The organism is Pseudomonas sp. UBA2684 (assembly GCA_002354655.1).
Lineage (GTDB): Bacteria > Pseudomonadota > Gammaproteobacteria > Pseudomonadales > Pseudomonadaceae > Aquipseudomonas.
In genome coordinates this window covers 22577-65407 of record DELY01000012.1, presented here as the reverse complement: position 1 = coordinate 65407, position 42831 = coordinate 22577, and the positions used below count along the sequence as shown (strand labels likewise).

Annotated in this window: 39 protein-coding genes and 1 pseudogene; 16 read left to right on the top strand and 24 right to left on the bottom strand. The window is 61.1% G+C overall.

Annotation, left to right across the window (positions count from 1 at the left end; translation table 11 throughout):
* Positions 1-177 precede the first annotated feature (177 nt).
* The 12 genes from B3M58_RS06285 to mtnA all read right to left on the bottom strand — a co-directional run bounded on the left by B3M58_RS06285 (position 178) and on the right by mtnA (position 17315).
* A complete protein-coding gene (locus tag B3M58_RS06285; protein ID WP_296217715.1) occupies positions 178-1467 on the bottom strand; it encodes a Wzz/FepE/Etk N-terminal domain-containing protein in 1290 nt (429 codons plus the stop codon).
* Between the two features lie 341 nt (positions 1468-1808).
* The gene (locus B3M58_RS06280; protein ID WP_296217714.1) at positions 1809-3080 is read right to left on the bottom strand and encodes a Wzz/FepE/Etk N-terminal domain-containing protein; all 1272 of its coding nucleotides are present in this window, start codon (positions 3078-3080) and stop codon (positions 1809-1811) included.
* Between the two features lie 216 nt (positions 3081-3296).
* Entirely contained in the window at positions 3297-3581 is a 285-nt protein-coding gene (gene ihfB / locus B3M58_RS06275) for an integration host factor subunit beta (RefSeq protein ID WP_131173513.1), read from the bottom strand.
* A gap of 325 nt (positions 3582-3906) precedes the next feature.
* Complete coding sequence (gene rpsA, locus B3M58_RS06270; RefSeq protein ID WP_296217740.1) at positions 3907-5586, bottom strand: 30S ribosomal protein S1; 1680 nt, start codon at positions 5584-5586, stop codon at positions 3907-3909.
* A 151-nt stretch (positions 5587-5737) separates the two neighbouring features.
* Positions 5738-6427 carry a (d)CMP kinase gene (gene cmk / locus B3M58_RS06265; RefSeq protein ID WP_296217713.1) on the bottom strand — a complete coding sequence of 230 codons (690 nt, stop codon included), beginning with the start codon at positions 6425-6427 and terminating at the stop codon, positions 5738-5740.
* Positions 6424-8634: a bifunctional prephenate dehydrogenase/3-phosphoshikimate 1-carboxyvinyltransferase gene (locus B3M58_RS06260; RefSeq protein WP_296217712.1), complete on the bottom strand. Its 2211-nt coding sequence runs from the start codon at positions 8632-8634 to the stop codon at positions 6424-6426. Before B3M58_RS06260 ends, cmk begins: the two co-directional genes overlap by 4 nt.
* Before the next feature lie 44 nt (positions 8635-8678).
* The gene (gene hisC / locus B3M58_RS06255; protein WP_296217711.1) at positions 8679-9788 is read right to left on the bottom strand and encodes a histidinol-phosphate transaminase; all 1110 of its coding nucleotides are present in this window, start codon (positions 9786-9788) and stop codon (positions 8679-8681) included.
* 456 nt (positions 9789-10244) lie between these two features.
* Positions 10245-10622, bottom strand: a complete 378-nt coding sequence (locus B3M58_RS06250) for an endonuclease domain-containing protein (RefSeq protein WP_296217710.1) — start codon at positions 10620-10622, stop codon at positions 10245-10247.
* Positions 10623-10716: 94 nt separating this feature from the next.
* Positions 10717-11823 (bottom strand): prephenate dehydratase, encoded by a 1107-nt coding sequence (pheA, locus tag B3M58_RS06245; RefSeq protein WP_296217709.1) that lies wholly within the window; start codon positions 11821-11823, stop codon positions 10717-10719.
* The gene (gene serC / locus B3M58_RS06240; RefSeq protein WP_296217708.1) at positions 11823-12908 is read right to left on the bottom strand and encodes a 3-phosphoserine/phosphohydroxythreonine transaminase; all 1086 of its coding nucleotides are present in this window, start codon (positions 12906-12908) and stop codon (positions 11823-11825) included. The genes pheA and serC overlap by 1 nt, the downstream gene beginning before the upstream one ends.
* A 169-nt stretch (positions 12909-13077) precedes the next feature.
* Positions 13078-15846: a DNA gyrase subunit A gene (gene gyrA, locus B3M58_RS06235; protein ID WP_296217707.1), complete on the bottom strand. Its 2769-nt coding sequence runs from the start codon at positions 15844-15846 to the stop codon at positions 13078-13080.
* Between the two features lie 392 nt (positions 15847-16238).
* Positions 16239-17315, bottom strand: a complete 1077-nt coding sequence (gene mtnA / locus B3M58_RS06230) for an S-methyl-5-thioribose-1-phosphate isomerase (protein ID WP_296217706.1) — start codon at positions 17313-17315, stop codon at positions 16239-16241.
* A 176-nt stretch (positions 17316-17491) separates the two neighbouring features.
* Here mtnA and B3M58_RS06225 point away from each other — a divergent pair, with 176 nt between their 5' ends.
* From B3M58_RS06225 to B3M58_RS06205, 5 genes are all read left to right on the top strand, one after another.
* Positions 17492-18811 carry a TRZ/ATZ family hydrolase gene (locus tag B3M58_RS06225; RefSeq protein ID WP_296217705.1) on the top strand — a complete coding sequence of 440 codons (1320 nt, stop codon included), beginning with the start codon at positions 17492-17494 and terminating at the stop codon, positions 18809-18811.
* 138 nt (positions 18812-18949) lie between these two features.
* Entirely contained in the window at positions 18950-19648 is a 699-nt protein-coding gene (ubiG, locus tag B3M58_RS06220; RefSeq protein WP_296217704.1) for a bifunctional 2-polyprenyl-6-hydroxyphenol methylase/3-demethylubiquinol 3-O-methyltransferase UbiG, read from the top strand.
* A 54-nt stretch (positions 19649-19702) separates the two neighbouring features.
* Complete coding sequence (gene mupP, locus B3M58_RS06215) at positions 19703-20374, top strand: N-acetylmuramic acid 6-phosphate phosphatase MupP (protein WP_296217739.1); 672 nt, start codon at positions 19703-19705, stop codon at positions 20372-20374.
* Positions 20375-20420: 46 nt separating this feature from the next.
* The gene (locus B3M58_RS06210; protein ID WP_296217703.1) at positions 20421-21161 is read left to right on the top strand and encodes a YciK family oxidoreductase; all 741 of its coding nucleotides are present in this window, start codon (positions 20421-20423) and stop codon (positions 21159-21161) included.
* Between the two features lie 224 nt (positions 21162-21385).
* Entirely contained in the window at positions 21386-22312 is a 927-nt protein-coding gene (locus B3M58_RS06205) for a GGDEF domain-containing protein (RefSeq protein ID WP_296217702.1), read from the top strand.
* A 217-nt stretch (positions 22313-22529) separates the two neighbouring features.
* Here B3M58_RS06205 and rluB read toward each other — a convergent pair whose 3' ends face one another.
* The 5 genes and pseudogenes from rluB to B3M58_RS06180 form a co-directional block, all read right to left on the bottom strand.
* Positions 22530-23747: a 23S rRNA pseudouridine(2605) synthase RluB gene (rluB, locus tag B3M58_RS06200; protein WP_296217701.1), complete on the bottom strand. Its 1218-nt coding sequence runs from the start codon at positions 23745-23747 to the stop codon at positions 22530-22532.
* A gap of 121 nt (positions 23748-23868) precedes the next feature.
* Entirely contained in the window at positions 23869-24057 is a 189-nt protein-coding gene (locus B3M58_RS06195) for a DUF1289 domain-containing protein (protein WP_296217700.1), read from the bottom strand.
* Between the two features lie 79 nt (positions 24058-24136).
* A pseudogene (gene scpB / locus B3M58_RS06190) lies at positions 24137-24913 on the bottom strand (SMC-Scp complex subunit ScpB); the annotation flags it as partial.
* Positions 24914-24915: 2 nt separating this feature from the next.
* Positions 24916-25614, bottom strand: a complete 699-nt coding sequence (locus B3M58_RS06185) for a segregation and condensation protein A (RefSeq protein WP_296217738.1) — start codon at positions 25612-25614, stop codon at positions 24916-24918.
* Between the two features lie 150 nt (positions 25615-25764).
* On the bottom strand, positions 25765-26979 hold the full coding sequence (locus B3M58_RS06180) for a tryptophan--tRNA ligase (RefSeq protein WP_296217698.1): 1215 nt from the start codon (positions 26977-26979) through the stop codon (positions 25765-25767).
* A 197-nt stretch (positions 26980-27176) separates the two neighbouring features.
* Between B3M58_RS06180 and B3M58_RS06175 the strand changes: the two genes are divergently transcribed.
* Positions 27177-27533 (top strand): PA2779 family protein, encoded by a 357-nt coding sequence (locus B3M58_RS06175; protein ID WP_296217697.1) that lies wholly within the window; start codon positions 27177-27179, stop codon positions 27531-27533.
* A gap of 32 nt (positions 27534-27565) precedes the next feature.
* On the opposite strand, the gene B3M58_RS06170 is transcribed toward B3M58_RS06175, so the two are convergent.
* Together B3M58_RS06170 and B3M58_RS06165 are read right to left on the bottom strand one after the other, a co-directional pair.
* Complete coding sequence (locus B3M58_RS06170; protein ID WP_296217696.1) at positions 27566-28192, bottom strand: L-threonylcarbamoyladenylate synthase; 627 nt, start codon at positions 28190-28192, stop codon at positions 27566-27568.
* A gap of 13 nt (positions 28193-28205) precedes the next feature.
* Positions 28206-29069 (bottom strand): PHP domain-containing protein, encoded by an 864-nt coding sequence (locus B3M58_RS06165; protein ID WP_296217695.1) that lies wholly within the window; start codon positions 29067-29069, stop codon positions 28206-28208.
* Positions 29070-29230: 161 nt separating this feature from the next.
* Between B3M58_RS06165 and B3M58_RS06160 the strand changes: the two genes are divergently transcribed.
* The 5 genes from B3M58_RS06160 to B3M58_RS06140 all read left to right on the top strand — a co-directional run bounded on the left by B3M58_RS06160 (position 29231) and on the right by B3M58_RS06140 (position 32608).
* Complete coding sequence (locus B3M58_RS06160) at positions 29231-29530, top strand: YciI family protein (protein ID WP_296217694.1); 300 nt, start codon at positions 29231-29233, stop codon at positions 29528-29530.
* 53 nt (positions 29531-29583) lie between these two features.
* Positions 29584-29985 (top strand): translation initiation factor 2, encoded by a 402-nt coding sequence (locus tag B3M58_RS06155; RefSeq protein WP_296217693.1) that lies wholly within the window; start codon positions 29584-29586, stop codon positions 29983-29985.
* Between the two features lie 7 nt (positions 29986-29992).
* Entirely contained in the window at positions 29993-30670 is a 678-nt protein-coding gene (locus tag B3M58_RS06150; RefSeq protein WP_296217692.1) for a response regulator transcription factor, read from the top strand.
* 120 nt (positions 30671-30790) lie between these two features.
* Complete coding sequence (locus B3M58_RS06145; protein ID WP_296217691.1) at positions 30791-31210, top strand: LTXXQ domain protein; 420 nt, start codon at positions 30791-30793, stop codon at positions 31208-31210.
* A 72-nt stretch (positions 31211-31282) separates the two neighbouring features.
* Positions 31283-32608 carry a sensor histidine kinase gene (locus B3M58_RS06140; RefSeq protein ID WP_296217690.1) on the top strand — a complete coding sequence of 442 codons (1326 nt, stop codon included), beginning with the start codon at positions 31283-31285 and terminating at the stop codon, positions 32606-32608.
* Between the two features lie 120 nt (positions 32609-32728).
* Here B3M58_RS06140 and B3M58_RS06135 read toward each other — a convergent pair whose 3' ends face one another.
* Positions 32729-33292, bottom strand: coding sequence for a nitroreductase family protein (locus B3M58_RS06135; RefSeq protein WP_296217689.1), 564 nt, complete (start codon positions 33290-33292; stop codon positions 32729-32731).
* A gap of 150 nt (positions 33293-33442) precedes the next feature.
* Positions 33443-33814 carry a YkgJ family cysteine cluster protein gene (locus B3M58_RS06130; RefSeq protein WP_296217688.1) on the bottom strand — a complete coding sequence of 124 codons (372 nt, stop codon included), beginning with the start codon at positions 33812-33814 and terminating at the stop codon, positions 33443-33445.
* A gap of 156 nt (positions 33815-33970) precedes the next feature.
* Here B3M58_RS06130 and B3M58_RS06125 point away from each other — a divergent pair, with 156 nt between their 5' ends.
* Positions 33971-35425 carry a TrkH family potassium uptake protein gene (locus B3M58_RS06125; RefSeq protein ID WP_296217687.1) on the top strand — a complete coding sequence of 485 codons (1455 nt, stop codon included), beginning with the start codon at positions 33971-33973 and terminating at the stop codon, positions 35423-35425.
* A gap of 111 nt (positions 35426-35536) precedes the next feature.
* Positions 35537-36991, top strand: a complete 1455-nt coding sequence (locus B3M58_RS06120) for a TrkH family potassium uptake protein (RefSeq protein WP_296217686.1) — start codon at positions 35537-35539, stop codon at positions 36989-36991.
* Positions 36992-37092: 101 nt separating this feature from the next.
* Here B3M58_RS06120 and B3M58_RS06115 read toward each other — a convergent pair whose 3' ends face one another.
* Positions 37093-38094 (bottom strand): AraC family transcriptional regulator, encoded by a 1002-nt coding sequence (locus tag B3M58_RS06115; protein WP_296217685.1) that lies wholly within the window; start codon positions 38092-38094, stop codon positions 37093-37095.
* A 167-nt stretch (positions 38095-38261) separates the two neighbouring features.
* Between B3M58_RS06115 and B3M58_RS06110 the strand changes: the two genes are divergently transcribed.
* From B3M58_RS06110 to B3M58_RS06100, 3 genes are all read left to right on the top strand, one after another.
* Positions 38262-38579, top strand: coding sequence for an Mpo1-like protein (locus B3M58_RS06110; protein WP_296217684.1), 318 nt, complete (start codon positions 38262-38264; stop codon positions 38577-38579).
* 16 nt (positions 38580-38595) lie between these two features.
* Positions 38596-39180, top strand: coding sequence for an HD domain-containing protein (locus tag B3M58_RS06105; RefSeq protein ID WP_296217683.1), 585 nt, complete (start codon positions 38596-38598; stop codon positions 39178-39180).
* 175 nt (positions 39181-39355) lie between these two features.
* Positions 39356-40729, top strand: coding sequence for an adenylate/guanylate cyclase domain-containing protein (locus B3M58_RS06100; protein ID WP_414704055.1), 1374 nt, complete (start codon positions 39356-39358; stop codon positions 40727-40729).
* Between the two features lie 78 nt (positions 40730-40807).
* Here B3M58_RS06100 and B3M58_RS06095 read toward each other — a convergent pair whose 3' ends face one another.
* The gene (locus tag B3M58_RS06095; protein WP_296217681.1) at positions 40808-41836 is read right to left on the bottom strand and encodes a glycosyltransferase family 4 protein; all 1029 of its coding nucleotides are present in this window, start codon (positions 41834-41836) and stop codon (positions 40808-40810) included.
* The gene (locus B3M58_RS06090) at positions 41833-42657 is read right to left on the bottom strand and encodes a UDP-2,3-diacylglucosamine diphosphatase (RefSeq protein ID WP_296217680.1); all 825 of its coding nucleotides are present in this window, start codon (positions 42655-42657) and stop codon (positions 41833-41835) included. Before B3M58_RS06090 ends, B3M58_RS06095 begins: the two co-directional genes overlap by 4 nt.
* Positions 42658-42831 lie beyond the last annotated feature (174 nt).

Below are 42831 nucleotides of genomic sequence, written 5' to 3'. Positions count from 1 at the left end.
GCTCATTTACACCACGTAAACTGCGCTTTTTCGGCCGTTTTTGCCTTGTCTCGGCTGCCTCGCCTACATTTTTCAATGGCCTGTTAACGATGGCCGACATATGCAGTGCTGCCAGGCGCAATCCATTGCGTGTAAACGCATGCCGCCCTTAATTACTCATGAACAGAAGTGCCAAGTTTAAACAGCCGAGTTGAGTGGGTGAGACTTGGGGCGTAGAAAACTGCGCAACATGGCAACAAATACACCCAACATCCCGCCGAGCATCAGGCCCAAAGCCAGAATCAGCACTTTCCGGGGTTTGACGGGACGCAAGGGCTCGATAGCAGCCTGATCGATAGACGCCAGTTTGAGATCGAGCACGTCGAGCTGGAGGTTGCGCAAGCGAGCCGCGTCCTCACGCCAGATGGCCAGGTCCTTGAGAAACAAGTCTTCATTTTCACGCTGGCTCAGCACTTCAACCTGCCGATTATTTTCGAGCAACAGCAGCTCTTTGGCGATCTGCGCGATACGTGGCTCGGTGAAATCATCGGAACGGCGTTGCAGCAGTGCATTACGCTCCGCCTCCAAAGCCTCACTGCCCATGAAATACAGCGGTATCTGCTGGTTGTTGACCTCAGTGCGAATAACGCTGCCTTGAGCGACGCGCTCCCCCTCACCCAATGCAGATGGTGTGGTGGGCTTGTCGATACCCAGGGATTTAGCAATGCGAATCGCTTCATCCAGCTGTGTAATGCGGTTATCGCGGCGCGTTTTTAGCTGCTGACGTAAAGCCTTCAACTCATCCTGCAACTGGGCACGCGTGAGGCTATCGGCTTCAAGCAATTTGGCGATTCTGGCCTCCTTGCTGACGTCATAGCTGGCCCGGGCCGCTGCAATTTTCGAATCCAGTTGATTCAAGCGATTCTGGATGATGGTCTGCAAATCGGCCGCAATGCGCTCGCGCTCGGACGCTAACGCAAATCCAACCAATCCGTTGACTAGAGCGACGCCATCGACGCCCTTCGGGTAGGTCAATTGAATGCCCACATAGTTACTCAGGCCCGCAGTTTTCTTCGGGTCGGGCTGGAGCATTTTGAATGCTTGCTGGTTAAAGCTTTCGAACGTTTGCTCAAGACTCCGGCCAGGCTCCCGCAAGGCTTCGAACAGCCCTTGGTTGGCCCGAAAGAACTCCAGGCGACGGTCATAAGACTCCAGCGCTGCCCCCACCCTGCGGATGGCTTCCTCAGGCGCCAGCTCGTACACCTCGGTGCGATTCAATGCATCGAGGTCCTTGACTGCCGCAGGGCGCAACATGCTTTGCACCTGATACTCGGGGGTCACCTGAAAAGCATAAGCAGCCGCCACCGCACCAACCAGTAGCGTTACAAGAGCAATGAGTATTTTTTGCGCCCAGAGCGCATGAACTAACGCCACCAAGTCGATTTCATCGCTAGGGGTTTGATGAGCAGCAGGAGAGATCGCATTCACGACTAAGGTCCGTCTTATAAAGGTGTGTCACTGGCACGTTACAGGGTAGAGCCGCGCTCAGGGCGGCGCCTACTTCTCAGCCCTATCAAAAGCTAAGAAGCAAAGGCCTCTTCGCAGAAGCCTGTAGGAGGTTTCGCAGCATTGTGCCAGCTGCGAGTGACATTACAAGTCTTGACAGCGACTTGTGGTCAGTTTGCTGGAAAAAGCGCCGTGACACACATCGCATCTGCGTCGTTTTCCAGACAATAAAATCGTGATCAACCTCTCAATTAAAAGGTAAGTGCCACTATTCGCCTCGTATCCCTACAAGCGCGGTGTTTGCGAACAGCCATACACACCGCTCAAGCAGACGCAACGTCTCTAGAGCGGAAAATATTGCGCAACAAGGCGGCAAACACACCAATCATCAAGCCTGCAACTACGCCCAAAACGATGATCAACACCTTCTTGGGTTTGACTGCCGAGCGCGGCTCAAGCGCCACTTGATCGATGCGAACCAGCTTTAAAGCAGAGGTATCGAATGCGATGCCTTTGAGCTGAGCCGCCTCCTGACGCCACTCCGCCAGGTTCTTGAGATACAAGTCCTCATTCTGACGCTGGCCAAGAATTTCAACTTGCCGATTGTGGCTCAGGAGCGTCAGCTCTTTTTCGATCTCGGCAATCCGCGGCTCACTGAAGTCGTCCGATAGGCGCTCGTTTAGCGCCTGCCTCTCTGCTCGCAAGGCCTCTGTGCCCATAAAGTAGAGCGGGATTTCTCGGCTATTGACTTCCGTACGCACCACCTGGCCGCTGCCCTGCACATCGCCCATCGCCGAAGGGGTGGTGGGCTTTTGGATGCCTAATGACTCGGCTATGCGGGCAGCCTCATCAAGCAGCTTGACTCGGCTCTCGCGGTGAGTTTTCAACTCAGCACGTAAGGCAAGCAGCTCGTCTTTCAACTGAGCTTTTTTCAAGGCATCTTGCTCAAGCAAGTTGGCTATTTCTGCCTGCTTGCTTGCATCGTAGCTAGCGCGCGCGGCCTCAATTTTCTTTTCCAGGCTAAATAGCCGATTAGATATCAGCACCTTTAAGTCCGAGGCAACTCGCTCACGCTCGACTTCAAGCACATTGGCTACTAGCCCATTGACGACCTCAACCCCATTCACCCCTTCAGGGTACGTCAACGATATACCGACAAACTCGCTCAGGTTATTAGGCTTTTTGGGGTCGGCCTGCAACATGGTAAATGCCGAGCCGTTGAACGCCTCAAACACTTGCTCTAATGGACGATCTGACTCAACCAGACTGGTAAAAAGTGCTTGGTTATCGCGAAAAAATGCCAGGCGGCGCTCATAGGATGAAAGGCTGGAAGCCACACGCAGCAGCGCCTCGCTCGGCGTCAGCTCGTAGACACCGGTACCATTCAACTCATCCAAACTACCCCGATCCACAGGCCTCAGCACACTCTGCACCTGGTAATACGGCGTCGCCAAAAAAGCATAAGCAGCCGCTGCCAATGTAATCAGGCAAGTAATAAATAAAATCAGGAATTTCTGTTTGAAAAGCGACCGAAGCAATTCGACGAGGTCGATTTCATCGGTACTGTAGGAGGTTTTGGGCGATTGTTCAGGCATGCGTCGGCAGAGATCCGTTTAGAAATGACTATCGCGTTGTGCGATTACTTTCCACGCTGCTCCTTGTGGGGGCTCACAACCTATGAGGGGCTGACAGCAGGCCGTATCCGAATGCCTAGGGAGAAAAAGACTGCAATCTTGATAATTTGTTCCCGGGCCCACTAGCCGTGCAGACATTTCCTGTGAGAAACAGGGTAAGAAACGTCTTATTCGGGATTACTCGTCTTCGTTCACTCGATCACGCAACTCTTTTCCCGGCTTGAAGTGCGGGACGAATTTGCCGTCCAGACGTACCGACTGGCCGGTTTTCGGGTTGCGTCCTACGCGCGGTGCGCGGTAGTGCAGGGAGAAGCTGCCGAAGCCGCGGATCTCGATGCGGTCGCCAGTGGCCAATGCCTGGGACATTTGTTCCAGCATGGTCTTGATTGCCAGCTCGACATCTTTGTTCGAGAGCTGCCCCTGATGGGTGACAATCCGCTCGATCAACTCCGACTTAGTCATGGTTTTCCCTTCTTTTTCAAGTGGCTAGATCACTCGATAGAACGGTTTTAGCATGCTGATCAGCTTTTGAACAGTCTAAAAAACAAGGCGTTAGGAAATTGTGCAGCAACCGGCGGATTACCTAGAAGGGATCGCCCTCGCATGCGTAAGCCGTTGTCTGGATTAGGGAATGTTTGAGCTCGCAGCTGAAGCCCCTCCTACAGGGAGGATTGCAGCCGGGCCACGCAGCGGCTCTACAGGCGGAGCCCCCACAACGTGGAACGGCAGCAAATTGCGGGCACAAAAAAGGGCGACCGAAGTCGCCCCTTTTCTGGATTACCCGAACTTAGTTCTGGTTTTCCATTTGCGCACGAATCAGATCACCAATGGTGGTCGGACCGGAAGTTTCAACTTCCTGCTTACGCATTTCTTTGATGGCTTCTTTCTCGTCTTCAACGTCTTTCGACTTGACCGACAAGCTGATTACGCGGCTCTTACGGTCAACGCTGATGATCTTGGCTTCTACTTCTTCGCCTTCTTTCAACACGTTGCGCGCGTCTTCAACGCGGTCACGGCTGATTTCGGAGGCTTTCAGGGTCGCTTCGATGCCATCGGCCAGGGTGATGATGGCGCCTTTGGCGTCAACTTCTTTAACGATACCGCGCACGATGGTGCCTTTATCGTTAACAGCAACGTAGTCGGAGAACGGGTCTTCTTCCAGTTGCTTGATACCCAGGGAAATGCGCTCACGCTCCGGATCAACGGAAAGGATCACAGTTTCCAGCTCGTCGCCCTTCTTGAAGCGGCGTACAGCTTCTTCGCCTACTTCGTTCCAGGAGATGTCGGACAGATGAACGAGGCCGTCGATGCCGCCATCCAGACCAATGAAGATACCGAAATCGGTGATCGACTTGATGGTGCCGGAGATCTTGTCGCCCTTGTTGAACTGACCCGAGAAATCTTCCCACGGGTTAGTTTTGCACTGCTTGATACCCAGGGAGATACGACGACGCTCTTCATCGATATCCAGAACCATGACTTCCACTTCGTCGCCAACCTGAACGACTTTCGACGGGTGGATGTTCTTGTTGGTCCAATCCATTTCGGATACGTGCACCAGGCCTTCCACGCCCTCTTCCAGCTCTGCGAAGCAGCCGTAGTCGGTCAGGTTGGTTACACGCGCGACAACGCGGGTGCTTTCCGGGTAACGCGCCTTGATAGCAACCCATGGGTCTTCGCCCAGTTGCTTCAGGCCCAGGGATACGCGGTTACGCTCGCGATCGTACTTCAGAACCTTGACATCGATCTCGTCGCCAACGTTGACGATCTCGGACGGGTGCTTGATACGCTTCCAGGCCATGTCGGTGATGTGCAGCAGGCCATCGACGCCGCCCAGATCCACGAATGCGCCGTAGTCGGTGAGGTTCTTGACGATACCTTTGACTTGTTGGCCTTCCTGCAAGGATTCCAGCAGAGCTTCGCGCTCAGCGCTGTTCTCGGCTTCCAGGACGCTACGACGGGAAACGACAACGTTGTTGCGCTTCTGGTCCAGCTTGATGACCTTGAACTCGAGCTCTTTGCCTTCCAGGTGGGTGGTATCACGCACCGGACGGACATCGACCAAGGAACCTGGCAGGAACGCACGGATGCCGTTAACGTCGACTGTGAAGCCGCCTTTAACCTTACCGTTGATAACGCCCTTGACCACTTCCTCAGCGGCGAAAGCTGCTTCCAGAACGATCCAGCACTCAGCGCGCTTGGCTTTTTCGCGGGACAGCTTGGTTTCACCAAAGCCATCTTCAACCGCGTCCAGCGCAACGTGGACTTCGTCACCGACCTTGATGGTCAGCTCGCCAGCATCGTTATAGAACTGCTCGAGCGGGATGACGCCCTCGGACTTCAGACCGGCATGAACGGTAACCCAGTCACCGTCGATGTCGACCACGATACCGGTGATGATGGCGCCCGGCTGCATGTCGAGGGTTTTTAGGCTTTCTTCAAAAAGTTCTGCAAAGCTTTCGCTCATGTTGATTCCTGTTGATTCAGGGCAGGGAATCTGCCCAAACCACATTCCAGACAATGTGGGTACGTTCATATAAAAAGAGGCCTCCGGGACTAGGACTGGTCTCCCGAATGCCTCCTTGCGAGCTGGTCAGCTTAAGCAGCTGTAGCTCTTGTCATCCGGCGAGATCGCGATTGGCGACCTCACTCAGAATTCGTTCCAGCACTTGATCGATCGAGAGCTCGGTGGAATCCAGCTGAATCGCATCGGCCGCCGGTTTGAGTGGGGCCACTGCACGCTGGGTATCGCGCTCATCGCGCTCGCGAATCTCGTCGAGAAGACTCGCGAGATTAACATCATCGCCCTTTGCCTTCAACTGCAAGTAACGCCGCCGGGCGCGCTCCTCGGCGCTGGCGGTCAGAAATACCTTCAGAGGCGCATCCGGGAAAACTACGGTGCCCATATCGCGGCCGTCGGCCACCAACCCGGGCATTTCCTGAAACGCCCGCTGACGCTGCAACAGCGCTTCGCGCACGGCGGGCAACGCCGCCACCAATGAAGCACCGGCGCCGACCCGCTCGTTGCGGATAGCATCGGTCACTTCCTCACCTTCCAGAATAATACGCTGCCCCTGGCCGTCAACGCCGACGACGAACTGCACATCTAAGTGCGCAGCGAGCACCTTCATGGCTTCTTCGTTGGTCAGGTCAACCCCATGGTTACGCGCCGCGAACGCCAGCAAGCGGTACAAGGCGCCCGAATCGAGCAGGCTCCAGCCGAGCTTCTTCGCCAGTAACCCGGCCACCGTGCCTTTGCCCGAACCGCTCGGCCCATCAATGGTGATCACCGGAGCAAGAGCGCTCATGACTTGCCCTCCTCGCTCACCCGGATACCAACCTGCGCGGCCAGGGCGAGGAAGTTCGGGAAGGAGGTCGCGACGTTGGCGCAGTCGTGAATACGAATCGGCGCGGTGGCGCGCAGCGAGGCCACACTGAAGGACATGGCGATACGGTGATCACCATGGCTGTGCACTTCGCCACCGCCGATGGCACCGCCGTCGATGATGATGCCATCCGGCGTCGGCTCAACCTTGACGCCCAACGCCAGCAGGCCGTCGGCCATCACCTGAATGCGGTCGGACTCTTTCACGCGTAGCTCTTCGGCGCCACGCAGCACGGTACGGCCTTGCGCGCAGGAGGCGGCGACGAACAGCACCGGAAACTCGTCGATAGCCAGCGGCACCAGGTCTTCCGGGATATCGATGCCTTTGAGCTGGGCCGAACGTACACGAATGTCCGCTACCGGCTCACCGCCCACGATGCGCTGGTTTTCCAGGGTGATATCGCCGCCCATCAGTTTGAGAATATCGATCACGCCGGTGCGGGTCGGGTTGATACCGACGTGCTCCAGCAGCAACTCGGAGTCTTCGGCAATGCTGCCGGCGACCAGGAAGAAGGCTGCCGAGGAGATATCCGCCGGAACTTCAATATGCGTTGCGCTCAGTTTGTGGCCCGACTCGACGCGCGCCGTGCTGCCATCGACCGCTACCGGGTAGCCGAAGCCACGCAACATGCGCTCAGTGTGGTCACGGGTTGGTGCCGGCTCGGTCACCGAGGTTTCACCGGAGGCGTACAGGCCAGCCAGCAGCAGGCAGGATTTAACCTGGGCACTGGCCATCGGCATGTCATAACGCATGCCGCTCAGGCGCTGCCCACCCCGAATGGTCAACGGCGGACGGCCTTCCGGGCCGGTCTCGATCACCGCACCCATTTCGCGCAAAGGCTTGGCCACTCGATTCATCGGCCGCTTCGACAGCGAAGCATCGCCGGTCAATGTGGCGTCGAACGGCTGCCCCGCCAACAACCCTGACAGCAAGCGCATCGAGGTGCCCGAGTTGCCCAAATAGATCGGTCCGGGTGGTGCTTGCAGGCCATGCAGGCCAACGCCGTGGATGGTCACGCGGCCGTGGTGCGGACCTTCGATGACCACGCCCATGTCGCGGAACGCCTGGAGCGTCGCCAGGGCATCTTCACCCTCGAGGAAGCCCTCGACCTCCGTAGTGCCTTCGGCCAGCGAGCCGAGCATGATCGAGCGGTGTGAGATGGATTTATCGCCAGGTACGCGAATTCGCCCGGAGAGTTTGCCACCAGGATTAGCCAGAAAAACCAGATCATCGTTCGAGTGCATAGCGTCCACATAGGCCCGTCGGGCCAGAATTTTGCTGAAATGCTCGCGGGCCACGCGGGCGCGGGTAAACACGCCCAGCAGTTGATGCCCATCCCCTGCGTCGACCGCGTCGCGCAAGGCGTCGAGGTCGTCGCGAAATACGTCCAGGGTGCGTAGCACGGCCTCGCGATTGGCGAGGAAGATATCGTGCCACATCACCGGATCGCTGCCGGCAATCCGCGTAAAATCGCGAAAACCGCCGGCGGCATAACGGAATATCTCCAGATTTTCGCTGCGTTTGGCCAGCGAATCGACCAGACCAAATGCCAATAGATGCGGCAAGTGGCTGGTCGCGGCGAGCACCTGATCATGGTGTTCGACCTGCATGTGCTCGACATCCGCACCCAGTTCGCACCACAAGCGGTCGACCAACGCCACGGCATGCGGGTCGGACTGCTCAAGCGGCGTCAGGATCACTTTATGCCGACGGAACAATTCGCCATTGGCCGCCTCGACACCACTCTGCTCGGAGCCGGCAATCGGGTGCCCAGGCACGAAGCGCGCCGGCATACCCCCGAAGGCCAGGCGCGCGGCGCGTACTACGTTGCCCTTGGCACTGCCGACATCAGTCAGCACGGCGTCACCCAGGTCCAGTTTGGCCAGCTCAACGAGCAGTTTCTCCATGGCCAGGATAGGCACCGCCAGCTGAATCACCTCGGCGCCCTGACAGGCGGCGGCCAACTGCTCTTCGCAGCGATCCACCACTCCCAGCTCGACCGCCATGCGCCGCGACTCGGGATCGAGATCGACCCCCACCACTTCGCGGCACAGACCGCGCTCGCGCAGACCCTTGGCAAAGGAGCCACCGATCAGGCCGAGACCGATCACCACAAGGCGGCCGATCATAGGCTGCCCGGGTTGCACCTTGGTGACAGCTTGCTTGCCTGCACTCACGCGCTCAGCACCTGGGCCAGTACCGCCAGGAACCGGGCATTTTCTTCTGGCAAGCCAATGGACACACGCAGGTAGTCGGGCATGCCATAGCCGGCCACCGGACGCACGATCACTCCGGCACGCAGCAAGGCCTGGTTGATCGCCGTGGTGTCACGGGCAAAATCGATGCAGAGGAAGTTGCCTTTGGAGGGAATCCAGCGCAAGCCCAGGGCACGGCAACCGGCTTCCAGCTGCGCCATGCCGGCATCATTGACCTGACGACTGCGCGCCAGGTAATCGATGTCCTCCAGCGCGGCACAGGCAGCGGCCAGGGCCAGGCTGTTGACGTTGAACGGCTGGCGCACGCGGTTGAGCACATCGGCGATCTGCGCCGAACTGATCGCATAACCAACGCGTAGCGCCGCCAGACCATAGGCCTTGGAGAACGTGCGCGACACCAGCAGGTTGGCATGTTGCGCCAGGTAATCGAGGCCGTCCGGCAACTCGCTGCCTTCGGCGTATTCGATGTACGCCTCATCCAGCACCACCAGTACATTCTGCGGCACGCGCGCGAGGAAATCGCTCAGCGCCTGCGGGCCGAACCAGGTGCCGGTCGGGTTATTCGGGTTGGCGATGAACACCACGCGGGTGTTGCCGTCGATGGCGGCCAGCATGGCTTCCAGGTCGTGGCCATAGTCTTGCGCCGGCACAACCTTGCCCTGGGCGCCCACCGCCTGGGTGGCAATCGGGTAGACGGCGAAGGCATGTGCACTGAACACCGCATTCAGGCCAGGCGCCAGGTAGGCACGGGCCACCAACTCGAGGATGTCGTTGGAACCATTGCCCAGGGTGACCTGATCGGCCTGCACGCTGTAGCGCTCAGCCAGACGGCTTTTCAGCTCGAAACCATTGCCGTCCGGGTAACGCGTGAGCTCCGCCAGCTCGGCGCGGATCGCTTCCAGCGCTTTCGGGCTCGGGCCCAGCGGGTTCTCGTTGCTGGCCAGTTTGACGATGGACGCCGGATCGAGGTCCAGCTCACGCGCCAGCTCATCCACGGGCTTACCCGGCACATAGGGCGATAATTTTTGCACGCCCGGCTGAGCCAGGCTCAGGAAATCGCAACTCATTGTTTACCTCTTCGATCCTGCCAATTCTTTTGCCCTGAGTCGCACGCCAGGAGCCACTCGATGCGAGTTCTGTGTCGCGCCCGGCCCTCACCCCCGGCCCCTCTCCCTAGGGAGAGGGGAGACAAGCGGGACGGCATAACCGCTGAAACCCACTTCAACCCCCGATACTCTCCAGAGAGAGGAAGCAAGTGAGCTGCATAACCATTGAAACCTACTTCAGCCACTGCAACCCCTGGCGCTCTTCAGAAAGAGGAGACAAACGAGCTGCATAGCCACTAAAACCTACTTTAGCCACTGCAATCCCTGGCACTCCCTAGAGGGGGAGCTGGATAGCGGTGTTTTCGGGTCGCGCTAAATCAGTTAAAAATTGGCTGACGAAATGCAAGTTGAGCATCGCAGTGCTTGCCTCCCCTCTCCCTCCGGGAGAGGGGCCGGGGGTGAGGGACGCGCAGGCCACTAATCACCCCGAAAAAGCGCCACACGCTCATGCGCCACCCGATAAATCTCCTCCAGCACAGGCACCGCTTGCCTGAGTACCTGATCATTCCAAAAGCGCAGCACCATAACCCCTTGCGCCTCAAGGCTCAATGTCCGCTGAGCGTCGGCTTCTTCACAATGCTGCGAGCCGTCCAGCTCAATCACCAACCTTGCCGCATCACTATAGAAATCAACAATATAAGGTGGCATAGGGTGCTGCCTGCGAAATTTTATGCCCGCCAATCGCCCTGCACGCAGGTAATACCAAAGGCACGCCTCGGCATCCGTTGCCTCGCCACGCAACTCACGGGCCCGCTGTTTGTGCCACGGCGGCAGTGGCGTATGTCGAGACGGCATCCTTGCCCTCCTTGATACAGGCTACTTACGCTGCCCTCACCCCCTAAGGGAAAGGCGCTAGAAGCGCTTGGCCAGGAGTTAGAGAAAACAGTTGTTAGAGAACCGCCTTCGGATAGGAACCTAGCACCTTGAGCGCCACAGCTTCCTGATTGATCTTCTCCAGCACATCCTTGATCAGCGGGTCGCGGTGGTGGCCAACGAAGTCGATAAAGAACACGTAGGTCCACTTGCCGCTGCGCGACGGGCGGGTTTCGATGCGGGTCAGGTCGATGCCGTTGTTGTGGAACGGCACCAGCAGCTCATGCAGCGCGCCCGGCTTGTTGCGCATGGAAACGATGACCGAGGTCTTGTCGTCGCCGGTTGGCGGCACTTCCTGGCTACCGATGATCAGGAAGCGCGTGGAATTGTCCGGGCGGTCTTCGATTTTTTCCGCCAGCTTGGTCAGGCCATACAGGCCAGCCGCCATGTCGCCGGCAATTGCCGCACTGTTCCACTCGCTTTTCACCCGCTTGGCCGCATCGGCGTTGCTCGACACCGCTACCCGCTCGACATTCGGGTAGTGGGCGTCCAGCCACTTGCGACACTGCGCCAGCGACTGGGCGTGGGAATAGATGCGGGTGATTTTGTCGGTCTTGGTGGTTTCACCGACCAGCAGGTGATGGTGGATGCGCAGCTCGACCTCGCCGCAGATCACCATGTCGTGTTCGAGGAAGCTATCCAGGGTGTGGTTGACAGCACCCTCGGTGGAGTTCTCCACCGGCACCACGCCGAAATTCACCGCGCCGGCGGCGACTTCACGGAATACTTCGTCGATCGCCGCCATCGGCTGGCTGATCACCGCGTGGCCGAAATGCTTCATCGCCGCGGCCTGGGTAAAGGTTCCCTCAGGGCCGAGATAGGCGACCTTGAGCGGATTTTCCAGGGCCAGGCAGGACGACATGATTTCACGGAACAGCCGCGCCATCTCCTCGTTACCCAGCGGCCCCTGGTTGCGCTCCATGACACGCTTGAGCACCTGAGCCTCACGCTCGGGGCGGTAGAACACCGGTTTCTCGCCTGCCGGCAAAGCCTTCATCTTGACCCTGGCGACTTCTTCGGCGCAGCGCGCGCGGTCGCTGATCAGCTCGAGGATTTTCTCGTCGAGGCTGTCGATACGCACACGCAGGGCTTGCAGTTCTTGCTCGGAGATTACATCCGCCATCAGCCGTGCTCCTTCTCGAACTCGGCCATATAGGCCACCAGCGCCTCAACGGCGTCCAGACCCACAGCGTTATAGATCGAGGCGCGCATGCCGCCGACCGAACGGTGGCCCTTGAGGTTGAGCAGGCCGCGGGCGTCGGCACCGGCAAGGAACGGCTTGTCCAGTTTCTCGTCGGCCAGACGGAACGGCACGTTCATCCAGGAGCGCGCATTAATCGCGATCGGGTTGCTGTACAGCTCGCTCTTGTCGATAGCCCCATACAGCAGCTCTTTCTTCGCGCGGTTGCGCTGCTCCATCGCCGCGATGCCGCCCTGCTCTTTCAGCCACTCGAACACCAGGCCCGAGAGGTACCATGAGAAAGTCGCTGGGGTGTTGTACATCGAACCGTTGTCGGCCGCGATCTTGTAGTTGAGCATGGTCGGGCAGACGCTGCGGGCGCGGCCGAGCAGGTCTTCACGGACGATGGTCACCACCAGGCCGCTGGGGCCGATGTTCTTCTGCGCACCGGCGTAGATCAGGCCGAACTTCGACACATCGATCGGGCGCGAAAGAATGTCGGAAGACATATCCACGACCAGCGGCACATCACCGACCTCGGGGGTCCAGTCGAATTGCAGGCCGCCGATAGTTTCGTTGCTAGCGTAGTGCAGGTAAGCGGCGTCTTTCGACAACTGCCACTCGTTCTGCCCCGGAATGGCGAAGTAGTCGTAGGGCTTGGCGCTGGCGGCGACGTTGATGTTGCCGTAGCGACGCGCCTCTTCAATGCTTTTCTTCGACCAGATACCGGTGTCGATGTAATCGGCCACGCCATCTTCGGGCAGCAGGTTCAGCGGGATCTCGGCAAACTGCTGGCTGGCGCCACCTTGCAGGAACAGCACCTTGTAGTCGGAAGGGATGCTGAGCAAATCACGCAGATCCTGCTCGGCCTTGGCGGCGATAGCCATGTACTCGTCGCTGCGGTGGCTCATCTCCATCACCGACAGGCCTTTACCCTGCCAATCGAGGAGCTCCGCCTGGGCGCGTTGCAGAACAGCTTCAGGAAGCGCGGCTGGGCCGGCGCAGAAGTTAAAGGCTCGCTTGCTCACGTCTGTCTCTCTCAAAATCAATGCCTACAGGCCCTGATAACCAAGCCCCATAATCCCTTCACTTGCGCCTTGGTGATCCACCGCTGGTGGACAAGCCTTCGGCATGTCCACCCTACGAACAGCCGCCAAATCCTACGCCGTCAGGAGCGAGCGCACTCGCCCCGACAGATCACTCTTCGCTGATCGGGCTACCGTCGACTGCGGCCTCGGGCGCATCGCCTGCATCCTCGACTGCGACCTCGACACCCTCTTCGCCTTCCAGCAACTCTTCGTCGTCTTCGGCAGACGGCTCCTGCACCCGCTCCAGGCCCACCAGGGTTTCATCCTTGGCCAGCTTGATCAGGGTCACGCCCTGGGTATTACGCCCCAGGCTGGAGACTTCGCCGACGCGGGTGCGAACCAAGGTGCCCTGGTCGGAAATCAACATGATCTCCTCACCTTCGAGCACCTGCACCGCGCCAACCAGCTTGCCGTTACGCTCATTGCTGACCATGGCAATCACGCCCTGACCACCACGGCCGCGACGCGGGAACTCGGCCATGGCGGTGCGTTTGCCATAACCGCGCTCGGAGGCGGTGAGAATCTGCGCATCGGACTCAGGAATCAGCATGGAAATGATCCGCTGACCTTCCAGCAGGCGCATGCCGCGCACGCCGCGGGCGGTACGGCCCATGGTGCGGACCTTGCTTTCCTTGAAGCGGATGACCTTGCCGCCATCGGAGAACATCATCACTTCGCGCGCACCGTCAGTCACGGCCGCAGCGATCAGGGTGTCGTCCTCGTCCAGCTTCAGGGCAATCAGACCGGAGCTGCGCGGCCGACTGAACTGCACCAACGGAGTTTTCTTCACCGTACCTTTGGCCGTGGTCATAAAGATGTAGGCACCGGTCGGCTCATCCGGGGTCTCGTCGTCGGCGCCATCGCCTTCGGCCAGGTCTTCGATTTCTTCAGACTCAACCACCACGCCTTCGATATCGTCCTGCTCGTCGCCTTCCGGCGCTTGCTGACGCAAGGCTTCCAGATCGATCTGCAGCATGGCGGTGATACGCTCGCCTTCATCCAGCGGCAGCAGGTTGACCAGCGGACGACCGCGGGCCGCGCGCGAGGCTTCCGGAATTTCGTAGGTCTTCAGCCAGTACACCTTGCCCTTGCTGGAGAACAGCAGCAGCGTGGCGTGGCTGTTGGCGACCAGCAGGTGCTCGATGTAGTCCTCATCCTTGACCCCGGTGGCCGATTTGCCCTTGCCGCCGCGACGCTGCGCCTGGTAGGCGTGCAACGGCTGCGATTTGGCATAACCACCGTGGGAGATGGTGACGACGCGCTCCTCCTCGGTAATCAGGTCGGCCAGGGTCAGGTCCAGGCGGGTATCGAGAATCTCGGTGCGGCGAGCATCGCCGAACTCGGCCTTGACGCCTTCCAGCTCTTCGCGGATGACCTCCATCAGACGCACGGCGCTGGTCAGAATATGGATCAGCTCGCCGATCTGGGTAAGGATTTCCTTGTACTCGGCCAGCAGCTTCTCGTGCTCCAGACCGGTCAACCGGTGCAGGCGCAGCTCGAGGATGGCTTGCGCCTGCTCCGGCGACAGGTAGTACTTGCCATCGCGCAGACCGTACTGCGGCGGCAAGTCTTCCGGGCGGCAGGCGTCGGCGCCGGCACGCTCGACCATCGCTTCCACGGCGCTCGATTCCCACGGCGTGGAGATCAGCGCTTCCTTGGCTTCGGCCGGCGTCGGCGAGGCCTTGATCAGGGCGATCACCGGATCGATGTTGGACAGCGCAACCGCCTGGCCTTCAAGGATATGACCACGCTCGCGGGCCTTGCGCAGTTCGAACACGGTGCGCCGGGTGACCACTTCGCGGCGGTGCAGGATAAAGGCTTCGAGCATGTCCTTGAGATTCAGGACTTTCGGCTGGCCGTCGATCAGCGCCACCACGTTGATGCCGAACACGCTCTGCATCTGGGTCTGCGCGTAGAGGTTATTGAGCACCACTTCCGGCACTTCACCACGCCGCAGCTCGATGACGATACGCATGCCATCCTTGTCGGACTCGTCGCGCAGCTCGGTGATGCCTTCGAGTTTCTTCTCTTTAACCAGCTCGGCGATCTTCTCGATCAGGCGCGCCTTGTTCAGCTGATACGGCAGCTCGCTGACGATGATCTGCTGACGACCGCCAACCTTGTCGATGTCTTCGATGATTGCCCGGGCACGCATGTGGATGCGCCCACGACCGGTGCGATACGCCTCGATGATGCCGGCGTGACCGTTGATGATCGCCGCTGTCGGGAAATCCGGGCCGGGGATGTACTGCATCAGCTCATCGACCGTCAGCTCGGCGTTGTCGATCAACGCCAGGCAGCCATTGATCACTTCGGTGAGGTTGTGCGGCGGAATGTTGGTGGCCATGCCCACGGCGATACCACTGGAACCGTTGACCAGCAGGTTGGGGATCTTGGTCGGCATGACCGCCGGGATCATCTCGGTGCCGTCGTAGTTCGGCACCCAGTCCACGGTTTCTTTGTGCAGGTCGGCCAGCAGCTCGTGGGCCAGCTTGGTCATGCGCACTTCGGTGTAACGCATGGCGGCCGCGTTATCGCCGTCCACCGAGCCGAAGTTGCCTTGACCGTCAACCAGCAGGTAACGCAGGGAGAATGGCTGGGCCATCCGCACGATGGTGTCGTACACCGCAGTATCACCGTGCGGGTGGTACTTACCGATCACGTCACCGACCACACGGGCGGACTTCTTGTATGCCTTGTTCCAGTCGTTACCCAACTCACTCATGGCAAAGAGCACACGACGGTGCACGGGCTTCAAGCCGTCACGTGCATCCGGCAGCGCTCGCCCGACGATCACGCTCATCGCGTAATCGAGGTAGGACTGCTTGAGTTCGTCTTCAATATTGACCGGGAGGATTTCTTTGGCCAGTTCGCCCATGAGTAGCCTGGTTCCTTTTTCTGGTGAAACTCCGCGCCATTCGTCCTGAATGAAGCGAAGCGTGCCGTTGCGGCCTGAGTGGCCTGTGTGGCTAGTTCAGTTAGTCAATTTCGGCCCCTGCGGCCCGATACTGCGTTGCCGCTTCTCGCCATAGCTTGCTATGACTCGTCGCTGCGCCTTGCCTCAGAACCTCAGTTATCCGAACTTGAGTTACGCAACCAGCCGTACAGGCCACAGGCCAGCAGCGACTCACTACAAATCAATGAGTTATGCCATGTATCTGCGCAGTTGGGGCGACCGCAACCGGTGCCCCTGAAAACTGCCGGAGCTTACCACAATCACTGCCCCGCACCTATCCCCGACCAGCAGCCGCTCGGCTGTAGGCAAGGGCGTCAATGCAAGCGCTTGCGGCACATCAATTGGGTCATTTTCGCCGTGTCCGGACGCTCGACCACGCCCTTTTCGGTGACGATAAAGTCGATCAAGTCCGCCGGCGTCACGTCGAACACCGGGTTGACCGCTTCCACGCCGGCCGCCACTCGCTGGCCATTGAGCTCCAGCAACTCACGACCATCGCGCTCTTCGATCGGGATGTCGTCGCCACTTTCCAGGGCCATGTCGATGGTCGAACTGGGCGCCACCACCATGAAACGCACGCCGTGGTGCATGGCATTCACCGCCAACTGGTAAGTGCCGATCTTGTTGGCCACATCGCCATTGGCGGTGATGCGGTCCGCGCCGACGATGACCCAGGTGATACCACGGGTTTTCATCAGGTGCGCCGCCGCCGAGTCGGCATTCAGGCTCACCGGAATACCTTCGTTGGCCAGCTCCCAGGCGGTCAGGCGCGAGCCCTGCAACCAAGGGCGGGTTTCATCGGCGTAAACACGCTCGACCAGACCGTCCAGATAAGCGGCGCGAATGACCCCCAACGCCGTACCGAAGCCGCCGGTGGCCAGGGCGCCGGTATTGCAATGGGTTAACAGGTTTTGCAGATTGCCCTGGTGCTTGCGAATCAGATCGACGCCCAGCTGCGCCATGGTCAGATTGGCCTCGCGATCACTCTGATGGATGCCAATGGCCTCCGCCTCCAACGCCATGATCGGATTTTCATCCACCTTGAGGCGCTGCAAACGCTCACGCATGCGGTTGAGCGCCCAGAACAGATTGACCGCAGTCGGTCGCGAGTCGGCGAGCACCTGAAAATCCGCCTCCAGCGCCGCGCGCCAATCGCCGCCTTCAGCCATGCGCACGCGCACGCCGAGCACCACGCCATAGGCCGCGCTGATACCGATAGCCGGCGCGCCGCGCACCACCATTGCGCGAATGGCCTCGGCTACAGCCGCCGCCGAATGGTAGGCATGCCAGGTTTCCTCGAACGGCAGCACACGCTGATCGAGCAGATGCAGAGCGCCATCTCGCCATTCAATGGCCTTTACCTTCTCTGCCGCTAGCAATTGCTCGCGCATGACACACCTCGCACCCAGAAACGAAAAGCCGCGGATTATACGCACATGCGGCAGGCATCAAGCCTGGCAAAGCTTAGCCCGAATGAAATGCCCGCCGCCCGCAATGGCGTTTTCGGCTTCAAGCGCGCCACGTTCCCCTATAAACTCGCGCCTTTAAGCCCGCCGGAAGCCCCGCCATGCCCGAAGCCCCACTCGACCTCCTGCTGCTGCCCACCTGGCTGGTGCCAGTCGAGCCTGCCGGAGTGGTGCTGCACGAGCACGGCCTGGGCATCCGCGACGGACGCATTGCCCTGATCGCGCCACGCGCCGAAGCGCTCAAGCATGCCGCCCTGGAGGTCCGCGAGCTGCCCGACCACCTACTCACGCCCGGCCTGATCAACGCCCACGGCCATGCGGCCATGACATTATTTCGCGGCCTGGCCGACGATTTGCCGCTGATGACCTGGCTGGAGCAGCACATCTGGCCGGCCGAGGCCAAATGGGTCAACGAGCAGTTCGTTCAGGACGGCACCGAGCTAGCCATCGCCGAGCAACTCAAAGGCGGCATCACCTGCTTCTCGGACATGTACTTCTTCCCGGAAATAGCCAGCGAACGGGTGCACAAGAGCGGTATTCGCGCACAGATCACCATCCCCGTGCTGGACTTCCCGATCCCCGGTGCCCGCGATGCCGACGAAGCCCTGCGCAAAGGCCTGGCGCTGTTCGACGACCTCAAGCATCACCCACGTCTAACCGTCGCCTTCGGCCCGCATGCGCCCTACACGGTGAGCGACGACAAGCTGGAAAACATCCGCATACTCGCCGAGGAGCTGGATGCCGGCATTCATATGCATGTGCAGGAAACCGCCTTCGAAGTGCAGCAGAGCCTGGAACAACGCGGCGAACGCCCACTGGCCCGCCTGGCGCGCCTCGGCCTGCTCGGCCCGCGCTTCCAGGCGGTGCACATGACTCAAATCGACGACGAGGACCTGGCGCTGTTGGTCGCCAGTAACACCAGCGTGATTCACTGCCCGGAATCCAACCTCAAGCTGGCCAGCGGCTTCTGCCCGGTGGAAAGGCTCTGGCAGGCCGGGGTCAACGTCGCCATCGGCACCGACGGCGCGGCGAGCAACAACGACCTGGATCTGCTCGGCGAAACCCGCACCGCCGCCCTACTGGCCAAGGCCGTAGCCGGCTCCGCCACCGCCCTGGACGCCCACCGCGCGCTGCGCATGGCAACCCTCAATGGCGCCCGCGCGCTCGGCCTGGACGTACAGGTCGGCTCGCTGGAGCTGGGCAAAGCCGCCGACATCGTCGCCTTCGATTTATCCGGCCTGGCGCAGCAACCGGTCTACGATCCGGTGTCGCAATTGATCTACGCCAGCAACCGCTCCTGCGTCGAGCATGTCTGGGTAGGCGGCAAACACCTGCTCGACGCCGGCACACTGACCCGCCTGGACGAGCAGCGGATCGTTGCCAACGCCCGCGCCTGGGGGGCGAAAATCGCCCAGCGCTAATATCTAAACAGCCGCAGGCACTGCGACAAACTGACATACATTGGCGCGCCGAGAGGCGCCCACTCAACACGGTGAAACTGGCAACATGAGTGCTTCGCGCCTCTGGCCTCCCGTTTGCTGTTTTATCCAGGGAAAAATATGAGCAACGTCGATCACGCCGAAATCGCCAAATTCGAAGCCCTCGCCCATCGCTGGTGGGACCGCGAAAGCGAGTTCAAACCGCTGCACGACATCAACCCGTTGCGGGTCAACTGGATCGACGAGCGCGTCGGCCTGGCCGGCAAGAAGGTGCTCGATATCGGCTGCGGCGGCGGCATTCTCAGTGAAGCCATGGCCCAGCGCGGCGCCACGGTGACCGGCATCGACATGGGCGAGGCGCCACTGGCCGTGGCCCAGCTGCACCAACTGGAGTCCGGCGTCTCGGTGGAATACCGGCAGATCACCGCCGAAGCCATCGCCGCCGAAATGCCCGAGCAGTTCGACGTGGTCACCTGCCTGGAAATGCTTGAGCACGTACCGGACCCGGCGTCGGTGATCCGCGCCTGCCACGCCCTGGTCAAGCCGGGCGGCCAAGTGTTCCTCTCGACCATCAACCGCAACCCCAAGGCCTATATGTTCGCGGTGATCGGCGCCGAATACCTGCTGCGCCTGCTGCCGCGCGGCACCCACGACTTCAAGAAATTCATTCGCCCCTCGGAACTGGGCGCCTGGAGCCGTGCCGCCGGCCTGCAGGTCAAAGACATCATCGGCCTGACCTACAACCCGCTGACCAAGCGCTACAAACTGGAAGCGGATGTCGACGTCAACTACATGGTCCAGACCCTCAAGGAGGGCTAGGGCGTGCCAAAACAGACTCCAGCGCAGCGAGGGAAATAACCAATGACACGCCCAATGCGCTTGCGCGCAGTGCTTTTCGACATGGACGGTACGCTGCTCGACAGCGCACCGGACTTTATCGCCATCTGCCAGGCGATGCGCGCCGAGCGCGGCCTGGCGCCAATCGATGCCAAGTTGATCCGCGACCAGGTGTCCGGCGGCGCACGCGCCATGGTCGCCAGCACGTTCGCCATGGACCCCGAGGCCGAAGCGTTCGAAGCGCTGCGCCTGGAGTTCCTCGAACGCTACCAGCACCACTGCGCCGTGCTGACCCACCCATTCGATGGCATCGAGGCCTTGCTGGCCGATATCGAACAGGCCAACCTGATCTGGGGTGTGGTCACCAACAAACCGCTGCGCTACGCCGAGCCGATCATGCAGCAGCTTGGTCTGGCCGAACGCTCGGCCATCCTGATCTGCCCGGACCACGTGACCCACAGCAAACCCGATCCGGAACCGATGATTCTCGCCTGCAAGCAACTGGGCCTCGACCCGGCCAGCGTGCTGTTCGTCGGCGACGACCTGCGCGATATCGAGTCCGGCCGCGCCGCCGGCACCCAGACCGCAGCCGTCACCTACGGCTATATCCACCCGGACGACAACCCCAGGCTCTGGGGCGCCGACGTGGTAGTCGACCACCCGCTCGAACTGCGTGCCGTGCTCGACCGCGCCTTGTGCAGCTCTTAGGCCACGACCAGAGCAGCCTTCACCCATCCTTCCAAGAGACCTGACAATGATCGACTATTCCGCCCGCCCCGACCTGCTCAAAGGCCGGGTGATTCTGGTTACCGGCGCCGGCCGCGGAATTGGTGCCGCTGCCGCGCAAACCTTTGCCGCCCATGGCGCGACCGTATTGCTACTGGGCAAAACCGAAGAGCACCTGAGCCGGGTCTACGACGCCATTGAAGCCGCTGGGCACCCGCAACCTGCGGTAATCCCCTTCAACCTGGAAACCGCCCTGCCGCACCAGTACGACGAACTGGCGGCAATGATTGAAAGCGAGTTCGGCAAACTCGACGGCCTGCTGCACAACGCCTCGATCATTGGCCCGCGCACGCCACTGGAGCAGCTCTCCGGCGACAATTTCATGCGCGTGATGCACATCAACGTCAACGCCATGTTCATGCTGACCAGCACCCTGCTGCCGCTGCTGAAACTCTCCAGCGATGCCTCGGTGGTCTTCACCTCCAGCAGTGTCGGCCGCAAAGCCCGCGCCTACTGGGGCGCGTACGCGGTATCGAAATTCGCCACCGAAGGCTTGATGCAGGTGCTGGCCGATGAAGTCGACGGCATCAGCAACGTGCGCGCCAACAGCGTCAACCCGGGCGCCACCCGCACCGATATGCGCGCCCAGGCTTACCCGGGGGAAAATCCGGCGAACAACCCGCTACCCGAGGCAATCATGCCGGTGTATTTGTACCTGATGGGCCCCGACAGCAGCGGCGTCAACGGACAGGCATTCGACGCACAGTAAGCAGCGGCAACGCGGCAACGCGGCAATAAATTGGCGGGAAACCCATGACCGGCAGCAAATTGCCGGTCATATTACCGGGGCAGCGGCAAATACTGGCCATTAGCCGCTCTCCATCATCGGTAAGTGACTGACTTCAAATAAATTTTCCGCGCAATGAACCCTCTGGCACGATATTCGCTCTAACCCGCCTGTTGCCGCATTAAAGCGCCAGAGGTTTAGTGTTCATGGTCCCCCCTAGCCAAACCAACACCATCGATTTCGATGCAGCCAAACTGCAGCGCCTGGGTTTTTCCAGCACGCGAGCGCAGTCTTTGCAGCCCGTCAGCCTGGCGCAACTGCGCCAGCAACTTGGCATGCAGCTGCAAACCAGCCTGGACGCCGAGCGCATCCTCAAGCTGTTTTTTGCACAGGTACAGCGCCTGGTGCCATTGGATGCCCTGGCCTATCAGTATCCGATCAGCGACCTGCGCCTGGACCTGGGCGCCCGCGCCAATCACTCAGCCGCCTATCGCCTGAGCCATGAGGGCGAATACCTCGGCGAGCTGATTTTTCGGCGTAAACACCGCTTCAATGACGAGGAACTCGGCCAGCTGGAGTCGCTGCTGGCCAGCCTGCTGTTCCCGTTGCGCAACGCCCTGCTCTACCGCGCCGCGATCCAAAGCGCACTGCGCGACCCATTGACCGACACCGGCAACCGCATCGCCATGGATCAGGTGCTGCAACGCGAAGTCGAACTGGCGCGCCGCAACCTGCAACCGCTGTCACTGCTGATGCTTGACCTCGATCACTTCAAGGCGATCAACGATCAACACGGCCATAGCGCCGGCGACGAAGTGCTGAAAGCCGTCGCCGACACCCTGAAAGTCCAGCTGCGCAATGTCGACATGGTGTTCCGCTACGGCGGCGAAGAATTTCTGGTACTGCTCTCGGGCACCTGCCGCGACGCCGCAAGCATGGTCGGCGAACGCCTGCGTCATGCCGTACTGGAACTGCAATGCCTGGCCCAAGGGCGGCCGATCGAACTGTCGATCAGCCTTGGTTGCGCCACGCTACTGCCTGGCGAATCGGCGGAAAGCTTGCTGCGCCGTGCCGACAACGCGCTGTATGTAGCCAAACGCGACGGGCGCAATCGCCTGACCATGGCCGGCTAAAACCACCAGACAGCAAAAAGGGGCTCAATCGAGCCCCTTTTCTTTGGCGCTGTACCCGTTAACTGTTGATGCAGACCGCCGTCACGTGGGAGCGGCTTTAGCCGCGAAATATCTTCAGTTTTCAAAGATTTTCGCGGATAAATCCGCTCCCACAAAAGCGCGGTTTCTCCTGCAACACGTAACTGGGACATAGCTTTTTCTTTGACCAACCTACTGCCTACTGCGGCTTACGCGGACCGCGACCGAAGCCTGGACGCTGGCCTTCGGCGGCCGGCTGGCTACGACGCTTGACCGGTGCACCGGCCGGCTTGCGCGAGGGCCGTTCGGTCAACTCGATACCCGGACGCTCCTGACGAGGCTTGCTCGGACGTTTTTTGTTCACATCCTGCGGCCGCTCGGCAACAGGCGTGCCTTTGCCCTGGCCACCACGACCCGACTCACCACGGCCTTGGTCCGCACGCGGAGCGCGTGGCGTGCGCTGCACACGCTCACCACCTTCGCCACGCGGAGCACGCTCCGAACGCACCTGTTCGCCGGTTACCGGGCCGCCATGACTCGGACGCAGAGTACGCTGCGGACGCTCACCACGACCGACCGGCTTGGCCGATTTGCGCTGCAAGCGGTCAAGCTTGTCGCGGGTCTTCTCTTTCATGTCCGGCAAGGCAATCGGCTTGAGACCAACCTCCTCACTGAGAATGTCGACCTCACGCTGGCCCATTTCGCGCCAACGGCCCATGGTCAGGTCAGAGGTCAAAAACACCGGACCGAAGCGCACGCGCTTCAAACGGCTGACCACCAACCCCTGGGATTCCCACAAGCGACGCACTTCACGGTTGCGGCCTTCCATCACCACGCAGTGATACCAGTGGTTGAAGCCTTCGCCACCCGGCGCTTCCTTGATATCGGTGAACTTCGCCGGGCCGTCTTCGAGCATCACGCCGGCTTTCAGCCGCTCGATCATCTCTTCGTCGACTTCGCCGCGCACGCGCACCGCGTATTCACGGTCCATCTGGTACGACGGGTGCATCAAGCGATTGGCCAGCTCACCGTCGGTGGTGAACATCAGCAAGCCAGTGGTGTTGATGTCGAGGCGACCGATATTGATCCAGCGCCCCTCTTTGGGCCGTGGCAGGCGGTCGAACACCGTCGGCCGACCTTCCGGGTCGTCGCGGGTGCAGATCTCGCCATCCGGCTTGTTATAGATGATCACGCGGCGCACGGACTCGGCAGCCTCTTCGCGCTTGATCAGACGGCCGTCGATGGCGATGGCGTCATGCAGATCGACGCGCTGACCCAAGCTGGCGACCGCGCCATTGACCTTGACACGGCCAGCACTGATCCAGGCTTCGATTTCACGGCGCGAGGCCAAGCCCATGCGCGCCATGACTTTCTGCAGTTTTTCGCCTGCTGGGCTGTATTCTTCGGATTCACTCATCTGGGCACCTCCCGGTGTTGTCTCTGGTGATTGACGACGGCACGTCGTCGAAGGGGCGGGCATCATACGCGTATCGCAAGCCGCACGCACGGCTTCAGCCTAGTCGGCTGACGGGCGCCCGTCAGCCTTTACGCCGACCGGTGGCAGCCAACCCCAGCAAACGCAGGTCCGCCTCAGCCAATACCGCGCGCCGTGCGGGCTTATCCAAAGCCTTCCACGCCTTGATCTCGGCCTTGCTGCGTCCGCAGCCGACACAGATCTCACGCTCGAACTTGCAGATGCTGATGCAGGGATCTTTTACCCCAGCCATACCGTCCCTCACTTTGCGCCTGTAACGAGAATACCGGGCTGCGTCGCGACAACCACCACAGTCAGTGCCGCGTCGCATCCTCTTCGTCGACTTCCGACAGCGCCTCACCGGCCTCGGCGTGGCCCTCATCTTCTTCCGGCAGGTCGTCGAAATCGGTTTTCAACCCCTGCTCCATCGAATCCAGCTCGGCCAGCAGGCTGCTGAAGCTGGTTTCCTCGCTCGCTTGCACCGCCGGCTCATCGGCCAAAGCCAGATCGGCGCGCGCCTGCAAGCTGGGCGGCGCCGCCAGCTCATCGTCAAACGCCAGCAGCGGTTCGGGCTCCAGCTCGCGCAAGGCGGCCAGTGGCGGTAACTCATCAAGGCTTTTCAGGTTGAAGTGGTCGAGAAAGGCCTTGGTGGTGGCGAACATCGCCGGCTTGCCCGGTACATCGCGGTAGCCCACTACGCGAATCCACTCGCGCTCCAGCAGGGTTTTGACGATATGGCTGTTGACCGCCACACCGCGCACATCCTCGATCTCGCCGCGGGTAATCGGCTGACGGTAGGCAATCAGCGCCAGGGTTTCCAGCATCGCGCGCGAATAGCGCTGCGGGCGCTCCTCCCACAACCGGCCGACCCAGGGGGCGAAGCGCTCACGCACTTGCAGACGGTAACCGGATGCCACTTCGATAAGCTCGAAGGCGCGCCCTTCACAGGACTTGCCCAGATGCGTCAGGGCCTTCTTGAAGACCGCTGGCTCCGGCCGTTCGGCCTCCTCGAAGAGTTCGTACAGACGCTCCAGTGATTGCGGCTTACCGGAAGCCAGCAGGAAGGCTTCAAGCAGACTGGCCAGCTCACGAGGTTCGTTAAGGTTCATGCTTATTCAGCCCGCGCACGCACATGGATTGGCCCGAAAGCCTCATTTTGCACCAGTTCGACCAGGGATTCCTTGATCAACTCGAGCACCGCCATAAAGGTCACCACCACCCCGAGCTTGCCCTCTTCAGCGCTGAACAGGCTGACAAACGGTACGAAAGCCCCGCCTTTGAGACGTTCCAGCACGTCGCTCATGCGCTCGCGGGTCGACAGCGCCTCGCGAGTCACCTGATGGCTTTCGAACATGTCGGCGCGGCGCAATACTTCGGCCATCGACAGCAGCACTTCTTCCAGGCTGACATCCGGCAGCAGCTTGCGCGCTCGCGCTTCGGGCGCATCCAGGCGCGGCACGGTGAGGTCACGGCCGACCCGGCTGAGGCCGTCGATGCCTTCCGCCGCCGCCTTGTAGCGCTCGTATTCCTGCAAGCGCCGAATCAGCTCGGCGCGCGGATCGTCTTCCTCGGCTTCGGCCTCACTGGACCGCGGCAACAGCATGCGCGACTTGATCTCGGCGAGCATGGCCGCCATCACCAGGTATTCGGCGGCCAGTTCCAGGCGCACCGACTGCATCAGCTCGACATAGCCCATGTACTGGCGGGTGATTTCCGCCACCGGGATATCCAGCACGTCGATGTTCTGTTTGCGAATCAGGTAGAGCAGCAGGTCGAGTGGCCCCTCGAATGCTTCGAGGAAGACTTCCAGTGCATCCGGCGGAATATACAAATCCAGCGGCAGCTCGGTTACCGCCTGGCCATACACCAAGGCAAACGGTAACTCTTGCTGGGCTCCAGCCTGGCTGTCGGCGGGCTCGTGGGGCGGTGAAGTGTGCATGCGTAGCCTCGTAAAGCCTGCTCAGCGGTAATTCAAACCCAAGGCCAGACGCACCTCGGCCAGTGTTTCGCGCGCCTCAACGCGCGCACGGTCGGCGCCCTCGGCGAGGATACGGCGCACCAGGTCGGGGTTGTCCTGATAGTCCGCAGCCCGTGCCTGCAAGGGTTTCAACTCCTGCTGCAACGCCTCGATCAACGGCCCCTTGCACTCCAGACAGCCAATCCCCGCACTTTTGCAGCCTTGCCGAGCCCACTCACGGGTGGCTTCGCTGGAGTACAACTCGTGCAATGGCCATACCGGACAAGCGCTGGGGTCACCGGGATCGTTGCGGTGCCCGCGCGCGGGGTCGGTCGGCATGCGCTTGACCTTGTCCTCGATGTCAGCGGCGCTGTCACGCAAAAAAATCGCATTGTTGTTGGACTTGGACATCTTGCCGCCATCCAGCCCCGGCAGCTTCGGCGCCTCGCTGAGCAGCGCCTGCGGCTCGGGCAGCAACACTTTACCGCCGCCGTCGAGGTAACCGAATAGCCGTTCCTTGTCGCCCAAGGTGATGGTCTGCTGATCTTTGAGCAGTGCGCGCGCGGTTTCCAGCGCCTCGCCATCACCCTGCTCTTGATAGGCCCTGCGCAAGCTGTTGTAGAGCGTGGCGGTTTTCTTGCCGAGCTTGACGATGGCCGCTTCGGCCTTGCCTTCAAAACCTGGCTCACGCCCGTACAGATGGTTGAATCTCCGCGCAACTTCGCGGGCGAATTCGATATGCGCCAGTTGATCGGCGCCAACCGGTACGACACCGGCGCGGTACAGCAGGATATCCGCCGCCTGCAACAAGGGGTAACCGAGAAAACCGTAGGTGGCGAGGTCCTTGCCGTGCTGCTGATCCTGCTGCTCTTTGTAAGACGGCACGCGCTCCAGCCAGCTGAGCGGACAGATCATCGACAGCAGCACATGCAACTCGGCGTGTTCCGGGACCTGCGACTGGATGAACAGCGTCGCCGAACTCGGACTGACGCCAGCAGCCAGCCAATCCACCGCCATGTCCATGACATGCTGAGACACTTGGCCGACTTCCGCGTAGTCGGTGGTCAACGCATGCCAGTCGACGATGCAGAAGAAGCATTCGTAGGTGTGTTGCAACTTGATCCAGCTCTTCAACACGCCGTGGTAATGGCCGAGGTGCAAACGGCCGCTGGGGCGCATGCCGGAAAGCACGCGGCGCTCAGAGTCAACAAGGCTCAAACCGGGTTACCTAAACAAGTCATTGGAGGGCGAGTATAGCGAGGCAGGCACCCATCGCGGGAAAAACGGCGACGGAACCGCGCCACCGGGCAGCCAGTCTAAATGCTTACGCCGGCAGACAGGGCGCACTGTGCACCGATCACCGACGGCAGCCCCGCGCGCAATGCACGGGATCAGAAGCCTTCTGGGAGCCTGCTATGAAAATCCCCGTGCTCACCCTCGCCCTCATCGTCCTGAGCGTATGCCTGATTCCCCTGCCAAACACCGCGGCGCAGGCCGGGATGATCAGCACCCAAGACGTGCTCAGCGAACAGAACACCCAGGCAAACCGCGATAAAGTCAGCGAGTTCCTCAACCGCGCCAGCGTGCAGGAAAAACTGCAGGTCATGGATGTTCCCGCGGCGCTGGCCAGCAGCCGGGTCGACGCGCTGACCCCGGCCGAAGTTGCCACCCTCGCCCAACGCATCGACGCGCTACCCGCAGCGGGCGCCTTGAGCGGCAACGATGTGATCATCATTCTGTTGGTGGCGCTGCTGGTGGTGTTGATTCTGTAGCAGAGCGCTAGCTAATACGCCCGGCGCAAACCTCAGGCATCGCTGAACGGCGAGGGATCGCCGCAGCCAACGCGGATCACTTCGGGCTCCTCTTCGGCCAGGCTGACCACGGTTGAAGCCTCCAAGCCACCGAAACCGCCATCAATGATCAGGTCGACCTGATGCTCGAGCATCTGGCGCATTTCATACGGATCACTCATCGGCAAAGCCTCACCCGGCATGATCAGGCTGACACTCATCAGCGGCTCGCCGAGCTCTTCCAGCAGCGCCTGGGCAATCGGGTGGCCCGGCACACGCAAGCCGATGGTACGGCGCTTAGGGTGCAAGACCATGCGCGGCACTTCGCGGGTGGCATTGAGGATGAACGTATACGGCCCTGGGGTGTGCGTCTTGAGCAGACGAAAAGCCCCGGTATCGACCTTGGCGAACAAGCTCAACTGCGACAGGTCGCGGCACACCAGGGTGAAATTATGTTTATCGTCCAACTGCCGTAGGCGGCGAATCCGCTCCAGTGCGTTCTTGTCGCCGATGCGGCAACCGAGGGCATAGGACGAATCGGTCGGGTAGATAACCACGCCACCGGCCTTGATGATCTCCACGGCCTGTTTGATCAGGCGCAGCTGTGGGTTTTCCGGATGAATCTGGAAAAATTGACTCACGCTAATTCCCTGTTCAGATCGCTGTAGGCTGCTGGACATGTTGAAAACGCGCCCAAAGAGGCGAGAGGTCTTCCGGTACCGGGCGGTACATGCCCAGCTCAGACCAGTCGCCTGGTGCATGGAAGTCACTGCCGGCGCTGGCCAGCAGACCGAATTCGCGCGCCAGAATCGCCAGACCACCAACCTGCTCGGCTGGTTGCATGCCGTTGACCACTTCCAAGGCATGCCCACCCGCCGCCGCAAAGTCGGCGATCAACTTGCGCCGCTTACTACGAGTAAAGTCGTACTGCCACGGGTGCGCCAGACTGATCCAGGCACCGGCTTGCTGCAAGGTAGCAACCGCCTGTGGCAACGTCGGCCAATGCTGTTTGACGTCGCCCAACTTGCCCGAGCCCAGCCACTTGCGAAACGCCTCGGCGCGGTCTTTGACATGCCCGGCGCGCACCATGAACTCGGCAAAATGCGGACGCGCCGGCGCATTGCCGCTGTCGCCCAACTCCTGCTGCACCGCTCGCGCGCCCTCCAGGGCGCCGGGCATGCCCTTGCCCTCCAGGCGCTTGCTGATTTCGGCAGCACGCAGCCAGCGACCTTCATGCAGTTCGGCAATCGACTGCAATAACGCGGGTGCCTCGCTGGCGAAGGCATAACCAAGTACGTGGATGGTCGCGCCCCCCCAGGTACACGACAGCTCGATGCCATTGACCAGTTGCATATCCAGCGCCTGCGCCGCTGCTCGCGCCTCATCAAGCCCTTCGAGGGTGTCGTGATCCGTCAGAGCGAGTAGCCTGACCCCGCGTTCGTGCGCCCGCGCCACCACCACAGCGGGCGCCAGCGCGCCGTCCGAAGCAGTGCTGTGACAGTGCAGATCAACATTCATAAGGCGCGCTTTCCCGGTCATTTATGTTTGTTATTATGCCGCCACATGCGGATTCTCGCTGCCGTCACACAACAATTCCTCGACTTTGCGAGTCTGTACTGCTTTTCTGCGTTGCAGTTTCATCCATACAGACTGTCGCACCGACCTTTATAAGGATAGAGATGCTCTACGCCATTATCGCCACCGATGTCGAAAACTCTCTGGAAAACCGCTTGGCCGCTCGCCCCGCTCACCTCGCGCGGCTGGAGCAACTGAAAAACGAAGGCCGCCTGATCCTGGCCGGCCCTCACCCCGCCGTCGACAGTAACGATCCAGGCCCAGCAGGCTTCTCCGGCAGCCTGATCGTGGCTGAATTCGAATCGCTGAATGCCGCGCAAAGCTGGGCCGACGCCGACCCTTATCGTGCCGCCGGCGTGTATGCCTCGGTGCTGGTAAAACCGTTCAAGCGGGTGCTGCCATAAGCCTGCACACACGTGCTGCGTACCCCACAAAAAAGTAGGAAATAGGAGTTCCGATGCGCCCAGGCCCGTTGTCTTTGCTGTTTGCTGCGTTGCTGCTACCCGCTTATCTGCATGCCGAAGAAAGCCTGCCACAAGCCGTGGCGACAACCTCGGAGCAAGCGCAAATCGATGACCTGGAACAACGCCTGGCAACCAGCGAGCAGCAGCGCGAAACACTCAACGCCGAGCTGCAAGCCGCTAATGGCGAGCGCGAAAGCGCGCAATTGTTGCGTCTGCGCCAAGACAACCAGCGCCTCAAACTGCAGCTGAAAAAAGCTCAGGCCGAAGCGCCAGAGCGCCTGTTCAGCGAGCAACAGATGTGGTTCGCCGTGGGTGCCGGCGCCGGGCTATTGGGCGTCATGGTTGGCGCAATGTTGCGCGGCAACCGTCGTTCGCGGCGTGAATGGATCAATTGAAACTGGCATGAGCGCCCTTCTATTAATCGACGACGATGTCGAATTGTGTGAGCTGCTGGCCAACTGGCTGACCCAGGAAGGTTTCCAGGTCAGCGCCTGCCACGACGGCCACAGTGCCCGCCGCGCGCTGGCAGGCCACACGCCCGATGCAGTGGTGCTCGACGTGATGCTGCCTGACGGCAGTGGCCTGGAACTGCTCAAACAGTTGCGCCACGACCATCCCGAGTTGCCGGTATTGATGTTGTCTGCCCGCGGCGAACCGTTGGACCGGATTCTCGGCCTGGAACTGGGTGCTGACGATTACCTGGCCAAGCCGTGTGATCCGCGCGAACTCACCGCCCGCCTGCGCGCGGTGTTGCGCCGCAGCCTGCCGCCGGCGACGTCCAGCCAACTGGAGCTCGGCGACCTGTGTTTCAGCCAAGCGCGCGGCGTGGTGGCTATCGGCGAGCATGAAATCATTCTCACCCTCTCCGAAAGCCGCATTCTGGAAACCCTGCTGCGCCAACCTGGCGAGCCGGTGGATAAACAAGAGCTGGCCCAGTTAGCCCTGGGCCGCAAGCTGACCCTCTATGACCGCAGCCTGGACATGCATGTCAGCAACCTGCGCAAAAAGCTCGGCCCGCACCCGGACGGCCGCCCGCGCATCCTCGCCCTGCGCAGCCGTGGCTACTACTACAGCGCCTGAGTAAAGCGGCTCACCCACGCCCTTTACCCAAGCTTTACCCTTGCCTGACTGCCCTTGACCTTGACCGCCCTAGACTGGGCACATCCGGCACAGGCCGGTTTCGAGACAAGGAGATACACCATGCGCAAGACTCTCACCGCTGCACTGCTCGCCCTGACCCTGCCAACCCTGGCCATGGCCATGCCCGAAGGCGGCCCACGCCACGGCGGCGGTCACGGCGAGCATGGTTCGCGAATGTTCAAGGAGCTCGACCTGAGCAAAGAGCAACACCGCGAAATCCGCACACTGATGGGCGAGCAGATGAAAAGCCGCCACGAGATCACTAAACGCTACCTCGACAAACTGCCGGCGGCCGAACAGAAAGCCATGCAGGACGAGCTGAAAGCCGCCAAGGACAAGCAGCAAAGCGCCATCCGCGCACTGCTCAAACCCGAACAGCAAACAGCCTTCGATGCGCAACTGAAGAAAATGCAGGAACGTCGCGCCGAACGCGAAGCCTTCAACGCCTGGAAAGCTCAGCAAGCGACCAAGGCCGAATAAGCCACTCACGCCGCAATCACCCACCCATCAAGCCACGCGCTTGGTGGGTGTTGCCGTTAACAAGGAGTCACTGTGCGTTCATTGTTCTGGCGCATCTTTGCCAGTTTCTGGCTGGCCATTGCCCTGGTTGCCGGGCTCTCCATGTTGCTTGGGCGGGCACTGAATCAGGATGCCTGGATTCTCAGCCAACACCCCGCCCTGGATGGCCTGGCCGAGACGTGGACCCAGCGCTACGAAGAACACGGCACACACGCAGCCCAAGCATTTCTGGAGCAGCGCAAGAAGGACTTTCGCATCCATGTACAGGTGATTGGCGACAACGGCCAAGCCTTGGTCAAAGGCACCTTTTCGCCGCGTGCGGCGGCCTTCGAAGCACGTCAAACAAATGACAAACGCCTGCCCTGGCGCCGCCTGAACGAGGACTACAGCAGCCCGCAGACGGGCGAGACCTACCTGTTCATCTACCGCATTCCCCACCCGGAACTGGCCGCCTGGCACCGTGGCAGCCTACTTTGGCCACTCAGCGCGCTGGCCATCGCCCTGGTGGTGCTGAGCCTGTTCAGCCTGCTGCTGACGCTGTCCATCACCCGCCCACTGAACCGCCTGCGCGGCGCCGTGCATGACCTCGGGCAAACCGCTTATCAGCAGCACAGCCTGGCGCGCCTGGCCAACCGACGTGACGAGTTTGGCGTGCTGGCCAACGACTTCAACCGCATGGGCGCACGCCTGCAAGGGTTGATCGGCAGCCAGCGCCAGTTACTGCGCGATGTTTCCCACGAACTGCGCTCGCCGCTGGCACGCTTGCGTATCGCCCTGGCCCTGGCCGAACGCGCCGAGTCCAGCGAGCAGGAGAAATTTTGGCCACGCCTGACCCTGGAATGCGACCGCCTGGAAGCCCTGATCAGCGAGATCCTCGCTCTCGCTCGTCTCGATGCCGACCCTGGTGCAGCACAGCCGATCGACTTGGCGGCGCTACTGCGCAAGCTGCAAGAAGACGCACAGCTCGGCGCGCCTGAACAAAAAGTCGTGATCAACCTGGAACCTGGATTGAGCCTGTACGGCTGGCCGGACATGCTGGAACGGGCGCTGGACAACCTGCTGCGCAACGCCCTGCGCTTCAACCCGGCCGGACAACCGATCGAACTCCGGGTCGAGCGCCAGGCTGACGAGGTACGCCTGAGCGTGCGCGACCACGGCAGCGGAGTCGCCGAAGAACACCTGGCGCGCCTGGGCGAGCCGTTTTTCCGGGCGCCGGGGCAAAACGCCGCCGGCCACGGTTTGGGGCTGGCGATCACCCGACGCGCCGCCGAACGCCATGGCGGGCGCCTGGAATTGCGTAATCAACCCGAAGGCGGCTTCAGTGCCAGCCTGCTGCTACCGCTGAAGGCCCACAGCTAGTGAGGTTCTTCTCGGCTTGGCGGTGACACAAGACAGTGCTTGGTACACCCTCGTAGGCTGCGTTACGCCGCGCCAGTTTCGGCTGCTGGCGCGGAGCACTGCACACGCGTCTAACCCAGCCTACGCAGCCGGCCAGGCACTGACGAAGTCGGCCAGGTCCACCTGCGCGGGAATGCGCAACTCGCGCTCTGCCGTACCGAGGTAGAGGAAGCCGATGATCTGCTCTTCAGCGGATAATCCCAGCCCCGCCGCGACCCTGGCGTTATAGGCCAGCTCGCCGGTGCGCCATACCGCGCCAAGCCCCTGGGCATGCGCCGCCAGCAGAATGGCGTGGGCCGCGCAGCCGGCTGCGATCACCTGCTCCTGCGCCGGCACCTTGAAATGCGCCTGCACATGCGCGATAGCCACCACCACCAACGGCGCACGCAAGGGCATGGCACGCGCCTTGGTCAGTGCCTCCTCGCTGACGCTGGCAGAATCCGCGAGCAGGGTCTCGGCAAACAGCTCACCCAAGCGCTCACGCGCCGCGCCCTCAACGGTCAGAAAACGCCACGGCCGCAATTGGGCATGATCCGGGGCGCGCAACGCGGCACGAAACAACAACTCGCGCTGGGCGATATCCGGTGCAGGCTCACGCAAACGTGGCGCGGAAACACGGTTGAGCAGAGCATCGAGAGCGTCCATCGGCCACCTCCTGAAAAGAAAGAAACGGGAATTCTAGAGCGTGACGCTCTTGGAAGGGGAAAAACTCTCCGCAGCGAGCGCCACATACTGCGGCGCCCCGAACGAGTGGGCGAGTTGGTTCAGCCTCGACCGCGACATTGACTAATTAAACTAGGCCACACGCTCCGGTGACACGCTCGGTTGTACCGGTGGCGTCAGGGGCGGCAAGCCATGAGCCAGACGCGCGCTGTCACAGTGCGGATTGTGCTCGCCATTGAACCAGGATGCCTCGAACTCGCGACAAGTACTGGAGCGTTGCTCGTACAAGGTGCAACGCACGCCTTGACCGACCTCGCCAAGCAACGCTACGCAACGCGTCGGCTTGCTTTCAGTGCCACGCATGGCGACCCGGTGCGGGGTGATCAGCACAACCTGCTCATCCGGCACACTGCCGCCAGCCGATTGGCACTCTCCCCAGAAGAAAGACACACGAAAATGCGCGCAGCAGGCGCCACACGACAGGCAAGGATTAGCATTCGACATGATTTAACAGGGCTCAGAAACCGGCAAGGGCCGGCACCTGACGGCCATTCTATGCAGCGCCAAGCGCTTGTAAAGAGCCGACCGATCACAGGTTTACAGGCCTTTTGGCGCGCGTAGAATGGCGCCCTTTATGGCCCTCAACCCGAGCCTGCCCTCATGGCCCTGCCGACGCTGCGCATTATCGGTTTCATCCTCGGCATTTTCCTGATTACCCTGGCCATCAGCATGATCATTCCCATGCTCACGCTGCTGGTCTTCGAACGCACCGATGACCTCGATGCCTTTCTCTGGTCGAGCCTGATCACCGTAATCGCCGGCCTCGCCCTGGTACTCCCGGGCCGCCCGGAAAACGCTCAGCTGCGCCCGCGCAACATGTATCTGCTGACCACTGCCAGCTGGCTGGTGGTGTGCATCTTCGCCGCGTTGCCGATGGTGTTGATCCAGCACATCAGCTACACCGATGCGTTTTTCGAGACCATGTCCGGTATCACCACCACCGGCTCGACCGTGCTGGTCGGTCTGGACCACGCCTCGCCGGGCCTGCTGATCTGGCGCTCGATGCTGCATTGGCTGGGCGGCATCGGTTTTATCGGCATGGCCGTGGCCATTCTGCCGCTGCTGCGAGTCGGCGGCATGCGCCTGTTCCAGACCGAGTCCTCGGACTGGGGCGAGAAAGTCATGCCGCGCTCGCACATGGCCGCCAAATACATCCTGCTGGTCTACCTGGGCTTTACCCTGCTCGGCGGCCTGGCTTTCTGGCTGGCCGGTATGACCCCGTTCGAGGCGCTCAACCACGCCATGGCATCGATTTCCACCGGCGGTTTCTCCACCTCGGATTCATCCCTGGCCAACTGGTCGCAACCTGCCGTGCACTGGGTCGCGGTGCTGTTCATGATCATCGGCAGCCTGCCCTTCACCTTGTATGTGGCGACCCTGCGCGGCCATCGCAAGGCGCTGATCAAAGACCATCAGGTACGCGGCTTCATCGGTTTTCTGCTGCTGACCTGGCTGGTGTTCGGCACCTGGTTGTGGCTCAACTCCGATTACCACTGGCTGGACGCCTTTCGCATCGTTGCCGTCAACGTCACCTCGGTGGTCACCACCACCGGCTTCGCCCTGGGCGATTACACCCAGTGGGGCAGCTTCGCGGTATTGCTGTTCTTCTACCTGACCTTTATCGGCGGTTGCTCCGGCTCCACCGCGGGCGGCCTGAAAATTTTCCGTTTCCAGGTCGCGTACGTGCTGCTCAAAGCCAACTTGCAGCAACTGGTGCACCCGCGTGCGGTGATCAAACAGCAGTACAACAACCACAACCTCGATGAAGATATCGTTCGCTCGCTGATCACCTTTTCCTTCTTCTTCACCATCACCATCGGCGTAATCGCCCTCGGTTTGGCGCTGATCGGTCTGGATTGGGTCACCGCACTGACGGCGGCAGCCACCGCCGTGTGCAACGTCGGCCCGGGCCTGGGACCGATCATTGGCCCGGCCGGTAATTTTTCCAGCCTGCCAGATTCTGCCAAATGGCTGCTGACCATCGGTATGCTGCTCGGCCGCCTGGAAATTCTCACCGTGCTGGTGCTGGTCACCCGAGCGTTCTGGAAACACTGAGGCAGCGCTGACAGGCCGTTGAAAAACCACCTGCTAAGCGGCAGCCACTGCGAGGCAGTTGCACAGATCCACCTAGAATCACTTCATCAATCGCCGTGGAAACCAACTTAGATGGCTGTGCCGACCTTACGAATCATCGCGTTCATCAACGGCATCTTCCTGATCACCCTGGCCATCAGCATGACCGTGCCGATGTTGACCTTGGTGCTGTTCGAGCGTGCGCATGAACTCAACGGTTTTCTCTGGTCGAGCCTGATCACGTTTATTGCCGGGCTGGCCATGGTCATTCAAGGCCGCCCGCAAGACGTGCAGCTGCGCCCGCGCGACATGTACATGCTGACGGTCTCGAGCTGGTTGCTGGTGTGCATCTTCGCCGCGCTGCCGTTCATGCTGGCCCAGCACATGGACTACACCGACGCCGTCTTCGAGAGCATGTCCGGCATCACCGCCACCGGCGCTACCGTGCTGACCGGCCTGGACGATATGTCGCCCGGCATCCTCATCTGGCGTTCGTTGTTGCACTGGCTCGGCGGGATCGGCTTTATCGCCATGGCCGTGGCGATCCTGCCCATGCTGCGCATCGGCGGTATGCGCCTGTTCCAGACCGAATCGTCGGATCGCTCGGACAAAGTCATGCCGCGCTCGCACATGGTCGCCAAATACATGGTGGCCGCCTACGTGGGCATCAGTTTGCTGGGGTGCCTGGCGTTCTGGGGCGCGGGCATGAACGTCTTCGATGCGATCAACCACACCATGTCGGCGATTGCCACCGGCGGCTTCTCCACCTCGGACCAGTCCTTGGGCAACTGGACGCAACCGGCCGTGCACTGGGTGGCCGTGGTGGTGATGATTCTCGGCAGCCTGCCGTTCGTGCTGTATGTCTCGACCCTGCGTGGCAACTACCGTGCGCTGTTCAAAGACCAGCAGGTACGCGGCTTTCTGACGATCTTGCTGAGCACCTGGCTGGCGCTCGGCACCTGGTATTGCCTGAGCACCGAGCTGCACTGGCTGGAAGCCGTGCGCCACGTCGCGGTAAATACCACCTCGATCATGACCACCACCGGCTTCGCCCTCGGCGACTACACCCTGTGGGGCGGCTTCGCCGGCATGCTGTTCTTCTATCTGGGGTTCATCGGCGGCTGCTCCGGCTCCACCGCTGGCGGCTTGAAGGTATTCCGCTTCCAGGTCGCCTACATCCTGCTGAAAGCCAACCTGCTGCAATTGGTGCACCCGCGCGCGGTGATCAAGCAGCAGTACAACAAGCACCGCCTGGACGAAGACATTGTCCGCTCGATCCTGACCTTCTCGTTTTTCTTCACCATCACCATCGCCGTGCTCGCGCTGGGCCTGACCCTCTGCGGCCTGGACTGGATCACCGCACTCAGCGGCGCCGCCAGTACGGTATCCGGCGTGGGCCCGGGCATGGGCCCGATCATCGGTCCAGCCGGCAACTTCTCCAGCCTGCCGGATATGGCCAAGTGGCTGCTGACCCTGGGCATGCTGCTCGGCCGCCTGGAAATCCTCACCGTGTTAGTGCTGCTGATGCCTGCCTTCTGGCGCCATTGAGGCGGCTATTGGCTACAGTTCCTGCGTAGCCGGGATGCAATCCGGGTTAGCACGGCAAGCATGTCGATGCCGGTTGGCGCCCCCTTCACGGTCTCGCGCCGTTACAAACGCGCGCGGTACTCGCCGGGGGTGCAGTCGAACCAGCGGCGGAACGCACGAAAGAAGTTGCTCGGATCGGCAAAACCCAACAGGTAGGCGACCTCCAGCAGCGTCAGGTTAGGCTGCGCGAGGTACTGCTCAGCCAATTCACGGCGCGTGTCGTCGAGCAGGTGTTGAAAGCTGGTGCCCTCCTCCTGCAAACGCCGCTGCAGGGTGCGCTGCGACAAATGCAACGCCTGCGCCACCGCCTCGCGCTTGGGTTCGCCCTGCGGCAACAGGCGACACAGCACTTGCCGGGCACGGTGGGTCACCCGGCTCTCGGAGAAACGCGCGAGGTACTCCCCGGCAAAGCGATCGTGCAACTGCGCCAACGACTCGTTGGCGGTCGGTAGCGGCATCTCCATGTCCGCGCGCTCGAACAACAACGCATAGTGTGCGGCGTTGAATTTCAGCGGTGCCTGGAACACCTGGTTGAACGGTTCCAGATCGGCGGGTGGGTCGCCTTGAAAAAGGATTTGCTGCGGGCGGATCGGCTTGCCGGTCATCCAGCGGCAGAAGGCCAGGGCATAGGCCAAAGAGGCTTCGATACTCTGCCGCGCCGGCGGCAAACGGTCGCCGTGAATCGCCAGAATCAGCTCATAGCCCTTGGGCGTGGCGCGAAAACTCAGGTCGGCGCCCTCGCCGATGATGCGCTGATAGCGCACCAGGCGGGCAAAACCCTCTTTCAGCGTACGGCTGGACATCAACGCATAACCGACCACGTGAAACGAGGCCGGACGCACGACCTTGGCCATGTTCAGGCCAATCGCCGGGTTACCCGACAATTCGACCGCGCGCCGCCACAGGCGGGTCATGCCGTCTTGCGGAAAGCGTGCATCGGGGTCTTCCAACGCCGCGTAATCCAAGCCCAGTTCGGGGAAGATCGCACGGCAGTCGACGCCGCCCATTTCCAGAGCCTGGACGATGCCCAAAGCCCAGTTCGACGAGGTAGTACGTTCGCTCATGGCATTGTTCTTATTCGAGTCATGAAAAGCTGCAGCCGTCAGCCTGGCAGCGAAGGATACTAAACTGGCACTTAATGTCACTGGCCCAGCAAGACACTCGACCTAGACTGGAAAAACACCGCAGCCCACTCAATCGCGGCGGCCAAAACAACAACAGGAGGTGTGCCATGGCCACTCAAACCACCGAGCGCTACACCAGCTTTGCCGAGTTCTACCCCTATTACCTGCAAGAGCACAGCAACGCCACCTGCCGCCGCCTACACTACGTCGGCAGCCTGCTGGTGCTGAGCATCCTCGCTTACGCCATCGTCAGCCAGCAGTGGCTGTGGCTGCTGGCGATGCCGCTGGCCGGTTACGGTTTTGCCTGGGTCGGCCACTTCATCTTCGAGAAGAACCGCCCGGCGACCTTCCAGTACCCGCTGTACTCGCTGATGGGCGACTGGGTGATGCTCAAGGACGCCTTTACCGGACGCATCAAGTTCTAGCCCACGGGAAAAAGCCATGAACGATCGAGCCCAATTCAGTCATATGCAGGACGGCAGTGCCGAGGACTGGGCAGTCATCGCCCAGGACTTCGCCGCCTATGCCGCGCAGTTGCCGGAGCGCATCCTCAGCCACCTGAAATTGCTCAATGGCGACTTCGGCGGTTTTCCGGTAGACCGCCTGACCCACTCGCGGCAAACCGCGACCCGCGCCTACCAAGATGGGCGCGACGAAGAATACGTGGTCTGCGCCCTGCTGCATGACATCGGCGACACCCTGGGCAGCTACAACCACCCGGATATCGCCGCCGCCATCCTCAAACCGTTCGTCAGCGCGGAGAACCTCTGGATCGTCGAGAAACACGGAATCTTCCAGGGCTATTACTTCTTCCACCACCTGGGCATGGATCGTTACCTGCGCGAGCAATTCAAGGACCATCCGCACTACCAGGCGACCATCGACTTCTGCGCCAAATACGACGCCGCGGCCTTCGATCCGACCTTCGACAGCCTGCCGTTGAGTTTCTTCGAGCCGATGCTACGGCGCGTATTCGCCCAGCCGAAGAACTCGATCTACCAGGCCGTTACGGAGCCGTCACGCTGACCACTGGCCAGCCTGGCATCGCCGTTCGGCAGTGCTGCTTGGCTGCTACTGCCACGCTTGGTTATGATCCCCGCTCAGTCGCACACCTGGTCTAAGGTTTGCAGACGCTCCAGACGTCCAGCAGAGACGTCAGAAAATCAGCAGGGATCGTTTCCATAGCATGAATGCAACCAGCATGAACCGGCTCCACGCATTGCCGGCCCCGCCGCTGCGCGAGTATTACTCCCGCGTACTGGCGTATATCGCCATCGCCGCGAGCATTGCGGCAGGCACCTACGCTCAGCATTTCGGCTACAACATCCTGTGGATGGTGCCCTATGCCCTGCTCTACCCACACCTCGCTCACCACCTGAGCCTGCGCCTCAAACGCGACCACCCGCAGAAAACCACCTTGACCCTGCTGTTTATCGATGCCCTGCACTGCGGCGCAGCGCTCTCCCTGCTCGGGTTCTCCGTGGTGCCCAGCCTGATGTGCTTGCTGACTCTGGCCTTCAGCTCGCTGGTGATCGGCGGCCTGCGCCATATGGGTCTGGCCATGCTGATCGCACTCAGCAGCACCTTGCTGACCGCTGTGCTGATCGAACTCAGGGTCAACCCCAATACGCCCGCCATGGTCGCGCTGGTCAGCATCGCCTTCACCACCCTATATATCTGCATCACCGCCTACTTCGTGCACCAGCAAGGCCTGCGCCTGGCGCAGGTGCGCAGCGAGATCAGGCGCGAACAGGAGAAAGCCGCCCGCCTGGCGCGCAACCTGGCCAAGTACCTGTCGCCGCAAGTCTGGGAGTCGATTTTCAGCGGCAAGAAGAGCGTGCGCCTGGAAACCCAGCGCAAGAAGCTCACGGTATTTTTCTCCGACATCAAAGGCTTTACCGAGCTCTCCGAAGAACTGGAAGCCGAAGCCCTGACCGATCTGCTCAACACCTACCTCAACGAAATGTCGAAGATCTGCCTGAAATACGGCGGCACCATCGACAAATTCATTGGCGACAGCGTGATGGTGTTCTTCGGCGACCCCGCCAGCCAAGGCGCGAAGAAAGACGCCGTGGCCGCAGTGTCCATGGCTATCGCCATGCGCAAGCACATGAAAGTGCTGCGCCAGCAATGGCGCGCCCAGGGCATCACCAAGCCCCTGGAGATCCGCATGGGCCTGAATACCGGTTACTGCACGGTCGGCAACTTCGGCGCCGACACGCGCATGGACTACACCATCATCGGCCGCGACGTGAACCTCGCCAGCCGTCTGGAAAGCGCGGCCGAAGCCGGCGAAATCCTGATCTCCCACGAGACCTACTCGCTGATCAAGGACGTGATCATGTGCCGCGACAAGGGCCAGATCAGCGTCAAGGGCTTCACCCGCCCGGTGCAGATCTACCAAGTGGTGGATTTCCGGCGCGACCTCGGCGCCACGTCCAGCTATGTCGAACATGAACTGCCCGGCTTTTCCATGTACCTGGACACCAACGGTATCCAGAACTTCGACAAGGAACGGGTGATTCTGGCGCTCAACCAAGCCGCCGAGAAGCTGCGCGACAAGGTCATTCTGTAGGTTGTACCCCGTAGGGTGGACATGCCGAAGGCTTGTCCACCACAGACGATTGGCGAACAAGGCTGCGCCATGTCCGCCCTACACTTCCAACGCCTCGCCCAGTGCCGGCTCGCCGTCGACCGAGGGCTGCAACGCCAGAAACTCCAGCGCCGAGGTGCGCCAGGACTGCGCCGCCGCCAGTTCGGCGCAGCGCGCTCGGTCCAGCTCCAGCGCCGCCAGACAGGCCGTACCCAAATCCTCGCCCATCGCCCCGCTGATGCCCTGCTGCAGCACGTCCAGCGGCCCGGCCACCGGGTAGGCGGCCACCGGCGTGCCGCAGGCAAGCGCCTCCAGCATCACCAAACCGAAGGTATCGGTGCGCGACGGAAACACCAGCACGCGGGCCTGCCGATAGGCCTCGGCCAGCGTCTCGCCGTGCCGATAGCCAAGAAACTTCACCTGCGGATAACGCACCTGCAAGGCCTCGCGCTGCGGGCCATCGCCAATCACCTGCTTTTCCCCCGGCAGATCGAGGTCGAGAAACGCCTCGAGGTTCTTCTCCGGAGCAATCCGTCCGACATACAGAAACACCGGCTGCACGGTATCCACCGGCTGCGGTCCTGGACGAAACAAGCGCGTATCGACGCCTTTGCGCCACAGCGCCAAGCGCTGCAGACCCCAGCCGGCGAACTCCTCACGCAGCCGCTCGGTACTGACCAGGACCGCCTGACTGGGGCGGTGGAAAGCACGCAAATAGGCATACCCCCAACGCAACGGCAGCCACGACCAGCGGGTATGGATGTACTCGGGAAAGCGCGTGTGAATGGCACTGGAAAACGCCAGCCCACGCTTGCTCAACCAGCGCCGGGCCGCCCAGCCAAGCGGCCCCTCGGTGGCCAGGTGGACACTGTCGGGCCGAAAGTCGCGAATCGCCGCACCGACTCGCCAAAGATTCCAGACCAGCGGAATCTCGGGGTATGTCGGGCAAGGCACCGCGCGAAAATCCGCGGGTGACAGCAGCTTGACCTGATGCCCCAGGCCGCGCAGCTCACTGACCAAGGCCTGTAGGCTGGTAACCACGCCATTGACCTGCGGTGACCAGGCGTCCGAAACGATCAAAATCCTCATGCTGCGGGCTCGGCAACCGTCAACGGTTCAGCGGGTTGCGGCGTCTGCCGGGCCTGGTCATCGGCCAGGCGATACAGCTCGATGCGCCCATCCAGGTGTTCGATCAACGCCGTGCACGACTCGACCCAGTCACCGCAATTCATATACTCGACCTCGCCCATCGGGCGGATCTCGGCGTGGTGGATATGCCCGCAGACCACGCCGTTGAACCCACGCTTGACGCACTCGTGGGCAATCGCCTGCTCGAAATCGCTGATGAAATTCACCGCGCTTTTGACCTTGTGCTTGAGGTATGCCGAGAGCGACCAGTAGCCATAGCCATAACGGCGGCGCCAGTAATTGAGCCAACGATTGAGGGTCAGGGTGAACTCGTAGGCCGAGTCGCCGAGAAAGGCCAGCCAGCGGTGATAGCGGGTGATCACATCGAACTGATCGCCATGGATTACCAGCAGACGGCGGCCATCGGCGGTGATGTGCTCAGCCTCATCGACCAGCTGGATATTGCCCAGCATCAACGTCGAGTAACGCCGCAGAAACTCGTCATGGTTACCGGTGACGTAGATCACCTCGGTGCCCCGCTTGCTCATGGTCAGCAAGCGGCGGATCACATTGGTGTGCGCTTGCGGCCAGTAAATCCCGCCACGCAGCTTCCAGCCGTCGATGATGTCGCCGACCAGGTACACCCGATCCGCCTGATAGCGTTTGAGAAACGCCGCCAGGTGCTCGGCCTGACAATCGCGCGTGCCCAAATGCACATCGGAAATCCACAAGGTACGGACACGTTGCTTGCGACCGGGTTTTACCAGCTGTGCGCTGCTCATGGGCGGCCTCCGCCAGGGTTTTAGCGAGCGTGCACGCCAGCGGTGAAGCCCGTGTGACGAATCCATGGCAGCGCGATGACAGCCACGCCATTGCGGCGCGTGCTAAAAGCCAAAGCGATTACACCAATAGCCCGGAGCGCTGGACCTCTAGCAGGCCGTTGAAAAATGTAGGCG

Coding starts and splice junctions, on each gene's coding strand:
- B3M58_RS06260 (WP_296217712.1), bottom strand. CDS start 8,634: ATGATCGGCCGCCTTGTGGTGATCGGTCTCGGCCTGATCGGTGGCTCC.
- B3M58_RS06115 (WP_296217685.1), bottom strand. CDS start 38,094: ATGAGCGAACGTACTACCTCGTCGAACTGGGCTTTGGGCATCGTCCAG.
- mtnA (WP_296217706.1), bottom strand. CDS start 17,315: ATGCGCGAGCAATTGCTAGCGGCAGAGAAGGTAAAGGCCATTGAATGG.
- gyrA (WP_296217707.1), bottom strand. CDS start 15,846: ATGGGCGAACTGGCCAAAGAAATCCTCCCGGTCAATATTGAAGACGAA.
- B3M58_RS06130 (WP_296217688.1), bottom strand. CDS start 33,814: ATGTCGAATGCTAATCCTTGCCTGTCGTGTGGCGCCTGCTGCGCGCAT.
- B3M58_RS06125 (WP_296217687.1), top strand. CDS start 33,971: ATGGCCCTGCCGACGCTGCGCATTATCGGTTTCATCCTCGGCATTTTC.
- B3M58_RS06250 (WP_296217710.1), bottom strand. CDS start 10,622: ATGCCGTCTCGACATACGCCACTGCCGCCGTGGCACAAACAGCGGGCC.
- B3M58_RS06110 (WP_296217684.1), top strand. CDS start 38,262: ATGGCCACTCAAACCACCGAGCGCTACACCAGCTTTGCCGAGTTCTAC.
- B3M58_RS06090 (WP_296217680.1), bottom strand. CDS start 42,657: ATGAGCAGCGCACAGCTGGTAAAACCCGGTCGCAAGCAACGTGTCCGT.
- B3M58_RS06280 (WP_296217714.1), bottom strand. CDS start 3,080: ATGCCTGAACAATCGCCCAAAACCTCCTACAGTACCGATGAAATCGAC.
- B3M58_RS06160 (WP_296217694.1), top strand. CDS start 29,231: ATGCTCTACGCCATTATCGCCACCGATGTCGAAAACTCTCTGGAAAAC.
- ihfB (WP_131173513.1), bottom strand. CDS start 3,581: ATGACTAAGTCGGAGTTGATCGAGCGGATTGTCACCCATCAGGGGCAG.
- mupP (WP_296217739.1), top strand. CDS start 19,703: ATGCGCTTGCGCGCAGTGCTTTTCGACATGGACGGTACGCTGCTCGAC.
- B3M58_RS06155 (WP_296217693.1), top strand. CDS start 29,584: ATGCGCCCAGGCCCGTTGTCTTTGCTGTTTGCTGCGTTGCTGCTACCC.
- B3M58_RS06095 (WP_296217681.1), bottom strand. CDS start 41,836: ATGAGGATTTTGATCGTTTCGGACGCCTGGTCACCGCAGGTCAATGGC.
- B3M58_RS06120 (WP_296217686.1), top strand. CDS start 35,537: ATGGCTGTGCCGACCTTACGAATCATCGCGTTCATCAACGGCATCTTC.
- B3M58_RS06165 (WP_296217695.1), bottom strand. CDS start 29,069: ATGAATGTTGATCTGCACTGTCACAGCACTGCTTCGGACGGCGCGCTG.
- pheA (WP_296217709.1), bottom strand. CDS start 11,823: ATGGCGGATGTAATCTCCGAGCAAGAACTGCAAGCCCTGCGTGTGCGT.
- B3M58_RS06175 (WP_296217697.1), top strand. CDS start 27,177: ATGAAAATCCCCGTGCTCACCCTCGCCCTCATCGTCCTGAGCGTATGC.
- B3M58_RS06195 (WP_296217700.1), bottom strand. CDS start 24,057: ATGGCTGGGGTAAAAGATCCCTGCATCAGCATCTGCAAGTTCGAGCGT.
- B3M58_RS06225 (WP_296217705.1), top strand. CDS start 17,492: ATGCCCGAAGCCCCACTCGACCTCCTGCTGCTGCCCACCTGGCTGGTG.
- rluB (WP_296217701.1), bottom strand. CDS start 23,747: ATGAGTGAATCCGAAGAATACAGCCCAGCAGGCGAAAAACTGCAGAAA.
- ubiG (WP_296217704.1), top strand. CDS start 18,950: ATGAGCAACGTCGATCACGCCGAAATCGCCAAATTCGAAGCCCTCGCC.
- B3M58_RS06105 (WP_296217683.1), top strand. CDS start 38,596: ATGAACGATCGAGCCCAATTCAGTCATATGCAGGACGGCAGTGCCGAG.
- B3M58_RS06100 (WP_414704055.1), top strand. CDS start 39,356: ATGAACCGGCTCCACGCATTGCCGGCCCCGCCGCTGCGCGAGTATTAC.
- hisC (WP_296217711.1), bottom strand. CDS start 9,788: ATGAGTTGCGATTTCCTGAGCCTGGCTCAGCCGGGCGTGCAAAAATTA.
- B3M58_RS06150 (WP_296217692.1), top strand. CDS start 29,993: ATGAGCGCCCTTCTATTAATCGACGACGATGTCGAATTGTGTGAGCTG.
- rpsA (WP_296217740.1), bottom strand. CDS start 5,586: ATGAGCGAAAGCTTTGCAGAACTTTTTGAAGAAAGCCTAAAAACCCTC.
- B3M58_RS06135 (WP_296217689.1), bottom strand. CDS start 33,292: ATGGACGCTCTCGATGCTCTGCTCAACCGTGTTTCCGCGCCACGTTTG.
- B3M58_RS06210 (WP_296217703.1), top strand. CDS start 20,421: ATGATCGACTATTCCGCCCGCCCCGACCTGCTCAAAGGCCGGGTGATT.
- B3M58_RS06145 (WP_296217691.1), top strand. CDS start 30,791: ATGCGCAAGACTCTCACCGCTGCACTGCTCGCCCTGACCCTGCCAACC.
- B3M58_RS06205 (WP_296217702.1), top strand. CDS start 21,386: ATGGTCCCCCCTAGCCAAACCAACACCATCGATTTCGATGCAGCCAAA.
- cmk (WP_296217713.1), bottom strand. CDS start 6,427: ATGAGCGCTCTTGCTCCGGTGATCACCATTGATGGGCCGAGCGGTTCG.